This is a genomic window from Bacillus sp. 01N45, from assembly GCF_056399205.1.
The window spans coordinates 1-47,531 of sequence record NZ_JBFTQW010000022.1; the positions used below are offsets into that span (position 1 = coordinate 1).

42 protein-coding genes and 10 pseudogenes are annotated in these 47,531 nt (G+C 32.5%); 42 read left to right on the forward strand and 10 right to left on the reverse strand.

The features are described from left to right. The 6 genes and pseudogenes from AC1DMU_RS28230 to AC1DMU_RS28255 all read left to right on the forward strand — a co-directional run. Positions 1-546 (forward strand): annotated as a pseudogene (locus AC1DMU_RS28230) (CD3337/EF1877 family mobilome membrane protein); the annotation flags it as partial. 27 nt (positions 547-573) lie between these two features. Then, positions 574-1,203, forward strand: a pseudogene (locus tag AC1DMU_RS28235) (lysozyme family protein); the annotation flags it as partial. 780 nt (positions 1,204-1,983) lie between these two features. Then, complete coding sequence (gene ltrA, locus AC1DMU_RS28240) at positions 1,984-3,765, forward strand: group II intron reverse transcriptase/maturase (RefSeq protein ID WP_476941667.1); 1,782 nt, start codon at positions 1,984-1,986, stop codon at positions 3,763-3,765. Positions 3,766-3,873: 108 nt separating this feature from the next. Then, positions 3,874-4,491: pseudogene (locus AC1DMU_RS28245) on the forward strand (C40 family peptidase); the annotation flags it as partial. Between the two features lie 51 nt (positions 4,492-4,542). Further along, a complete protein-coding gene (locus AC1DMU_RS28250) occupies positions 4,543-5,139 on the forward strand; it encodes a hypothetical protein (protein WP_088062820.1) in 597 nt (198 codons plus the stop codon). Positions 5,140-5,549: 410 nt separating this feature from the next. Continuing rightward, on the forward strand, positions 5,550-6,230 hold the full coding sequence (locus AC1DMU_RS28255; protein ID WP_476941668.1) for a hypothetical protein: 681 nt from the start codon (positions 5,550-5,552) through the stop codon (positions 6,228-6,230). 191 nt (positions 6,231-6,421) lie between these two features. Here AC1DMU_RS28255 and AC1DMU_RS28260 read toward each other — a convergent pair whose 3' ends face one another. Further along, on the reverse strand, positions 6,422-6,757 hold the full coding sequence (locus AC1DMU_RS28260) for a hypothetical protein (RefSeq protein WP_262366744.1): 336 nt from the start codon (positions 6,755-6,757) through the stop codon (positions 6,422-6,424). Positions 6,758-6,804: 47 nt separating this feature from the next. Beyond that, positions 6,805-7,110, reverse strand: a complete 306-nt coding sequence (locus AC1DMU_RS28265) for a hypothetical protein (RefSeq protein WP_252196072.1) — start codon at positions 7,108-7,110, stop codon at positions 6,805-6,807. A gap of 494 nt (positions 7,111-7,604) precedes the next feature. On the opposite strand from AC1DMU_RS28265, the gene AC1DMU_RS28270 reads away from it, so the two are divergent. The 7 genes and pseudogenes from AC1DMU_RS28270 to AC1DMU_RS28300 all read left to right on the forward strand — a co-directional run. Continuing rightward, entirely contained in the window at positions 7,605-8,474 is an 870-nt protein-coding gene (locus AC1DMU_RS28270) for an RNA-binding protein (RefSeq protein WP_088062822.1), read from the forward strand. Beyond that, complete coding sequence (locus AC1DMU_RS28275; RefSeq protein WP_088062823.1) at positions 8,474-9,445, forward strand: hypothetical protein; 972 nt, start codon at positions 8,474-8,476, stop codon at positions 9,443-9,445. Before AC1DMU_RS28270 ends, AC1DMU_RS28275 begins: the two co-directional genes overlap by 1 nt. Before the next feature lie 521 nt (positions 9,446-9,966). Further along, positions 9,967-10,275, forward strand: a pseudogene (locus AC1DMU_RS28280) (transposase). A gap of 199 nt (positions 10,276-10,474) precedes the next feature. Continuing rightward, complete coding sequence (locus AC1DMU_RS28285) at positions 10,475-10,765, forward strand: hypothetical protein (protein WP_088062824.1); 291 nt, start codon at positions 10,475-10,477, stop codon at positions 10,763-10,765. Positions 10,766-10,784: 19 nt separating this feature from the next. After that, on the forward strand, positions 10,785-11,213 hold the full coding sequence (locus tag AC1DMU_RS28290) for a hypothetical protein (protein WP_088062825.1): 429 nt from the start codon (positions 10,785-10,787) through the stop codon (positions 11,211-11,213). A 92-nt stretch (positions 11,214-11,305) separates the two neighbouring features. Further along, positions 11,306-11,890: pseudogene (locus AC1DMU_RS28295) on the forward strand (SMI1/KNR4 family protein). A gap of 9 nt (positions 11,891-11,899) precedes the next feature. Further along, a pseudogene (locus tag AC1DMU_RS28300) lies at positions 11,900-12,211 on the forward strand (Rpn family recombination-promoting nuclease/putative transposase); the annotation flags it as partial. 502 nt (positions 12,212-12,713) lie between these two features. Here the strand turns inward: AC1DMU_RS28300 and AC1DMU_RS28305 are convergent. Continuing rightward, complete coding sequence (locus AC1DMU_RS28305) at positions 12,714-13,232, reverse strand: DUF4352 domain-containing protein (protein ID WP_071714734.1); 519 nt, start codon at positions 13,230-13,232, stop codon at positions 12,714-12,716. A gap of 1,218 nt (positions 13,233-14,450) precedes the next feature. Here AC1DMU_RS28305 and AC1DMU_RS28310 point away from each other — a divergent pair. Continuing rightward, positions 14,451-14,636, forward strand: a complete 186-nt coding sequence (locus AC1DMU_RS28310) for a hypothetical protein (RefSeq protein WP_001253021.1) — start codon at positions 14,451-14,453, stop codon at positions 14,634-14,636. Between the two features lie 377 nt (positions 14,637-15,013). After that, complete coding sequence (locus AC1DMU_RS28315; RefSeq protein ID WP_179196836.1) at positions 15,014-15,175, forward strand: hypothetical protein; 162 nt, start codon at positions 15,014-15,016, stop codon at positions 15,173-15,175. A gap of 31 nt (positions 15,176-15,206) precedes the next feature. On the opposite strand, the gene AC1DMU_RS28320 is transcribed toward AC1DMU_RS28315, so the two are convergent. Further along, on the reverse strand, positions 15,207-15,680 hold the full coding sequence (locus AC1DMU_RS28320) for a CDI toxin immunity protein (RefSeq protein WP_142291707.1): 474 nt from the start codon (positions 15,678-15,680) through the stop codon (positions 15,207-15,209). Between the two features lie 309 nt (positions 15,681-15,989). On the opposite strand from AC1DMU_RS28320, the gene AC1DMU_RS28325 reads away from it, so the two are divergent. The 3 genes and pseudogenes from AC1DMU_RS28325 (at position 15,990) to AC1DMU_RS28335 (ending at position 22,043) form a co-directional block, all read left to right on the forward strand. Next, complete coding sequence (locus AC1DMU_RS28325) at positions 15,990-16,787, forward strand: LysM peptidoglycan-binding domain-containing protein (protein WP_098230689.1); 798 nt, start codon at positions 15,990-15,992, stop codon at positions 16,785-16,787. Positions 16,788-17,104: 317 nt separating this feature from the next. Further along, a pseudogene (locus tag AC1DMU_RS28330) lies at positions 17,105-18,640 on the forward strand (HAMP domain-containing methyl-accepting chemotaxis protein); the annotation flags it as partial. Between the two features lie 1,420 nt (positions 18,641-20,060). Next, positions 20,061-22,043, forward strand: coding sequence for a methyl-accepting chemotaxis protein (locus AC1DMU_RS28335; RefSeq protein WP_141555707.1), 1,983 nt, complete (start codon positions 20,061-20,063; stop codon positions 22,041-22,043). Between the two features lie 212 nt (positions 22,044-22,255). Here AC1DMU_RS28335 and AC1DMU_RS28340 read toward each other — a convergent pair whose 3' ends face one another. After that, complete coding sequence (locus AC1DMU_RS28340; protein WP_088062829.1) at positions 22,256-22,477, reverse strand: helix-turn-helix domain-containing protein; 222 nt, start codon at positions 22,475-22,477, stop codon at positions 22,256-22,258. 293 nt (positions 22,478-22,770) lie between these two features. Between AC1DMU_RS28340 and AC1DMU_RS28345 the strand changes: the two genes are divergently transcribed. Genes AC1DMU_RS28345 through AC1DMU_RS28355 form a run of 3 tightly spaced genes read left to right on the forward strand, consistent with a single transcriptional unit; the run spans position 22,771 to position 24,871 of the window. Next, on the forward strand, positions 22,771-23,091 hold the full coding sequence (locus tag AC1DMU_RS28345; RefSeq protein WP_215559135.1) for a hypothetical protein: 321 nt from the start codon (positions 22,771-22,773) through the stop codon (positions 23,089-23,091). Between the two features lie 15 nt (positions 23,092-23,106). Then, positions 23,107-24,273 carry an FtsK/SpoIIIE domain-containing protein gene (locus tag AC1DMU_RS28350; RefSeq protein WP_088062831.1) on the forward strand — a complete coding sequence of 389 codons (1,167 nt, stop codon included), beginning with the start codon at positions 23,107-23,109 and terminating at the stop codon, positions 24,271-24,273. Between the two features lie 22 nt (positions 24,274-24,295). Next, complete coding sequence (locus AC1DMU_RS28355) at positions 24,296-24,871, forward strand: replication-relaxation family protein (protein WP_098230698.1); 576 nt, start codon at positions 24,296-24,298, stop codon at positions 24,869-24,871. Between the two features lie 338 nt (positions 24,872-25,209). On the opposite strand, the pseudogene AC1DMU_RS28360 reads toward AC1DMU_RS28355, so the two are convergent. Continuing rightward, positions 25,210-25,441, reverse strand: a pseudogene (locus AC1DMU_RS28360) (zinc ribbon domain-containing protein); the annotation flags it as partial. 454 nt (positions 25,442-25,895) lie between these two features. On the opposite strand from AC1DMU_RS28360, the gene AC1DMU_RS28365 reads away from it, so the two are divergent. The 4 genes and pseudogenes from AC1DMU_RS28365 to AC1DMU_RS28380 all read left to right on the forward strand — a co-directional run. Then, a complete protein-coding gene (locus AC1DMU_RS28365) occupies positions 25,896-27,710 on the forward strand; it encodes an acyltransferase family protein (RefSeq protein WP_215559136.1) in 1,815 nt (604 codons plus the stop codon). Between the two features lie 497 nt (positions 27,711-28,207). Then, positions 28,208-28,564 carry a YxeA family protein gene (locus tag AC1DMU_RS28370; protein ID WP_215559137.1) on the forward strand — a complete coding sequence of 119 codons (357 nt, stop codon included), beginning with the start codon at positions 28,208-28,210 and terminating at the stop codon, positions 28,562-28,564. A 415-nt stretch (positions 28,565-28,979) separates the two neighbouring features. After that, a complete protein-coding gene (locus tag AC1DMU_RS28375; protein ID WP_097890836.1) occupies positions 28,980-29,627 on the forward strand; it encodes a lysozyme family protein in 648 nt (215 codons plus the stop codon). 236 nt (positions 29,628-29,863) lie between these two features. Next, a pseudogene (locus AC1DMU_RS28380) lies at positions 29,864-30,079 on the forward strand (MDR family MFS transporter); the annotation flags it as partial. 117 nt (positions 30,080-30,196) lie between these two features. Here the strand turns inward: AC1DMU_RS28380 and AC1DMU_RS28385 are convergent. Then, complete coding sequence (locus AC1DMU_RS28385) at positions 30,197-30,664, reverse strand: RsfA family transcriptional regulator (RefSeq protein ID WP_098135007.1); 468 nt, start codon at positions 30,662-30,664, stop codon at positions 30,197-30,199. Between the two features lie 333 nt (positions 30,665-30,997). Between AC1DMU_RS28385 and AC1DMU_RS28390 the strand changes: the two genes are divergently transcribed. The 5 genes from AC1DMU_RS28390 (at position 30,998) to AC1DMU_RS28410 (ending at position 35,201) form a co-directional block, all read left to right on the forward strand. Then, the gene (locus AC1DMU_RS28390) at positions 30,998-32,638 is read left to right on the forward strand and encodes a S8 family peptidase (protein ID WP_215559138.1); all 1,641 of its coding nucleotides are present in this window, start codon (positions 30,998-31,000) and stop codon (positions 32,636-32,638) included. A 208-nt stretch (positions 32,639-32,846) separates the two neighbouring features. Continuing rightward, a complete protein-coding gene (locus AC1DMU_RS28395) occupies positions 32,847-33,194 on the forward strand; it encodes a YxeA family protein (protein ID WP_000822914.1) in 348 nt (115 codons plus the stop codon). A 370-nt stretch (positions 33,195-33,564) separates the two neighbouring features. Further along, on the forward strand, positions 33,565-33,972 hold the full coding sequence (mntA, locus tag AC1DMU_RS28400) for a type VII toxin-antitoxin system MntA family adenylyltransferase antitoxin (RefSeq protein ID WP_000577223.1): 408 nt from the start codon (positions 33,565-33,567) through the stop codon (positions 33,970-33,972). After that, the gene (hepT, locus tag AC1DMU_RS28405) at positions 33,962-34,375 is read left to right on the forward strand and encodes a type VII toxin-antitoxin system HepT family RNase toxin (RefSeq protein ID WP_046956013.1); all 414 of its coding nucleotides are present in this window, start codon (positions 33,962-33,964) and stop codon (positions 34,373-34,375) included. The genes mntA and hepT overlap by 11 nt, the downstream gene beginning before the upstream one ends. A gap of 415 nt (positions 34,376-34,790) precedes the next feature. Continuing rightward, the gene (locus AC1DMU_RS28410; RefSeq protein ID WP_088062847.1) at positions 34,791-35,201 is read left to right on the forward strand and encodes a hypothetical protein; all 411 of its coding nucleotides are present in this window, start codon (positions 34,791-34,793) and stop codon (positions 35,199-35,201) included. A 717-nt stretch (positions 35,202-35,918) separates the two neighbouring features. On the opposite strand, the gene AC1DMU_RS28415 is transcribed toward AC1DMU_RS28410, so the two are convergent. Then, positions 35,919-36,398: a CPBP family intramembrane glutamic endopeptidase gene (locus tag AC1DMU_RS28415; RefSeq protein WP_088062848.1), complete on the reverse strand. Its 480-nt coding sequence runs from the start codon at positions 36,396-36,398 to the stop codon at positions 35,919-35,921. A gap of 982 nt (positions 36,399-37,380) precedes the next feature. On the opposite strand from AC1DMU_RS28415, the gene AC1DMU_RS28420 reads away from it, so the two are divergent. Together AC1DMU_RS28420 and AC1DMU_RS28425 are read left to right on the forward strand one after the other, a co-directional pair. Beyond that, positions 37,381-39,138 carry a methyl-accepting chemotaxis protein gene (locus tag AC1DMU_RS28420; protein ID WP_088062849.1) on the forward strand — a complete coding sequence of 586 codons (1,758 nt, stop codon included), beginning with the start codon at positions 37,381-37,383 and terminating at the stop codon, positions 39,136-39,138. 160 nt (positions 39,139-39,298) lie between these two features. Continuing rightward, positions 39,299-39,514 carry an alpha/beta-type small acid-soluble spore protein gene (locus AC1DMU_RS28425; protein WP_001167047.1) on the forward strand — a complete coding sequence of 72 codons (216 nt, stop codon included), beginning with the start codon at positions 39,299-39,301 and terminating at the stop codon, positions 39,512-39,514. Positions 39,515-39,589: 75 nt separating this feature from the next. On the opposite strand, the gene AC1DMU_RS28430 is transcribed toward AC1DMU_RS28425, so the two are convergent. After that, positions 39,590-40,003 carry a hypothetical protein gene (locus tag AC1DMU_RS28430; RefSeq protein ID WP_088062850.1) on the reverse strand — a complete coding sequence of 138 codons (414 nt, stop codon included), beginning with the start codon at positions 40,001-40,003 and terminating at the stop codon, positions 39,590-39,592. Between the two features lie 488 nt (positions 40,004-40,491). Here AC1DMU_RS28430 and AC1DMU_RS28435 point away from each other — a divergent pair, with 488 nt between their 5' ends. Further along, positions 40,492-40,653 (forward strand): hypothetical protein, encoded by a 162-nt coding sequence (locus AC1DMU_RS28435; protein WP_168216123.1) that lies wholly within the window; start codon positions 40,492-40,494, stop codon positions 40,651-40,653. Between the two features lie 94 nt (positions 40,654-40,747). Here AC1DMU_RS28435 and AC1DMU_RS28440 read toward each other — a convergent pair whose 3' ends face one another. Beyond that, on the reverse strand, positions 40,748-41,209 hold the full coding sequence (locus tag AC1DMU_RS28440) for a hypothetical protein (RefSeq protein ID WP_088123101.1): 462 nt from the start codon (positions 41,207-41,209) through the stop codon (positions 40,748-40,750). A 406-nt stretch (positions 41,210-41,615) separates the two neighbouring features. On the opposite strand from AC1DMU_RS28440, the gene AC1DMU_RS28445 reads away from it, so the two are divergent. From AC1DMU_RS28445 to AC1DMU_RS28485, 9 genes and pseudogenes are all read left to right on the forward strand, one after another. Beyond that, positions 41,616-41,798 (forward strand): hypothetical protein, encoded by a 183-nt coding sequence (locus AC1DMU_RS28445; protein WP_179196644.1) that lies wholly within the window; start codon positions 41,616-41,618, stop codon positions 41,796-41,798. A 411-nt stretch (positions 41,799-42,209) separates the two neighbouring features. After that, entirely contained in the window at positions 42,210-42,503 is a 294-nt protein-coding gene (locus AC1DMU_RS28450) for an ArsR/SmtB family transcription factor (protein WP_016136180.1), read from the forward strand. 251 nt (positions 42,504-42,754) lie between these two features. Further along, complete coding sequence (locus AC1DMU_RS28455; protein ID WP_088062852.1) at positions 42,755-43,009, forward strand: hypothetical protein; 255 nt, start codon at positions 42,755-42,757, stop codon at positions 43,007-43,009. 413 nt (positions 43,010-43,422) lie between these two features. Next, the gene (locus tag AC1DMU_RS28460) at positions 43,423-45,129 is read left to right on the forward strand and encodes a M4 family metallopeptidase (protein ID WP_476941669.1); all 1,707 of its coding nucleotides are present in this window, start codon (positions 43,423-43,425) and stop codon (positions 45,127-45,129) included. A 250-nt stretch (positions 45,130-45,379) separates the two neighbouring features. Beyond that, a pseudogene (locus AC1DMU_RS28465) lies at positions 45,380-45,523 on the forward strand (cysteine peptidase family C39 domain-containing protein); the annotation flags it as partial. A 114-nt stretch (positions 45,524-45,637) separates the two neighbouring features. Further along, entirely contained in the window at positions 45,638-46,000 is a 363-nt protein-coding gene (locus AC1DMU_RS28470; RefSeq protein ID WP_088062855.1) for a hypothetical protein, read from the forward strand. A 67-nt stretch (positions 46,001-46,067) separates the two neighbouring features. After that, entirely contained in the window at positions 46,068-46,397 is a 330-nt protein-coding gene (locus tag AC1DMU_RS28475) for a nucleotide pyrophosphohydrolase (protein ID WP_088062856.1), read from the forward strand. Positions 46,398-46,519: 122 nt separating this feature from the next. Next, positions 46,520-46,987: a GNAT family N-acetyltransferase gene (locus AC1DMU_RS28480; RefSeq protein WP_088062857.1), complete on the forward strand. Its 468-nt coding sequence runs from the start codon at positions 46,520-46,522 to the stop codon at positions 46,985-46,987. 424 nt (positions 46,988-47,411) lie between these two features. Beyond that, positions 47,412-47,531, forward strand: a complete 120-nt coding sequence (locus tag AC1DMU_RS28485) for a lariocidin family lasso peptide (RefSeq protein ID WP_016135744.1) — start codon at positions 47,412-47,414, stop codon at positions 47,529-47,531.

Here is a 47,531-nt window from a genome sequence, read left to right on the forward strand (position 1 = left end):
GGAACAACACCATCGTCGGCGAATCCGATGGAGAGCAAACCAATCACAACACCACAGTCAGGAACAACACCATCGCAACCGAACCCGATTGAGAGTAAACCAATCACAACACCACAGTCAGGAACAACACCATCACCAGCGAATCCGATGGAAAGCAAACCAATCACAACACCACAGTCAGGAACAACACCATTACCAGCGAATCCGATGGAGAGCAAACCAATCACAACACCACAGTCAGGAACAACACCATCACCAGCGAATCCGATGGAGAGCAAACCAATCACAACACCACAGTCAGGAACAACACCATCACCAGCGAATCCGATGGAAAGCAAACCAGTCACTACTTCACATGTAAGTACACCGCAAAAACAAGTAGAGGTAAAACCGATTAATTCACAACCAACTAAAAATGTCCCTAAAGTAAATAATCAACAACAAGTAAAAGAAGGGGCAGCAATTAAAAAAGTTGAAACGAAAGCACAAACACAACAAGAAGCTTTAAAAAATGTAAAAGCGAAAGAAACTATAAAACCAAAATAATTCAGCTCGTGAGGGAGGGTTTATACATTGAGTGCGGAACCAAATCGCGACTTTGAAAATGAACATCATCCTGAAGCTGAACTAGGGAATGCTAAGCCTGCCTTGAAAAAGGCAGGCCATTCTTTAGGGAAGGCGGCTGGTAAAGGTACAAAAGTAGCGGGTAAAGCAGTTGCACAAGTAGGTAAGAAAGTGGCAGTTAAAGTAGCACAGAAGGCAGCTACAGTTGCTGTTGCAAAGCCATTATTAATAGTAGCCGGTATTATTTTGGCTGTTGTTGCAGGTTTAGGTATAGTGATATTTTTATTAACCGCCACAATGAGTGAAGATGAAGTCAGTCCTGGAGGAATTGGTGGTCCTTTTGCACCAGGTACTGCAAGTGTTAGTCCTGAAGTAATGAGATGGGAGCCGTTGGTACGGAAATATGCAGCCCAACACGGCATAGAGGCAATGACTTCACTAATACTAGCTCTTATCCAACAAGAAAGTTCTGGAACCCAGTTGGACGTTATGCAAAGTTCCGAATCACAAAATCATCCTCCTGGTTATTTTACAGATCCAGAAGAAAGTATTAAATATGGTTTAATGCATTTTGCAGATTGTCATAAAAAATCCAACGGCGATCAAAATATTACATTACAGTGTTATAACTGTGCGACACGTTCTTAACTGAAAAGGTTGAGCACTGATTTGAAATCAGTAGAACTACTATTTCGAGAAGTCAAATGAAAGGGTAACGCCTGGAAGGGCTTCCTCTGATACTCCGACATGCATGATGCAGTAGATAAGAACTGTAAGTGTGTGAAGCTCGGTAAAGTCGGCCGAGAGCTACCGTAAAGTACGTAAATACTACGAAACTTATCCAGAGATGGATGATGTAGCCTATAGGTCGGGAGTCTATAAAACACTCATGGGTAGAATGGATTCACAAAAACTATCGGTAGGCAGAATCTGACGAATCTCCGAATGTACGGGTCTAGAAAGCATAACACATAGAAATGTGTGTGCCACGAGCGTGGCGTTGATGTGGATAAGTAAGAATAGTTGTTATGAAAGTCCATATGTCGTTATAGGCGACATCCAGTCAACAGGCTTAAAGGAGAGCCCTAAAAGTGTCATGAATAGATAGAAGTAGTGGAACGTGGAAAGCCACCAACATGGAGAACTTATCTTTGGTGAAATGTTTAAGGGGAAAATGTTCGTGAGATTAGCGTACATATAACCTTTATTTATGGTGGTAAGAGTGATGGCACAGTACCTATGAAATGATGGAAACATCATGGAGGGATAGCCATTAGTCTGATAGAAGATTGACCAACCATTTTATAAAGTAAATCAGTTGAATTATAAGGTTCTTGTGAGACTAAAAAAGGTTAACTCTGAAAGGAGCACCGACTTATAAAGAAAACTGCAAAGCTTAGACACGCTGAATACTATGATATGCAGTCCATTCTGGACGGCTTATATCAGCAAAGTCAAAATGGAGATAACTTTTATAAACTAATAGAGCTTATGATGATGGATGAAAATATCAAATTGGCATATCGAAACATTAAAAGAAATATGGGGAGTGTAACAGCTGGAGTCGATGGGATGACCATTAACGACATAAAATCGCTTTTAACAGATGAAGTGATAGAACAGGTTAAGTCCATGTTTTTCTGGTATCAACCACAAGCGGTTAGGCGAGTCTTTATACCGAAACCTAATGGTAAAAAGAGACCTCTTGGGATACCGACAATATGGGATAGACTGTTTCAACAGTGTATCTTACAAATTCTTGAGCCTATATGTGAAGCAAAGTTCCATGCCCATAGTTATGGATTCCGTCCAAATCGAAGTACACATCATGCATTAGCAAGGATGAAATCTTTGGTGAACAGTCAAGGAAGAGGTTTTCATTATTGTGTAGATATAGATATCAAAGGATTCTTTGACAATGTAAACCATGGAAAACTTATAAAACAGTTATGGAGTATAGGGATACGAGACAAAAAATTACTTTCTATCATTTCAAGTTTATTAAAAGCAGAAATCATTAATGAAGGCTTCCCGAATAAGGGAACTCCGCAAGGAGGTATTTTGAGCCCTCTTTTTTCCAACGTCGTTCTAAACGAATTAGACTGGTGGATTAGCGACCAATGGGAAACTATTGAGACTAAACATCCATACGGGGCGAGAAATGATAAGTATAGAGCATTAAAGAAAAGCAATTTGAAGGAATGCTTTATTATTCGATACGCAGATGATTTCAAAATATTATGTCGTAACTATCCAACGGCTCTTAAGATGTTTGAGGCGACAAAAGACTTTCTCAAAACACGGTTACATCTGGAAATTAGCACTGAGAAATCTAGAATTGTTAACCTACAGAAGAAATCCAGTGATTTTTTGGGATTCAGCATCAAAGCACGAAAAAAGAGAAATCGTCATGTCGCTCATAGCAGGATGTGTCAAAAAGCCAGAGAAAATGCCTACTTAAAATTGAAGGAAGCCATCAAGAAAATAAGTAAAAAGCAGACGCCAGAGGCAGTATGGCATTACAACACAGTTGTGATGGGCATACAAAATTATTATGCGGCTGCAACCCATATTAATAAAGATTTAGACCAAATGAGTTGCCATCTCATAAGAACACTCTATAACCGACTGAGGCGAGATTGGAAAAGAGCCACTAAGCACGATATGTCATCCACTTTGAGAAAAAGGTATCGGAACTATAATCCGAAACTCTATAAAATTCAAGATATTGTACTAATCCCGATTCATGCACAAAAGCATAAATCAGCAAGGAATTTTACCCAATCTATTTCAAATTATACCGAAGAAGGTAGGGCGGAAATTCATGATACCTTGAAAGCTATTGATAAAGAAACACTTAGACATGTGCAACGATTTTATATGAATCATCGAACCGTAGAATATAACGACAATCGTATTTCAAAATTTATAGCACAGTATGGAAGATGTGCAATTACTAAACAGGAATTAGGTCTAATGGGTTGGCACTGCCACCATAAAATTCCGTTGGAATTTGGCGGGAAAGACGACTATGAAAACCTGATAATTGTGCTAGAAGATATACATGTCGCAATTCATCATGATGATTCAGAGAAGGCAAAATCCATCTTAGCCAACTATGAAATAGAAGAAGAAAAGAAGAAAAGGTTCGATAAGCTAAGAATACTTGCGAATCGAGCACCTATCTTCTCTTTAATATAAAAGTTAGGTCAATTGAATCAGATGGAACGCCGTATGAGGGGAAACCCTCACGTACGGTGTGAAGTGGGGGAAAAGGTGAAGATAACTTCAAATCCTTACCTATCACTATACGGAACTGGCTACGCTAACTATGCAGTTTCAAAAGGTGGATATACTCACGAGAATGCAAGGGCATTTTCTGCAGAGCAATCAGCTAAAAATGGGTATAAATGTGGTTCATGGCGAAGTGCAGAGGCAGTAGCTAATAATTGGTGTTATGGTGATCCAGACTATGTCCCACATATTATGAGATACTATCAACCTGGTCAAACCCCTGGTGGTTCTGGTGGAATTGCTGGAGGTAGCGTTTTAGGTGATGATGTATTCCAAGCAATTATGACAGAAGCACTAAAGTATCAAGGATGGCCATATGTGTTTGGAGGGCGAACACCAAATACGTCATTTGATTGTAGTGGAATTATTGAGTATACGTATTCAAGAGTTGGTATTAATTTATTTGGTACTGCACAAACCCAATGGGATAAAACCCAACGTATAACAGATCCTAAGCCAGGAGATTTAGTGTTTTTCCATAGTACTTATGCTACAAGTAACTATATTACGCATGTTGGCATTTATGTAGGAAATAATACAATGTATCATGCTGGTGATCCGATTGGCTATGCTGATTTAGGTAAACCATATTTTCAACAGCATTTTGCGGGATATGGTCGTGTAGTTAGATAATAATGCATGTAACATCTAGCAACTTATGAAACTGCGAAAAGGAGGTAAATCATGAAGAAAATCACCATTATAATAGCAATTTTATTAATAGCTAGTGTAGGGTTTTTAATAAAATATCAATCTGATAATGAAAAACTTAAAACTGATAATATAGAATTAACGAAAAAAGTGGAAAAGGTGGAGGCACAATACAACGATACGAAAAAGGAACTGTCAGCTCTAAAGAGTAATAATCAACAACAAGTAAAGGAAGCTGCAGAACGATTTCTTAAAGCTTTCCGTACTTATGATACGGGTAAAGGTGAATCATACCTTGCTAATATAGATGCATATATAACACCAAATGCAAAGAAAGAATTAACACCACCAGGTGGACCAACTCAATCTGCCCCTGGGGCTGGAGATGAGAAGGAAAAGAAGAAAGTTTCATTTCAATCTGAATACACAGGTGGTGAGTTGTATTATGCATTTTTGGATACCACAAAGGCAAATGTATTAGCAAAAGTGAAAAGTAAAATTACAGTTAATGGTGTTTCATCTGATAATATGTCATTAATGCAGATAAACCTTATCTATGATGGAAATAAGAAGTTATGGCTTGTCGACAAACTTATACCTTTAGCAGATTTAAAAGATCGTATGCCTTAGGATTTGTATACAAATTACATGTAGAGTAAAAGAAAACCCCTCTTAGCATTGCTAATAAGAGGGGTTTTTAGATGTTTCCGTGCTTAATGCAATGAAGATTTCTCTCTTTTTTCTCGCATATAAACAGCAAATTGCATCATTTCTTGCTCTGTTGTCGCTTGTAAATAAAGTCACGATGTTTATAAAAAAGATGCGATGTTTTGAATAAAGTCGCGACGTTTATAAAAAAATTGTGATGTTTTTATAGCGAATAGAAGATCTGTACTGAAAGGCGGATTAAGGAATCGTTGAATAGCAATAAAGTTCCTGCACTAAAGGACCATATTGTGGAATAAGAGGAAAGGTCTCAATTTTGATAGACATTTGGATGCACACACTGATAGAATAAGCAGAAATATAATAGAGGTGGAATGGAATTGAGAAAAAGATTAGGGTGCTTACACGCCCATTATTCGAATATAGAATATATAGAAAACGCATTTTCCCTATTTAACATTGAATTAATACATTTTGTTGACCCAGCTTTAATGTATCGAGTTACATTAAGTGAAAATTTTCAAGAATCAGATGCTCAATTTAAAGTTAAAGAGCAAATAGAATGGATTGCCCAATGTAATGTTGATGCTATCCTTATTACTTGCACAAACTATATTGCAATTTTACAGGAAGACCAACTCTCAATTTCAGTGCCAATTATTAAAATTGATGAACCATTCTTTGATTACCTCTGCAATATACAGCAGCCTCAGACCATTCTTTTTACAAATCCTGCAACTGTTGAAGGTACCGTAGAACGCCTTAAACATCATGCTAATAATCATCAAAAATCTTTAGATTTAGAGGTTATTGTTATAAATAGTACTTTTGAATTGATAATGCAAGGACGAAAAGAAGAATACGACCAAGAAATTGCAAAGTTCTTAAATCAAATCATTAAAGATACAAAGAAAGTTATCTCCGTTGCTCAATTATCTATGGTTGATGCATCTCAGCAAGTTGAGTATAAAACATCTAAGACTATTATTAATCCGTTAATTACATTAGTATCTTACATTGTTAATCAATTAAAATTAGAAAAGAAAAATCAGTGATAAACTGATGTGCCCTTCTTCAGCTAAAGGGCGTATTAATTGAGTAAGGATCGCAAAAATTATCAAACTTTTTTATAAAAGGATGATTCAATTGAATATAGAAAAAGTGTGTTTTGATCAATCTTTTTTCAAAACACACTTTTTCTATTTGCATCTTTTATCAAGGTTTATTAAGTTAATTTAATCCAACTTTATTCCAAGGATACATCTGTTAGAATATCTTCTTGTATTTCCTTTTGCGCTGCCGTACCTACATATACTAAATTGTCCCATTTTGAGAATGGCTTTTCCACTTTAAAAACCATCTCGCTATACCGTCTTAATTCTCCATCAATGTTTACTACATTAATTCTTCCTCCATTATTTAAGAAGCCTAATGCAAACATCTTGTCAGAGTAGTAAAAATCACATTCAGTATTAGGGTCATGTAATTTCTTTAAATTTAATTGATAATTTATATCTTCTTGTGGAATCTCTCTTTTTTCAGTTATCATTTTTTCATATGAGGAGAGTGGTAGGTTATCCAATTTATCTTCAAAGACTTCTTTAAAAATCCAGCACTTATCACTTGTATCTAAAGAATAAAGTTGATACCACTCATCGTAATGTGTTTTGTATAAGTATGTATGTTGCCCGTTAATTGTTTTTTGTATGATTCCACAATGTAATGATCGGAAAAGTAATGGGTTTGATCATACAAAGTAACATCATCATAATGATCTTCAGTTTCAACAATGAATTTTTTCTTTTCTCCTGCGGATACATATTCATACCCATCTACAATAGGGAAATCTTCTGGATAAACGTTCATACACTCATTTTTAATTAAACAATTTCTTACTTCTTCTACAGCTGCTACTGGTATTTTTGCTATATTCAAAAATCATGTATTCGTATTCGTTAGGTTTAAATTCATTTAGTAATACGTAAGAATCCAAAGAATGCATCTTATAAGTATTTATCCACTTCACAGGTTCATGAAATTCTCCAGGTCGTATTAGATATCCCCAAAGTCCTACGTATTTCTGGAATGTATCTTCAGGCAATATGAAATAAAGCGAACCTTCCTCAGTTTCTTTTTCTAATATCCTTTTTTCATTAAACAGTTTACGCATCCTTTTTCCCCTCGCAATCAAAGTTGAAAATAATAAAATAGTCCATATAGGATTAGTTTTTGATGAAAATTTAATTGATTAAATATACAACTATTTTAACATTAACTTTTATAAATAAGATAAGGATCAGAGCTAGTTTTAAAAATTTTAGAAAACATTTCTAAAACACTTAGTTTCTCAGTTAAAAGTAACAATAATTCAAGTAGAAGTATTATTTTTGAACTTTATAAATATTGAACAAGAGAGAGGAGATATTTTTATGGATTCAAAAACTTATGAAAAACTCCAGGCACTACGTAGATATAAAGAGCCAATTCAAGCGGTATTGAGAACGGTTAAAAGAAACGATAAAGACGATCCAGATACTGAATATGCTGAGTTTGCCCTTGAAAACGGTAAGATTATAGGTGTTTGTAAAAAAGAGGACTTCTCTGATTACTCTTTTAGAAGTATTACACAATTCACAGGTAATATTTTTAACGTAGTAATTACTCAAATGTCTGATGAACTAGATGTAAATAAAGTTCAGGTTTCAGTAAAAGAAGCAAGTAGGAGATCTGCAGATGCTTTAATTCGTGAGTTGATAGAATTGGAGCAAGATGAAAGACTGCAAGAGCCAACCTACGAAGCAGAAGTAACTGGATACAATATGAATGCTCAGGTTCCTACTATATTCTTACGCATTAATGGTGCGGAATGCTTCATGAAGTTACATGAACTAAACTATGGAAGAGTGTATAAAAACGCAGTGGATCGCTATGCACCTATTGGTGAACGTATCCCAGTTAAGGTTTTACAATTTAATCCGGAGCAACGACTAATTCACGTTTCTAGGAAAGCGGCAGTGGAAAATCCTTATCAGTTGTTATCTGAATTAGCTGAAGGGGACACAATTGTAGGGCGAGTTGTAAATGTTGACCCGCGTTTTGGAGTTTTTGTTGAATTGGACCAAGGCTGCACAATTAAAGGAATTGTCCCTAAAACAATCGAACAGCCAGTATTGGATGAAGTAGTAAGTATGAGAATTGTAAATGTGGATGTAGAAAAAGAGAGAGGGTCGGGGGTTATCTTCAAGTTTCCTTTTGGACGTAAAAAAGTTAACGACCCAACGGCGTTTTTATATAACTAATGAGTGCGCCGCAGGTTTCCGTACAAGAGAATGGAAAGGCGGTTCAATTTTGGCTTAATAGGGACCAATCTTTATCACTTTGGGATGACCCCTCTTTACAGGGGGGACCAATTCTTCCAGATAAATTCAAACCACTCACAGATTTACGTAGTATTTATGACAGAATTAATTCAGGTTTTATAAATGAAAAAGACAATTTAATACTAAAACTTATTTGGGATTCATTAGCGATTACAGAAGCTCAAATTAAAAATTTTGTGGAGTCTAAAATTAGTAGGTCTCAGGTTTCGGAATCACTGAAAAAACTAGTACTGTATGGGTTTGTTAGTAGATGGGAGATGAAATCGGGGCTATTTCCGGATCAGCCTAAAACATCTGCTCCAATTACATTAAATACTGCAGGTCATTTGATGATGTGGGCTTATCATAACCGTAATACAAACTATTCTTTAAAGCCAGAGCAGTGGTTAAAACTAGGGGTGGCGGGTGTACAGAGATTTGTCACTATGAATCAGATAAAATATGAGTTTGCAGTAGGCCAACAGTTATTAAAAAATTGGTGCTGGTATCCAAAGCTACAAGGTACTGGTACCGGATATAATCCCATTGCTGTTGGAGAAATTAAAACTCCAATTGGAAATCAAAACTTCATATTTGAAAGGGTGCAACAGGGGCAGCGATATGCACAGCACTTAAAATCGAGATTGAGAATTTGGGAAGATCAAATTCAAAATGGACCAAATAATTTATTGAATTTCGAAAACACGAAGAGTTTACCAGGAATTTTTATATTATCTATATCTAATCTTGCTTTAGCAGAACATGTTAGAAAGGAGCTAATGTTAGACTTACGGAAGATTCCTATAATGCTTGTAATAGATGAATGTATTCACAATGAGGGATTCGCAAAATCATTTTATGTCTCAACTCAAAGCAGTATTCAGCAAGCATCATTACCATTTTTGAGATAACAAGAGCTGCTTCAGGTAAATATGCTGAAGCAGTTTTTTAGTTAAAAAGTAAAGTAGATAACATTCATTTGTAGTGTACTAAATAAGATGGAGATGAATGAACTGAATGATTTAAATTGAGGCCAAAAATGATTAGTAAGATACAAATTTGAACTACCCCCACTTTCACTTCATTTAGTAGAATGATATCTTACTATAATTTATCCAATATATGTATAAAAAGATTGGCTTATATGTAGATATTTACAAAGTTAAATTTATAATTGTGATTGTCATATTTTGATTCTATTAAGTTAAGTTTATATTGATGACGAGAGCCTTTATGAAGATGGTTTGAAAATTATATTTAAATATAATATCAATATAAACTAATTTATTGAATAACATGTAAACCTGTGGAGAGAAGATAAAATTATTTCTACGGTGTTTAATATAATGACAGCATTTAATTTAACAGAATTGCAGAATAAAATGAGAAATAGTAGGCTTGGAATGAAGACATACTCAGATGGAGGTGGCATATGGTAAGGCATTGCGTAGACCGTGTTTTTGTTAAAGATTTAAAATGTGAAATAGGATCGCCGGAATCACATGAACTATCCATACATAAAACAAACTTTGAAAATTGGGAGTTAGAGTTAAGTGCCAATGAAGAAGAATTACATTATTTTTAAGAAAAACAAAAAAAGGAACCTATAGAATTTGCAATTTATATTCAATATATGAATCGTTTAACAGGAAAAGCAATAGTGAAAAGTATTGAAAAAAATACAGTTGTAGTAAAGGGAATTACTGTCTTAGATGGTTATAGATATGTATCACAACGTTAATAAATATTTTGATCTTTAAACAGAATATGTAAAAAATGTCGTGAAATACGGGGGAACTATTATAGACTTGAAAACCAATAAACAAAAACAGCAATGAAATTGTTTAACTGAGATGAACTACAATTTGTAGAGCAGTTTATGAGTTTACAACAAAGAGAACGATACAATATCATATTAAAATAAGGGGGAGAGGTAAAAGATGCTATTTCATACAGGAGTTTCAAGAGCGCCATTCGTTAAAATGTCAGGTCTTGGAGAAGATTTAGGGGTAGATGCAACATATAAATACATGGACTATCGAGAAAACGGTAGAGACGTAATGAAACGTCACGATGCTTATGTAGATGATATGCATGTAGAAACGATAGAGAAATACGGAAAAGTATATTGGAACTCACTTGAAGATACACGAACTTATGAAAGAAAAGAGTCAGTCAGAGATATTCTATTAAGAGCAGATAAATGTCTGAGAGACTACGGTTTAAAATAAACAACAAGGGGTAGATAAAATGGGGAAATATGTGAAAGACCAAAAGGTAGTTGCCTATACACTATTAGGATTAGAACCTTGTACAGTTGTAAGAGTTGGTTGGATTTTTATTACGGTAAGAGAAGAAGAAACGGGTCATCTATATTCTGTTAGAAAAAGTAAAATGACACCTATAGAGGAAGAGGAACACTATCTTGTAGAAGAAAGTATTGATGATGAAGGGTTATTCGGTATAGGTAGATTGTTTGCTAAAATAGAAGCAGAAGACATGGAAATTGCAAAGAAATCATTTGAAGAGAATGAAGACTTCCCTAAATACGAAGATTTCCATAAACCATCAGAAGGGAAACTGTATGGTGGAGAGTACTATACTACAATCAAAACAGGTAAAGAGTTACTAGAACAATACTTTAATCGAGAAGAGCTAGAACGTAATGGTACTAATTAAATTAGATGTGTAAACGGTTAAAGGTCAAATCTTATTTATGTTAGGTATATAGACTAAGAAAATTTATATTTGTTTTTGGGGAGGACAAAATAATGGATTTGGTAAACAAATTTTTAAACGGTTTGAAAGCAGCATTATCAACAGATGATCTCGAAGCACTAAATAAAGCATACGGTGCTACAAAAGGAGATATTGATATATTAAGGACGAAATATCCAAATTGTCCTTAATCATTAATCACTTTACTTGAAAATATCGATGGTACATATTGGCGGAAATATGGAGAAAACGAAGTCACGGTATGTATTTTAGGTTCAGATGTTGAAGAGTATCCATATTATTTGCTTTCTACACAGGAGATGATTGAAAGTTCAAAAGAAGAAGAAGACGTCTCCTATCTTTTAGAATACCAAGATGACGAGGATGCTGTTGACTCCAAGATAAATCCAGAAGGACTTCTCCCTGGCACGTATATTCACTTTTCAGATTGTATGAACAACGGTGGAACATCAAAGCTGTATATTGATTTTAACCCTTCTGATGAAGGTGTATGTGGTCAAATCATTCGTTTTTTACATGATCCTGATGAATATGAAGTGATTGCAAACAGCTTTGATGAGTATTTACAGAGTCTTATTGATGGTAATTTTAATTTTCTAGACGAAGAAGAATCTTAATAATGTGTGAAGAATTTTACTCAAATATTGGAGGAGATTGCGATGAATCAAGATCCAATTTTACAAAAGGCAATAAGTAAAGGGGAAAATATGAGCTATGATTCTTCTTTCCGAACAGCATATGAAGCTCGAGAGAAATTACTTCTAGATGAACAAGCTAAGTTAGCGCATGCAGAACAAGAGGGCATGGAAAAAGGAATTGAGCAAGGTAAGATGCAGATAATCCGAGGGATGTATGAAGTTGGTGTACCGCTTGAAACTATTGCAAAAGCAAGTAAGTTGAGTGTGAAGGAAATAAAAAGTATCTTAAATCTAAAATAAATATATGCGAGTATATAGAACTCATGAGTAGAAAAAAATAGCCGTTCGTTATCATAGTACGTTTAATGGGAAAGCATTGCTGAAGATTTTGGCAGTGCTTTTTCTTAATCAATTTTTTGATGTTTTTCATGCTGCTCACAATTATATAAAAAATTCGAAAGAAGAACGTGAAATGTATTCACGATTAATAAATATGATGCAAATCTAATGTAATGTTGAGAACAGAATTCTTCAGTAATTCAATATGTTTTTTTATGATTCTTCTCGCTGAGATTTTGTAGGAAGAAAATACTAAAATGTTTACTATAAGGTCTCAATATATGAGGTTTTTTCTATGTGTAAAGTTACTTTCCAAAAAGAATAGTTAACTTAAGGAGCCCTTCTCAAACTTGAACCGTCTTAATTTTATTAATATGTATTGAATTCTCATCCACATCTTATTTTCCCGCGTTATGTAATGGTGGTCAGTGAGAAAAAAGGTACTCTTTCGAGTACCTTTTTACTATTCTACTTTTAACTTAATTTCTTTACCCGTCATACCACCACTAGCTTTTAAGAAAATTCCTTCAGCATCTTTTGGTATATCAAATACAATTTTACCTGTCTGTGTTAGACCAGGATTCAATTGTTTTAAGAAGAAGTCAGTTTTCCCACCGTTAGCTAAGTCAAAAGATGTTTGACCTTGTGTTGAATATGTAAATTCGCGACCTTTACTATCTACTAATTTAAAGCTGTTAGCATCAACAGTGATAGCGTCTTTTTGATTATTAGTAAGTGTAACTTCTAAAATTTTAAATACACCTTGTGCTTGTTCTTTTGTATATTCATTGCCCACAGAATCTACTGTTTCCATAGACCCTACAGCGATTTTTACATCAGAAGATACACCTTCTTTTGATACTGCTTTAGTGTCTGTTGAAGTTGTTTCTGTTGAATCTCCGCCACCAGCAACCATAGCAATTATTCCGATTACAAATAAAGCTATAATGCCTAGGCATCCAAACTTAAATATTTTTCCCACGTTTGTTCCTCCAATTATGTAAAATTTAAGATTGCAACAGTAATAATAACACATTATATATCTCTATATTGTTATATTATGTCGAACATAAATAAAAAGATAGTTTGGAAGTTTCAGATTTCATTTCTGTCCTATGACCTATCTTTCCCCGTATTTCGTCTGTATCTCATATTCATAAAGGTAAATGCGCTATAGCCAAAAATTTTATCTATTTTTGGTAATTGATTCATGTAAAATTTGTTTGTTGGTACATAACTTCATCTACTTTTTACTATTTTATTATTAGGATGCTAAGGTGAAAATAATTATGTATATGGGTTTCGACAATCAGGAAGATTGACAAAGTATTGAGAATTACTGGACTGTCTGGCCAAATTTAAGAATTTAAACAAATGCATTATTAAAAAAAGAACTCTTATGGAAAGATAAGAGTTTTTTTAAAAATGTTGTATTTGAAACCCGTGATGTTTCACAAAAATATTACGTATATGCAATATATGGAGTCAATGAAAATGATAAAGGTGCATATAATCTATATTTTAATTAGTTCAGCCCCTTGGAGGGCGCTCCAAGGGGCTAAGATTCGAGAATTTTTAAACTCTTGTTAATTTATATGAGAACTCCTTAAAGAGTACCTATGCAATTTTAACACTTAACCATTTATTTTTACAACTATATATATAGATTTATTTGTTAGTAGGTATCATGTTGCGTAACCATAATTAGTTAGCGAAGGTGAGGGGACAACAGAAGTACTGACTGGACCTACGGAGTATAAATGAGAAGATTCTTGGTTTTCTCCCAACCACCAAACATAAAGCGAATAGTTAAGAAAAATAGAAAGTTATATGATGCAGGTGCTTTTTTTTAGTTATATAGAAATTATACATTAAACATACTTAAGGAGTCATTTAAGTATAAAGATAATTTATAATCATACAATGATATGGAAAGGTCTTTTCGAACATGTTAGTTAATTCAAAGTATATGTATTATTTGGAACCTGTGCGGGGGTGCTTTTTTAATGCACATTATTATAAGGACAAGCATATTATGTAATAGGACGAGTTCTTCGTGTCCTATTCAATGCTCAGGATAACCCCGATTCACATTGAGAGCACCGGTAGCGGGGGGTGCTCTCTTTTTATTGAAAAATATATTTAAATGTATATAATATGATTATTCAATTTATTTTTCAATATAAGGGGTACAAATTCGATGCGACGTAAAGAGGATTTGTTAAAACAATGGAAGGTGGATCTGCAAGCTGTTCAAGAAGAAAAGAGAATGAAGAAGAAAGCTAAGAATAAAAAATATAGCATTCCTGGTAATACAGCGGGATTCATGAATGGAAAGAATACTTATCGTAAAGAGAATGGGGTATGGAAACAAAGAAGTAAATGACGTGAAGGTAAATAAGTTTAGTTAAGTTTATAGCAAGTATTGTAGGCGCTTCCGTGATCTGGTTGGCGTCTTGTTTGTTGTTAAGGAAAAATAACAAAATCAAAGAATATAAGTACGGGATTAGAAGAAAAAATAATAGTCTTGTCGTTTGCTATAACCCACTAGGAAAAAGCGAATAACAAGACAATAGACAAGTAGTGAGAGGGAATTCCCATTCTCGATTGAAATTACATCGCAAAATCCAAATGCCGTATAAGAAATATTAAACTTATAAATGAAAAAAGAAACATGCTAGTGTCCCAAAAATATAAGTTTTTAAGGCTCTACCAGGATATGAATTGCAGGTACATCCCCGTATCGGTATAACGAGGAACACAATGTTCTTGGAACGGTGGACAGTAGTTGCCACGGAGAAGTCGGAGTGTTGGTTGTTAACAATGAAGTTCCTAAAGAGGAAAATTATGCAAGATCATGAAGTTGAAAGAGGTACTCGTATTGCTAAAGGCGACATAGCTTCGGTGGAAAAAGCTCATTTATAGAAAAAAAGAATGAGGAAAGTGGATTGGATTATTAGCTAAATCCAACCATAATCATTTCTTCATTTTTTATTTCAATTATAAATTTATATTCTTTATCCAATAACCAGAAATAAAAACTGACTGCATCAATATCAACTAGTGATTGGAATACTTTATCAAGATTTGTGCTTATTACAGGGATTTCATTATTATCCCATAATATAAAAATCTGTTCATCAAAATCTGGTTTGTTTTCTTTAATAAGGGAAATTAGTTGCTCTTTATTTAAAGCTATTAATTGATTGTCTATCTGTTCCCAATCTATTCTTCCAGAGACAGTTATAGGAAATGAATTTATTAAAGTATTTACAATCTGTTGGCTTTTATTTTGAGAGAAAATGAGAGTTTCTGCTCCGAGGGATTCAATACATTCATTAAACAAAGGGTTTGTATCATTGTTATTTTGGGTTTTCAGTGCCCGTAATTTTTGTTGCATTTTCCATCGTCTTGAGGATCTATCACTCATTTTTATCATTCCTTCTACAATTAATTAGGAGTCAGTATAGCATATAGAAACAGATCTTAGGAAAGAAGCTATTAGGCAATTGAAATAAGCCTCTACTTTTACCGTATTTAGTTTAAGAATTAGTTTGTCCAATTCTTTTGAAACATAACTATAATAATTTAATTTCAATAGCATAAGCAACTCAATTATTATATAGAAATACAAATTCAATGACTTGAATTCAATGTTTTGTTACGCTATAAATAGCTTGATTTGTTTTTAACTTAAACATATTAAGAGTACTTAATAATTTTTAGGAGGCTTTTTTGAATGAAGTTATGTAAGGCGAAAACCTGGTTACCATTATCTGCTGCAATGATTACAGTAGTATCAAGTCCAGTAGGGACTGCGGCTTCAACGGTTTATACGGTTCAAAAGAATGATACCCTAGAAGCAATAAGTAAACAATATGAGGTGTCCGTACAATCACTTAAACAAGAAAACAATAAAGCAAATGATCAAATTAATATTGGAGAACGTTTAACAATTCCGGTAGCGTCAACTGCAAACGAATATGTTCAAAAAAATAATTCAACAGTTTCAACTAATACATATCAAGCAATTTACCAAGTGAAAAGCGGGGATACATTAAGTTCTATATCACAACAATATAAAGTTTCAATACAGTCTATAAAACAAAACAATAACGTAGATGAAGACCATATTTTTGTCGGTCAGCACTTAAAGATTGATACTGGTATTTCATTACAAGAAGTGGACTTAATGGCTCGATTAGTAAATGCAGAAGCAGGGGGAGAACCGCATGCAGGAAAGGTTGCGGTTGCAAAGGTAGTATTAAATCGTGCTAACGCAAATGGTTTTCCAAATACAATTACAGACGTAATTTATGAACCGATTAAAAATGGTTATGCATTTACTCCTGTTACAGACGGTAGAATTAATCAGCCTGCTACACAGGAAGCAAAAATAGCAGTAGAAGAGGCTCTCACTTCAAAAGGAACAAATTCTGATTGGCTTTATTTCTACAATCCCAAAACCTCGACTGATAAATGGATTACAACACGTCAAACCGTTGCCCAAATTGGAAACCATCTGTTTGCTAAATAAACTAACAGTACATTAATATGTTTCCAATGAGATAAGGAGAGGTTATTTTTGCGTGTAGTTCATTCACTATTAGCAATATTAGCAGTTATATTTTTAATTTGTGGTGTTATTATTCACGAGTATGTATTGGTGTTTTTGGTAGGGATTTGTTGCATGGTGATAGTAAGTTTTATAATTTCCAGTATACGTAATTGGAAAGAGAATAGAAAGCATATTTCTATCGTGTATTTTACTTGTGTATTAATATTATTGCTATTAACAATATATCTTTTGTTTGTCACTTTTTATACACGTTCTTTTGAATTTTAGTACTATATTCATTAGAATATAACCTACTAGAATTAATTACAGCTTCACAAAATGAGGGAGCAAATAAAGAGGAAATCATCGGTAATATTGAAAATGATTTTAAGAAATATGATTCTTTATTAAGAGAATATGATGATGGCTTTAATTTAAGCATGCAAGAGGATGAGCTATTTCAGAATTTGAAGAAATCCTTGCCAAGTTATATGGAAACATATAAAAAGTTATTTGAAAAAGCAAAAGTAACAACCGACTCCCACATGATAAATGAATTTCAAAAGGAATTAAAACCGAGGGGAGTAGAGTTAGCTGGTTATGCTTTAGATTTAGAAAAGTATGTATCGAAATTAGCTGACCAAGTATTTAAGGATTCTCAAAAAATGATAGGTAGATCCATTAGTACTTTTATTATTATTGTTGTTGTTATAACAATCGTTATATGTATAGTAAGTTATATTATTAGCAAGCTTATAGTTGCTCCTTTACAAACGGTTAGTCGTATGATGGAAAGGGCAAAAGAAGGAGATTTAACTGTAAATAGTGATTATAATGCTAAAGATGAATTAGGTGTATTAGTAAGTGATTTTAACGAGATGATTGCAGGGCTAAGAACAAATATGAAAGAAGTAGAGAATAATGTTCAGTTTTTATTCCAACATGCAGACGGAGTGGTATCTGCATCAGAAGTGTCTAGCAGTGCAGCAAAGAAAATTACGATGGATATTGAGGAAGTTGCCAATGGCGCAGAGAGCCAAATGCAAGCAATGGAACAAACTGCGAGTGCGATGGAAGAGTTGACACAGGGAATGCAGAGTATAGTGAATACATCATCCTCTGTAAATGAACTGTCTGCTCAATCAGCGTTAGATGCAGAGAGTGGTAACCAATTAATGAAACAAATGATTCAACAAATGGATACAATCCAAAATTCAGTACAAAGCAGTGTTAAACAGGCTGAGACTATGAAGGTGCATTTGGAAGAAATTGTAAAAATAATTGATGTTATGCAAGGTATTACCTCTCAAATTAACTTATTAGCATTAAACGCCGCAATTGAGGCTGCACGTGCTGGAGAAAATGGTAGAGGCTTTGCAATTGTGGCAGATGAAGTAAGAAAACTGGCCGAACAATCTAGTGAGTCTGCAAAACAAATTGAGAAGCTTATTACTCAAGTTATGGGAACAACGAACCACACCGTAGACATGATGGGGAAAGTGGATAATGAGGTACAAGCAGGTACACAAGTAGTAATGCACACAGAAAAAGTATTTGGAACAATTACAGAAAAAGTAAAACAAGTATTTGAGAAAATTCAAACGGTATCTATGTCTACAGATGAAATTGCAACGAGTAGTGAAGAGGTTTCTGCCTCTGCAGAAGACATGGCTCAAATTTCTCAAAAATCATCTGATAGAGCCGATAGGGTAAAAGAGTCTATTCAACAGCAAGAAAAATCTGTTCAGGAGATTTCAATTTCAGTTGAACATCTGCACAGCGTAGCTGGGGAATTAAAACAGATTGTTTCACAATTTACTCTTCAAAAGTAGTAGTGTATGTAAGTCTACATATTAGTAGAAATCCACGCACTAAATAAAAAATCATCCTTTCTTACAAAGGATGATTTTTTATTTAGTAAAATTGCGATTCATTATTGTGTTTCGTTCCCTCCATAATTTGTATTTTCTCTAATTTTTTGTTATCTAGCAATCTTGAGGGGGTGACAAAATGTCCTTTGTGTTAAGGGAGGGTAATTATAAGGAAAACAAATTATCTATGCAAACAATATAAAAAGGGTTTTGAGTTCATCGTTTCTGGTATGATACTTGAAAAAAGAATCAAAGCAAGCCAGATTAAAAAGTTATAAAAAAAGAATATGACAGATATAATCTCAGGATTTAAATCAAAAAAACAGGGACATCGCTTGGGGCAAAATTATCATATGATTCCGCGCAGAAGAGAATTAATTTTGTAAAGGAGAAATAATATTTTAACATCTTTAATTTTGCATATAAAATTAAAGCGAATTATGATATGATGAAAGTAACAAAATATCTCTAAATCTATCTTGCAAAAGGACATACCTAAGCATACATATGCCATAGGTGTGTCCTTTTTTAGTTGTTTAAAAATATCGGGAATAAAATGAAGATAGTACTTTACACGCCTTTAGTAGAAGGAAGATATTACGATGAAAATCATGGATTAAGATCGCTTGCATAACAGCATTCGTTTCTCAAATAGCAGCATGTAGCAGTACTAACCAAACAATAAATGATTCGAGACCTGCCCAAACCGTACAAAAAAGAATACAACAGCATGCAGAAGGGCAAGGTATTTTTGATATTCCAGAAACTTATAAGAATAAATAAGTGAAAAATGATCTTTTATGATATAAAAAAATATTTATTAATTTTAATATTTAAAACTTATGTATACGTGTTACAATGAAGTTCTCCAATTTATTTTATTCTCCTATTTAGAATTTATGGTTTAGTATCCGATAAAATAAAAGTAGCTGTAGTAAATAGATAAATGAATAAAGCGAAGCGGTCAGAGTGGTTAAAAGGATAAGGCTGTTAAATATAGTTATTCAAAGAATAAATTCACTTAGTTAAGTTAAAAGGAATTTAGTATGGTAAGGATTTCATCTAATGTGAATCGTTCGAAATTAAACTTTTGATTCAATCAAAGCCAAAAATCATCTTTTAAATGAAGTCTATGTTTCTACAGTTAATGTAGAATAATTTGTAGTTTTAACATTGCTTACTATAAAAAAATTACATAGTTGAAAGGGGGATAGATACAACTTCACTTGTAAAAAATAAATCGCTATATGAGAAGATGTGCGTAAAGGGATGGAACGGTAATTTCATTTCGAATAATACCATAAATCAACGTAGAAAAAATAAAGGAGCAAACAATTAAATAAACTATATCAGTTGTAAGAATGAAAGGGAGAAGTAGATAGTGTTTAAAATAAAAGAAAGATTGGAACAAATGAAGCTTAAAACGAAGTTGTCTATGGCATTTATTGCAATATTAATTATACCAAGTCTTGTCGTAGGGGTATCGTCTTATGATAAAGCAAGAACAGATCTTAATGAAACAATTCTACAAACCGCGAAAGATAATGTGAGTATTTTAAATAAGATAGTTGATGATGAATTAGAAAATAAACATGTAGATGTAACTCATTTTGCAAAGATACTTACACAAGGTGATTATAATGCTGATCAATTGCAAAATGTACAAAGTAAATTCGATCAATATATACAGTTACATCCAGAGATAGAAACGATTTATACTACATCTAGTAATAATCAATTTATCCATGCACCTGTTGGAAAAATACCAGAAGGATTTAATCCGTTAGAAAGTAGTTGGTATAAGGATGCAGTAAAAGCTAATGGAGAGATTATTGTTTCGTCTCCCTATAAATCAAAGGCTACAGGAAATATGGTAATAGCAATTGCGAAGCAAAATGCTGATAAAAGTGGTGTCATTGGTGTGGACTTGAATATTGATGATATCGTAAAAACTTCTAAAATGATAAAAATAGGAAAACAAGGCTTTGTATCTATAGTAAGTCAAGATAAGACTATAGTTGTTCATCCTACACTTAAGCCAGGTGAGAAGTTAGAGAAATCATTAGCAGATGAACTATACAAGAAAGAAGAGGGAGTAATTACTTATAGCCTTAATGGCGAGGATCGAAACATAAGCTTTAAAACAAACAAAAAAACAGGTTGGAAAATAGCTGGTGTAATGCCTATTAAAGAAATTGAAGAAGCTACCAATCCTATTTTTTATAAAACGCTCACTATAATAGGGGCTTCATTGTTGTTAGGTGGAATTGTAACTTTCTTCATTCTTAAATCTATTATTAATCCACTAAGACAATTAGTTATTTCAGCTCAAAAAATTAGTCAGGGAGATTTAACTGAGAAAATAGATATTCGTTCCAAGGATGAACTTGGTCAATTAGGTAGTAGTTTTAACACAATGGCAGAGTCGTTACGTAATATAATTTCTCGAATTAACACATCTGCAGGACATGTGGCTGCTTCTTCTGAGGAACTAACTGCTAGCGTAGAGCAAGCAAGTGTTGCGACAGAACAAATTACAAAAGAAATGGAAGAAATATCGAATAGTGCAGAAGTTCAAAATAATGAAGTAGCGTCTGGAGCGAAATTAATTGGTGAGGTCACGCGTAATATTCAATGCGTAGCTGATAATGCTTCTGAAGTATCCGCTTCATCCTTATATACAAAACAAAAAGCTAATGAGGGTGAACAATTAGTAGAACAAACTGTAACGCAAATGGAGTCAATCCATCATTCTGTTTCTCAATCCGATAATGTAATTAAATTATTAGATAAAAAATCACAGCAAATCGGAAGTATATTAGAAGCAATTCAAAATATTGCAGCACAAACAAATCTATTAGCATTGAATGCAGCGATTGAAGCGGCTAGAGCAGGAGAACAAGGGCGCGGATTTGCAATTGTTGCTGACGAAGTTAGGAAGTTAGCGGAGCAATCATCCGAATCTTCAATGGAAATTGGAAGTTTAATTAATGAAATACAAGCAGATGTACATGAGACTGTAAAAGCTATGAATGAAGTAGGAGTTGAAGTGCAGTCGGGGATTCAGGTTGCGAATGATACAAAACAAAGTTTTTATGAAATCTCAAAATCTGCAAATGATATCGTGTCAAAAGTACATGGTATGGTGGAATTATCAAATAAAATGACAAGTGATGCAATGGAAGTGGATACATCAATTAATCAAATATCTATGGCTGTGAAAGAGAATTCTTCAAGTATGCAAACGATAGCCGGTTCATCTGAGGAGCAACATGCTTCTATGGAAGAGATAAATTCTTCAGCAATACAATTAGCACAGATGGCCGAAGAACTTCAAGAATTAATTGGTGGATTTAAGATATAGGTTCAGATTCTAGGATAGAATCCTAGATAGTATGTTTAAGGAAAGAAGTTAAAAACCTTATAATGTAGCAAATAAATATATGTATTTTTTATAGAGATTGCAAATGCAGATCAACTACTTTAAATGGTAGTTGATCTTTTTTTATATTCATTTTTGAATATATCTTTCATTAAAGTGTAGGGTTGATACAGTAGTATTTATCGAGCAAATTATCACATCCAAAAATCTTCAAAGTCTACGCCGTATCCTTTTCTTTTTAAGGCTCTTATTATCTTTTGACCATTCCCTAATGAGGGCTTGTATTGATTGGAGCGAGAGATACGGCTAATTGTATTTTGGTTTACCCCACTCCATGCCTTTAATTCTGTTTGAGTAATATCATTCTTTCTTAAAAATTTACCAAACTTAGATAACGGTTTTCCTAAGCCAAACACTGCGAACACTCCTATTCCTAGATACTCTATTAATCACATTTTTACCAAAGCATGATTTTTTTAAACAAAAGTGTTAATAATGTACAAGCTGTTTGCAATATGATGTATCAAGGTCGCTATCAAAGGTGCTAGCAAACGTATTATCAAGATGGATATCAAATCAATTCGCCTTTGTATTGGCAAAGTACATACCATATTAACTATCAAAGTAATGTTAACAAGGTAATAAGTGAATCAATCCTATGTTTTATAAGTTTTTTAATTCTGTTTATAAAGAGAACGGAGGCATTTAAATGCGTGTAAGGAAAGAAAGGATTTTTTTTCTCAAGTTTATGGAACGGTCATACAAAGATAAAGAAAATACAATTCGTAAATACAATTCATTAAGTCCTTTTGCATTCTTTCATATGTCAGATCAAGTGCTAAATAGCTATATTGCATTGGGAGTAATGGGGACGGTTTTAATTGGGGCAGTCTTGTTAGAAAAGTATTTGGTACAAAATGACCATATATTTGCTGCAAAGTTTGTGAGTGGAAGTATTTATTACGGTATGCGAATTGGGGGAGTTTGTTTGATTGGGTATGTATTTGTTCGTATCGTAATCATGTTTTAAGGAGGGAAGGGAGTTATGGGGATTATAAAGGAGTGGCTTCGTACGCAAAGGTTAAGGAATCAGCTTATGGAGGTGTTTGGAAAAGCAGGTTTATATACGGAACATCAAACACGCGGGGGAAAAGTGCCTATTTATCCAAAGGTACATAATATTTCTTCTTCAAAAGAAAGTGTGAGATATGTGTTTACCCTACCAAACGGATTAGATCCACAGAAGATTGAAAAGAAGTGGTTTTGTTTCCAGCAAATATTAGGACGGAATATTACAATTGAAGGGGATGTGAAAAAGTTTGTCCTACATGTATTTCATTCGAATGCTGGGCTAAAGCCGTATATTTATTGTTTTAGAGAATGGCAGACACAATTAGAAGGTTACGGTTTACCTGTTGTGGTCGGCAGGGACCAATACGGAAAAATGATTGCGTACGACATGATTGGTTCCAATTCACCGCACTTATTAATCGCAGGAGAAACAGGAAGTGGGAAAAGTAGTATGGTACGTGTTGTGCTATCCACACTCATTCAATATATGTCTCCTAATACGTTGCATTTGTATCTTGGTGATTTAAAAAACTCTGAATTTCATTTTTTACGTAGAGTGAAGCATGTAAAAGAAGTTTGTATGGAAGAAATCGAAATGAAAATAATGCTTCAAAAGTTATGGAAGGAAATCAGGGAACGAAGAAAACTTATGGAGAAATATGAAGTTGATCATATTGATGCGTACAACAAATTAAATCCAAATCATCCAAAGCCATATATCCTACTTGCTATTGATGAAGTGGCTATGCTTAAAGATGAAAAAGAGTGCATGACTACGATTGAAAAGATTTCAGCAGTCGGGAGATCACTAGGGGTTTTTCTTTTGCTTAGTATGCAGAGGCCAGATGCCAAGGTGTTAGATGGTAAGTTAAAACTTAATATGACTGTAAGAATGGGCTTTAAATGTGATAGTGTGATTAATAGTAATATTATGGGTACTTCTGGTTCAGAGTATTTAGAGCAATCTGGACAAATGATTTTTAAACGAAATGGATTAATGAAAGTGCAAGCTCCTTATTTGGAATTAAGTAAGGCGAAACAAATTGTTGAACCATATTGCATGTCTAAAGAGGAGAGGGTACTCAAGTATTCATCGCAAGTAGAAATTCCGTTATTTGGGGTGTTAGATGATGAAGAGTAGAGATAAAGGAATTCTGAATGATTTGAAGCAATTTAGATGTATGTCCCGAGACGATATTATTGACTTGCATTTTCAAGGCTTAAAGAATGCGATAACCTGCTGTAATACCGTTATGAAACGATTAAGAAGAGACGGTCATGTTGATGCTAACGTATTGCAACACCCATACATTTATTTTCCGCGACCCAATCCTATCAGAAAAACGAGTCAAAAAATTCCTCATTTCCTTGGTATTGTGGACTCATATAAACAACTCGTTCATTATGAACATCCTGAACTATTCGATGTTGAACCAAAGTATGGGAAAGAATTCATGGAACCCGATGCATTTACAATTTGGCGTAGATCTCCATTCTTTATTGAAGTTCAAAAGTCAGTGTACAGTAAAAAAATAATGCAAGATAAGATAAATAGATATGAATTATACTTCCATAGCCAAGAATGGCATAATGAATATTGGCAACCGAAAGCTTCTAAATTTTTTCCATCAATCCTTATCATTACTGACAAACATTACGATATTCAATCTCCGTATTTCCGTATATTCCAAGCAAATTCTATAGAGAGTTTTATAAATAATTTAGCAGTAAAATCATAAAACAAGATACTTTGTTCTTAATTCACATAATTTTCAAAATTAAAACTTTTGGATGTTAATATTTGTTATATAATATACTTATCAAAGCATTACCCCTGTAGTATTTATGATAAATTTTCAAGGTAGTTTGTTTATCTCGTATATTCACCTTAAACTGAAAAGAACTTGTAGAGATTCCTACAAGTTCTTTTTGTTGCTCTTATAAACACGAAAATCCCCTTCTTTACTCCCAGTAATTTTACTTTATGAAGATTATCTCCTTGTTGAATTACTCCCACAGTTACTTTGTATAGAAGAAGGAAATTAATAAGTAAGGGGCTCAATCGAGTCCTAATTTATTAGTAGGTTATCACCATAGTTATTGTGGTTAGAAGCCTTATCACTTCATTCTTCCAAATTGATACTTGCGTTAATATCCCGATTATGGTGTGTACAACAAGAAGGGTAGTCCCATTTTCGTAGGTTTAGATTAGTAACGTCTTGGTTTTGATATCCATAACAAGAACATAATTGATTTGAAACAAATGTTTCCGATACGACAATGGTTTGTTTGCCATACCATTTCGCTATCAAGCTAACAAAGAGACTAAAAATATTAAAGAAGGATTTTTCCAAAATGGAGACGCTTTATCAGTAAGAGAAATATGTAATTATACATATCCCTTTTTTATAATGTTTTTATATATAAAATCCTTTACATGTGCATTATCGATTATATTCAAAATGTCACAGGCCTTGATATGTCTGTAAAAACGTATCAAAATTTTACTTTAAGACACACGGTATATAAATTTTTGATTGGGCAAATTCCTCTTTTTTAGGAAGAGGAAAAACACCTACTATAAAAATTTGCACAACAGAGCCAGATAACGTGATAAAGTATGTATTGCTGTGCATGTAAATATCAAAAAAAGCCTTACAAAATGATGTTTGTAATGGTTTAGCTTATACGATTTTAGGAAATTAATAGCATTTTATGACGTTATTATTAACCTAGTTTCCAAGAAATAGAGGTGAATGTAGGATGACTAAACCTTTTAAAAAAAATAGTCGTTATATGGTAGGGTTGGACAGTCTAAGGGGTCTAGCTATACTAGGTGTTATTTTGTATCATATTAATTTTAATTGGATGCCTGGAGGGTTTTTAGGAGTTACAGTATTTTTTGTACTTTCAGGTTATTTAATTACAGATATTCTAGCCATGGAGTGGAAGAGAAATAAGAGAATTGATTTGAAAAAGTTCTGGCTTAGCAGGGCAAGAAGATTGCTTCCAGGAATGCTTGTTATGCTCGTTATAACATTGGCATGGATTACGATTTTTCATAGCTCTTTACTTGAAAAAATGCGTGGAGATTCATTAGCGGCATTATTTTATGTTAGTAACTGGTGGTATATTTATCATAAATTATCGTATTTTGATAATTTTAACCAGATTTCTCCATTAAATCATTTTTGGTCGTTAGCAGTCGAGGAACAATTCTATGTTGTCTGGCCGTTTATTATTAGTTTAGGACTTTACTACATAAAAAAACAATCTCGTATGATTTTATTGATTTGTCTAGGAGCATTTGCTTCAGCTTTGGCAATGGCAATTTTGTATGAACCTGGAGTTGATCCGAGCAGAATATATTATGGTACAGATACGAGGGCCTTTTCCTTACTTATCGGAGCGGTACTTGCTTTAGTTTGGCCAAGCAATAGGCTTGCTAATAAAATTATCCCGAAGGCGCGTTTCATCCTTGATGTAGTGGGGGGCATTGCTCTTATTATTATTTTGGTTATGTTTTGGAAGACCAATCAATATGATCCATTTCTATACAAGGGAGGAATGGTTCTCTTATCAATTGCAACAGCATTGTTAGTGGCAAATCTAGCTCATCCAGCTAGTCGCATTGCTCAATTTTTACGATTTAGACCTTTACGTTGGGTAGGGGTAAGATCGTATGGCATATATCTCTGGCATTATCCAATTCTCACATTAACGACTCCAAAAGTAAATACGGGGGATTTTTCAATAATAAGAGCAATCCTTCAATTTCTTTTAATAATATTGATCGCGCAAATTTCATGGAAGTTTATCGAAAAACCAATCCGACAAGGTGCGCTCCGGAACATTCAGTTTAAGAACTTAAGACTTCAAAATGTCACTTTAGGTGTTAAGTTAGCTTTAGTTTGTTCATTATTCTTTTCGTCAATAGCAGTTTTAGGGTTATCAAATGCTAGTAAGGCTAAGGAGAATTCTCAACCAGATAAGGTGGAAACAGTACAAACAAAACCGGCGCCACATCCAGTTGCTGTTTGGGAAAATGCAGATCAAGAAACGCCACTAAATCAAGGGGAATCAAAAGAAGTAAATCCTGCACAACCTAAAAATCCACTCACAGTTACTGCGATAGGTGATTCCGTTATGATTGATATTACTCCATATTTAAAAAATACTTTTTCTGATATTAGGATTGATGCGCAAATTGGTCGTCAGCTGTCAAAAGCGATTCCGGTAGTTGAACAGTTAAAAAATGAAGGGAATTTAGGAAACTATGTCATTATCGGATTAGGTACAAATGGAGCCTTTACTACTGAGCAACTTGTTTCATTAATAAAATTAATTGGAAACGAACGTAAAATAATATTTATTAATACGAGAGTGCCACGTCCGTGGGAATCAATTGTGAACGAGAGACTGAAAGTAACAGTACCTAAATATCCTAATGTAACTCTAGTTGATTGGTATGCAGCAAGTGCTGGAAAGAAAGACTACTTTGCACCTGATGGTGTGCATTTAACCAATATAGGTGCAGAAGCATACGCAGTCCTTGTGGCTAAAGCGGTTAATCAATAATTAATTATATTTTGTCAAATTCTTTTGCAAAGTTAGCTGAAATAAAAAAAATCTATGTTTGGAAAAATAAATTTTTGGCATTTAGCAATAATTCCTGTAATTCATAATACATTGAAAAGCGAAGTTTAGTTGAAGACTTCGCTTTTTTGTACGGGACATGAATGATGTCGATGCCTTGTACTATACGTACGGCATAACCAAAATGTTGAATTTCTGTGGTTTTGAAAAAGTGGTTGTCACTTTACAGGTTAATAAACCTGTTCTATAGGGTTCTTTAATGGGCTAATTATATTTTTCTTACTAGATAATGTATCAGTTCAGTTAGTAATCTTTTAAATGATTTTCTATGATTAAGTAAATATCTCATTTATAAACATTGATATAGGTAATTTTGTTATCTTTCGAAAATGTAAGGTTGACGTAATGTTTTTGAATTTTTTTTCAAACGAGAACAGATTAAGATTACAGTATCATAGAAAATCAATGAGGTAAACAATATGAAAAAATATATGGCACTTTTTAGACTTTTAGTTGTATTTGCAGGTCTGCTAGTTGGATGTGATATTAATCGTATGGGTAAAGATGAGTATTACGTTCAAATTACAATGGATGGAAAAGAGGGAGTTTCAAAATCTATGGATGGTAAAGTGATGGGAAAGGAGTATGAATATACATTATCGGGTTTTGATAAGGAAGGTAAAGAAAAAGAGTTACAATTTATGGCACAAAAGAATCTTCGTAAAGAAGCATTCCTACGTGTATATCACTCAGAGAAAAAAGGTGTAACCGCTTGGGAGGAAGTGCAGGAAGACGAGCTTCCTAAGAAAGCAAAAGAAAAACTAGGTGTGAAATAATTATTTATTTGTGATGATGGATTCTCCTACGTGGAGGGTTCGCCGTTTTTTATTATATGTTATGTTGTAGTTTTTTATATAAAGCATATTGAAAAGATAAGGTAAATCTTCCGGAATGATATCTCCATAATTAATAATTTGTACGTTAACCTTTCCTTTATTACTAAATCCATTTATATCAACAAATTGTCCCACATATCCCTTTGTACCAATATCTTTTAAAGTACGTATAAAAAATGCCCTTTATCTTATCTTTATCTTATCTTTACCTTATCTTTAAACTTTTATATTAAACTTAAAATCTTAAAGTATTGATGTTTTAGTCTAAAAAGGGCGGGAGATAGATGTCCATTACATAGTTTGTAAATAACCAATTACCTTTGAAAAATTGAATTTTTTATACGAGGAGGAATATATGAAGGATACAAGTAAAAAACAAATTATAAAAGTGTTCCTTATTAGTATTTTGGGCTTAGGAATAATACTTGGAATGCTATATTTTAATCATAAAACCAATATTCAACAAAATAAAGCGCTAGCCACCGAAAAACGTGTATTGCAATATGAATCTACCTTGAAAAAAGAATTAGAAAAATATAATTTAGGAGAGAAAACAGCAGTTTTATTAGGAATTATGTACCAAGAGAGTAGAGGTGAGGGAAACGATCCTATGCAGTCATCCGAATCACTTGGATTAAAGCCAAATGAAATTCAAGAGACAAGCTTGAGCATTGAACAAGGGGTAAAACACTTTGCTAAAATGTACAAATATGGAACGGACAAGGATGTTAGTATGGATACAATTATTCAAAGCTATAATATGGGGCCAGGGTATATTGATTTTGTTGCTAGTCAAGAAGTTAAACAACACTCGGAGGATTCAGCAAAAAAGTTTTCTAAGATGAAAGTTGATCAAAATCCAGCGATGTATACTTGTGGTGGAAATAAAAATAATTTTAGGTATCCATATTGTTATGGTGATTTCACATATGCCACAAAGGTAAATGAAAAAACAAAACTTATTGAAGAACTTCTTCGAAATGTACATAGCTCTTCTAAATAAGTTGCAGAATGAAATATAATGATACCAAGTTATTAACAATAATATCTAAGAAAAAAACTACTTCCTTTCTTAATTCACATAATTTTCAAAAATAAATCTCGTAGATGTTAATATTTGTTATATAATATATTTGTCAAAGCATTACCCCTAAAGTTTCTACAGTCAAGCTGTAAGATAGTTTGTTTGGCCCGTATTTTTAAGGGTTAAAAGTGGATTTAAAATATAGTTGCAATTTTTTGAGGGGGACTTATATGGGAGCGGCTAATCTGCAATGGATTACAGGTAATGTATTTGGACCTCTACTAGGTGGTGTATTACTGGATCAGCTTTTAGGGCATATGTTATTTACAATCTTAGGTGTAGGTTGTATTATTTCTGGATTTATTTACTTACTTTTAGACAGTCTTATTGAGAATAGAAGTAAAGAAATACCTATAAAACAAACATCTTAATTTTAATATTGTTAATGAGTTGAAAATTAAATTTTATGTTTTAAGAATTAAATTAACTCATATATATAAATTTTTTAGGTTACGACCTAAGTATATAAAAGTAATTTACTGCTTCTTTTAATCAATTACAACTAAACTTCTTGACCTATCAATATGATTAAGTAACATACGATACTCTTCTTCGTACATATTTACGCTTTGTAGAAGGGACTGGTTTTCTGCTTCTAAATTTTTTATTTGGTTTTGTAAGTTTGTAAATTCATTTGTTTTTTTATAATTTTGTAGAAAGAGAATAATATCATCTAATGTCATAGATAAAGAGTTTGTTTCTTTTTTTTGTTGAGAGGGAGAAATATTATTTCCCACTTCTCGATTTTGTTTTGCTTGTTGTATTTCCTCTTGGTATTGTTTCCTCACGTATGAATTCCAACGAAATCCACAAGCTGCAGGTGTCCTATTTAGTAGTTTTGCTACTTCTTTGAATGCAGCTAACTGTGTTCCACCGTTACGAATATTCTGGAGTACTGTTGATGCGAGAAGTAAATCGTTATCGTTAGTCCAGGAATCTTGCCTTGAGATTACCACGTTTTGACCTCCTTTACATGCTTTATATTACATATATGCAATTACTTAAAATGATAGAAGTTTAACTTATCTTAAAATAATTAGAAGTATGTATTATTTAAAATGCGAAATTGCATAAAAAATTAGATTGACTATTCGCTATAGATGTAACTATAATGGTTACAGTTATACAGCTAAATTAATAGGTTTGATGGTATGAAGTAGTTGTATTAATGATGTTTAAGCAAATATTAAAAAATGAACGGAGTTGGAAATATAAGAAGCTTATATAAAAAGAATTAAGGCCATATAAAGCATTTTATAATTATATATAAATTAAAAGAGGTGCACATTTTGAAAATTTTTAAGGGAATTATAGTTTCTTCAATTGCGTTAACAGCATTTAATGGAATAGGCGGTATACTTCCAAGTGAAAAATCAGAAGTTGCCTACGCAGCTACTTACAATTATTCAAATAAGCAATTGAATTCTACTGTACATAAGCAAGTTACTAAACAATTAATTTTGAAATTTAAAAATGAAGCGAATTTACCATATCAGGATGGAATAGAAAAATTCATTAAAGAAGAAAAACAAGATCCTGAATTCATTGGAATTTTAGCTGAATACCCAAATGTAACTATAAATCGACTTTTTAGTTCTTTAAATCCTAAAGAAATTAAAAATCTAGGTAAAGAAATAAAAGATTCCGATCAAATTTCTTCTAATTTGCTAAACTATTATATTGTAGAAATTCAAGATGATATTGATGTACAAGCATTACTTACAAAAATTGAAAAATCATCTCTTGTTGAAACGGCGTATTTACAGGAGGAAGAGGCGCCACCAGAAGAGCGTTTACCAAATTTATCTGTTAATCCATATGATGAGCCTAGACTTACAAGACAAGGTTATCTTGAACCAGCACCATTAGGAATTAATGCACCTTATGCCTGGAGCATAAATGGTGGAGATGGAAAAGGAACTACTTTCGTAGACATGGAGTATGGCTGGTTATTTAGTCATGAGGATTTAGTGAATCAAAAGATTGAATTGATATCCGGACAGAATAAGAGTGAACATCATGATCATGGTACCTCAGTCTTAGGGATTGTTTCGGCGGAAGATAATAACATAGGTGGAATTGGGATTGCACCAAAAGCTAAAGTAAAGGTTGTATCTCAGATTAGAGATAATGGTGGGTATAATACAGCTGATGCTATATTAAGTGCAGTTAACAATATGCAAGCTGGAGATATTCTTTTATTAGAAGCTCAAGCAACTTACGATGGATATGGAGATAAGAATTATTTTCCTGTAGAAGTAAAACCGGATATATTTGATGCAATTCGTCTGGGAACAAATAAGGGAATTATTATTATTGAAGCAGGTTCAAACGGTGGAAATGATTTAGATCAATTTAGGGATCGTAATGGTAAACAAGTCTTAAATCGTAATAGTCCTGATTTTAAAGATTCAGGGGCAATTATGGTTGGGGCAGCTTCTGCAAGAGTTCCTCATAAGCGTTCATATTTCTCTAATTATGGTAGTAGAGTGGATGTGTATGGATGGGGGAATGCAGTAGATACAACAGATGCTAAACCAAGTGAATTTACAACAAATCTATATACTTCTAGCTTTAGTGGAACATCTAGCGCATCACCTATTATTGCTGGTGCTGCTGCATCAATTCAAGGAATTGCAAAAAATAATCAGGGAAAAGTATATACACCAAGCCAGCTTAGGGATATTTTAAGTGATTCTAGTACCGGAACGAAATCTAATGATCCAATTAATGATAAAATTGGTGTTTTACCTGACTTAAAAGCCATATTATCTAAACTTGGTTTTTCACCAAACTTAGGTAATGATTCTTCCATTGTATTTCCTGAGGAGCAAGAAATAAATAAAGGGAAGGTAGGTTCTACTATTACGTTCCTGAAAGAGGATTCCGATAATAGTGAAGGAAACTCTAACTTCATTTTCCCAGAATAATAGAAATATCTCCTATTTAGAATGAGGCAAAATAGTTTACTCAATAAGAACAAAGGATATGAATTCAATAGAAATATGAATTCATATCCTTTTAATTATGCTATTTTTACTACCTTACAAAAACGTAATGTTAGCGTAATGGAAATGAATTTTGGCAACCAATAGATTAGGATATAATTTTTGTGAGAAAAGATATGAGGTGAATAATATGAAACGAATAGTGCTTATGTGTAGTGTTTTTGTGATGTTTACTGTGTTGTTATCGGGGTGTAATTTAAATCGTCTTGGTACAGATACATATTATGTGCAAATTACCAAGGATGGTGAAAAATTAAAAGAGAAAAATGTAAATGGGGATACGACTTACGAATATAAATTACCTGGATTTGATAAGGATGGTAAAGAGAAAGAAATGGAGTTTACAGCGTTAAAAAACCTTCGTAAAGAAGCGTTTTTACGTATATATTACTCTGAGAAAAAAGGTGTGAAATCTTGGGAAGAGGTTAAGAAAGACGAACTCCCTACAAAGGTGAAAGAAAAATTAAAAGTGGATTAATATATATAAGTCTTTGTTAGAGCAATATATCCTCAAATTATTAGAATGTATATTGAAATAGGCTAAAGTTCTTTAGAGTTGCAAAAGCAAGAGGCTGACAGTTATTGTCAGTCTTTTACTTTTGTAGGACGAAAATATAAAATGCATTTAACAGGCGAAGTGTTGGATTATTAGCAATTATTTAAGAACCAAAGCTACAATATACCTACTCCTGAATTATAATAATTTTAGGTCAGAAATAAGCTTCTAATTTTGTAAGGAGTTAAGTACTAAAAAGTCTTAATTTTGTTTAAGGATTTGTAGTCGTTTAAAGGATTTATGATTGGTTATGATATAATAAAATTCAAGTATAATAAGGGGGATTAATTAGATGATTTTTCAAAGCATGATAACAGCTATTATAGAAAAATTACAAGAGACGGTGAATCCCTATTGGATAATTGTGTTTGGATCAACGGCTGAGAACAGAGAACGAGAAGATAGTGATATTGATATAGCTTATTTAAGTGACACAACTTTAGGGAACTATGAACGTTTTTTATTAGCACAGGAGTTAGCTAACATTGTTCATAGAGATGTTGATTTAGTTGATTTATCCGAAGCTTCTACAGTTTTTCAAGCTCAGATTATACATACAGGAAAGACAATATTTTGTTCGGATGAAAAACGTAAGGTCATTTTTGAAATGAAAACCTTAAAAATGTATTCAAAATTGAATGAAGAACGACAGATAGTATTTGATGATATAAAGAAAAGAGGTTCTATATATGAAGAATGAGGTTATTTTAAATAAAATTTCTACAGTAGAGCGTTGTATAAAAAGAATCCAAGATGTGTATGGAAATGACCCTGAAAATTTAGAGGATTTTACAAAACAAGATTCAATAATATTGAACATACAAAGAGCTTGTGAAGCAAGTATTGATTTAGCGATGCATATTGTTGCAGGGAAAAAATTAGGACTACCCCAATCTAGTCGAGAGGCCTTTGATTTATTGGTTACAGCAGGATTACTTAGCGCGGATTTAGCAAATAAGTTAAAGGCAATGGTTGGATTTCGTAATATTGCTGTTCATGATTATCAAAGTGTAAATTTAGATATTGTTCGTCAAATTATTGAAAAACATTTAACTGATTTTAAACTATTTACGAAAGAAGTAATGGGGATATTGGAATTTTAGGCAAAAGAACATAATAATAAGGCTGAGAAAGAAAGTAATTCGATGATTCCCAAACCAGCTATTGAAACAATCACTTAATTTCGTAAGACGAAACGCGGTCATAAGATGAATTTCTTTATGTTGTAGTGAAGCTTTGCATGAAATGTATGTAGATAATAGTATGAGCAATATCCATATACAATTTTATCAACAAATAAGTAAATATTTTTAAAACTAATGTTTATACATATAATGTATACCGAAAACAAAAAAGTTTCCTTATGGAAACTTTTTTGTTTTCGGTAAATTTACAACAGCTAATTAATATACAGTTTTTGAGAAAAATGATGAATCATGTCAAATCATCTTCATTTACACAAACATAAACGTAGTATAAAAATGAAGCATATCCAAAATAATTAAAGGGGCTGAAAAAATGATTAAAAAACTTATTATTGGTTCTATTGCTTTAGGCACAACAATAGGAGTGAGCAAACCTACATTTGCTGCTACAATACATTCTCCATCACAGTTTAAAGAAATTCAAAATGTTCATGTGCAATCCCTACACTCCCCATGGCAGTATTTAGGACAAACTTCAAGGGAACTTCAAATTAAAAGTAAGGATCCAAAAGTACTAGCTTTTGAACTAGCAAAAGAAGCGCCATTTTACCAAGAAGAATTAGTAGACATATGTTCGGTAATTTTAGATGCAAGTGTAGATGTTGTATATTGGACAAGTAAGGAATGGGTTAGATTTGAAGAAGGAAATTATGAATTTAAACATGAAATTAAAATTTTTAGAGATAAAGAACGTCAGCAATTAATTGCTGCACTAGAATCTTAAATCTTTTACAAAAAAGAAGCTATCTTTAGTATGTTATTCTCCCCTCATAGTAGATAGGAAAAAGAAAGCACATTAACCTATTTTTTATGGAGGGGATTTTTCTATGGGTTAAATTAGAATTACTTGCTATACAAAATGAAAGGAAAAGGAAGTGGGTTTATAATTAAAAGAAGATATAAAACTGTTGAGAAAGAAATAGACATTTATTATCCAATTGTAAGACGTTGGATGAAATGATTTGAAACTTTAGGTATTAAAGAACTAGAAGAAGAACGTGGGAAAACAAAAGGGTTATGTTTAGGTAGAATAAAACCTAAAGGTTCGGATACTAAGACTAAACGATTGGAAGAAGAGGATGGGATGTTAGAAAAATGAAGGAAAGTATGTTGTGAAAGTAAAACTTTTAGAAGAAAGCATATAAAAAAGACTTCTTCATCTATGTTAAGTCCACAAATATAAACAATTTTAGAAGCATCCAAGATTTCAAAAGAAATTAAATAACCTGAGTCTATACAAATATAGACTCAGGTGGCTTAGTTGTGCTTTGAAAATACTGTCTACCTGAAAGGTCCCTCTTTTGTATTCTTCAAATAAACAAACTGAAACAAGACTATTTAGAAGTATTAGTGAATTAGCCTCTCTTTAATTTTTATTTCGTGTCTCTTACCTTTAACAAGTACAAACATAATTCATTAATCTATATTATCTTTAAAACATTTATAAATTTGATGCTATAAAAGCAATAGAGTTATGTAATAAGTGAATCAAAAAAACAACCCCAAAAGCAGACATGGTAACCTGATATTTTTCATTCTTTTTTTTATATACCCAATAAGCATAGTTATATAAAAGACCAATTATCGTTGTACCAACTATATAAGTGATTCCATATCGATGATTTAATCCAAATATAATTGAAGCTATTAAAATGATAAGGTAATCGCGATTTTTAATGTAAGGAATCCAACTTAATAGCCAAAATAAAAATACTTGAAAAACTACTGTTTCATATATAGGTGCCGCTAATACCCCTAATAAAACTTGAAGAATAAGAGGTGCTTCTGTTATTGGTTTTTTTTGTATTTCAGGTAAGAATAGATCTAATGGTATTACAAATAAAAATGATCCTAATAAAAAAAAAAAAATAAAAGAAATTGTAGGCAAAGCAAACATAAATCTATTTATTTTTTTGAGCATATATATTTCTCCTATAATCTTTTATTACATCTATACGAAAAGTAATAAATAATTGAGTCTCTTTTTGTTTGACATGTTTTCGTCTACTATTAATGAAAACCGTTCTGTAATTGAATCCTTGGCTTATATGTAGGTGTAGCGATAAAGTAGGGAGATATTAACACTATATTATTAATATCAAAATATTAAAAAGCTAAGTGAGATATTAAGGTCACACCAATTTTATGATGAGTATAATATCAAGCTCGTTAAGGAAATATGCTGTATAGGACACGCTTGTACTGATTATTTTACTATATGAATATTTAAGTACATATAGTTTTGGAGGAGTATGTATTTTTGCATTTTTTAATACAAAAGTTTTTTATTAAAAATTTACTTTCTGCGCTGCCTCATATGAAATTAAGACAATTGAAGAGTAAAGGCCAAAAGAGTCTAAGTTTAGATTGTACAGGTAAATATTATAATGTTATAGAAAAATAAGGAAAAAAGTTATAAAATAGGAGATTGAATTAAACTTTCAAATTTTTATTGTTGTGCAAGATAAAGATAACTAAAGATGAGGCTCTTAAAAATTCTTGTCTTTATTTAAAACTAACGATATTATAAAAAATCCTCGCTGAAGGTACTGCAACAAATCTAATTTGAAAATCTTTAGGAGATAAATATGGAATTTTAAATATTCTTAGGAGTCCATTAAACATTATAGCAATTATTATAGGCAAAACCTTTAACATCATCGATTTAGAAGAAATCAGTACAAATAGAAAAGATGAAGTAGTAGAAGTATTACGTCTTCCTTTTAATAGATTTCCAGGAGCAGCTGGACATATAAAAGATGCGATTGCAAACGAAAAAAATTGGAACGTTTGGTTGAATGACTAGTATGCTATTTTAATAATTATATTAATAACAGAAAGAGAACCTTTTTATATGTTACTACTTTGTTTTTGTATTGTTGAAAATAAGAAAGGTGAAATCAATGAAAAAATATTGGCATAAGCTATCGTTGCTTCAGAAAAATGTATTACTAACGGTATTAGTAATTCTGACGCTTGTGGGAAGTATGGGGGCGTTAAGTTTTAACATGTTTCAAAATAGTATGATGTTTATATTTGAAAGGCAGTCTTTTGAAACAGGAGATACATTAATAAATCAATTAGATCTGGAAATAGTAAGAGATGTAGCAAAAGATCCCACAGCACAAAGAGTGAAGAGAGAAAAATTGACAGAGCAATTAGATAAAGCTATAAAAAATATGAAAAGTGTCGGACAAACATATGTTACAGGAGCAAAGCTAAATGATAAAGCTGAATTACAATTAGTAGCTTTGGATACAGAATTAGCAGATACGGTTTCTGTAAAACTAGGTTCTGTAAAAACAGGTGACTATTATGAGCATCCTACTCATTGGAAGAAGACATACGACCAAGTAATGAAAACGAAACAGGCACAAATGACTGAAGTGTATGAAGATGTACTAGGTACATGGGTAACAATTTTAGAGCCAATTACAGATAAAAATAATAATATAATTGCAATTGTTGCAGCGGATTTGGACGCTTCTATTATTCCTCTTACAAAGAAAGAATTTATAGTGCACGGTTTACTATTTATAATAATTTCATTAACAATCGTAATTACAATACAAATATTCATCTCACGAAAATCTCTATCGCCTTTAAAGGATTTACAAGAAGGGTTACGTAAAGTTGGTGAAGGGGATTTAAGTATTAAATTGAATGAAAGGTCTGATGATATAGGGATAACTAATAGCCATTTTAATAACACTATTAAAAAGTTTAATAGGATTATAGATAAAGTAAGGCAGACTGCTGAACAAGTTTCGACATCCTCACAGGAATTGTCGGTAAGTACAAAAGCGAATAGCATAGCCTTTAAAGAAATTGCAAGTGCTACTACAAGATTAAATTTAGGAGCACATTCTCATGAATATGTAGTGCAAAAATGTTTAGGAATTGTTCAAGACATGGAAAGTAAGATGAAAGAAATGAAAGGAGCTGCAAAACAAGTTAGGAATGCTTCGGAAGAAATGGAACAGCATTCTGGAGAAGGAAAAGATTTGATTAAGCGAATTGTGAATCAAATGAAAAGAATCCAAGATACAGTTGAAGATGTATCTTCTAGTATGTATGCATTAGAAGCACGATCTAAGGAAATTAGTGAAATTCTTACTGTAATTACAACTATGTCAAATCAAACAAGTCTATTAGCTGTAAATGCTTCTACTGAAGCCTCATGTGCTGGAGAGGTGGGGAAAGGATTTTCAGTTGTTGCGGATGAGGTACGTATATTAGCGGAAAAAACCGAGGCATCTGCAAGGGATATAGCTACACTAATTGATGAAACCCAAGCTGAAGCAGATGAGGCTGTAAGATCCATACAGAAGAGTTCAAAGGAAGTAGAATCAGGAATAATACTTGTTCAAAGTGGCCGTTCTTATTTTGAAAAGATTTCAGAATCAGCACAATCTGTTGCCAGTCAAATTAAAGTGGCTTCGAATAATTCAAGTGACATTTTAAAAGATAATCAAAATATTGTTCAGATTGTAAATGAATTATCACACATTGCAAATACATATGTGAATAGCAGTGGTAATGTAGAGACAAGTATGAAAGAGCAAGAACTGTATGTACAAAATATTGCAGAGTTAGCGAATTCTTTAAATTGGCTCTCCCATGAGTTACAGGAGTTAATAGGGGAATTCAAAAGTAAGTAGGATAGGAGAAGGTGTAGGTATGACCTATACCTTTATTTATTCCCACATAAGGAATGAAAGCTTAGGTATATATGTAAAATGGCTAAACAAATAAATTTTTTTGCATATTTTGTTGGAAATAGAGCATGATATTACCAAATTCAACGGAGGTGTTTAAAAAATGCAAATTCGCGAAAATAATAATTCAAACGAAATCTTAATAGCAGCTGCAGCAAGTGCAATTGAACAAATGAAATATGAAATTGCTCAGGAGTTTGGTGTTACACTTGGACCGGATTCAACAGCAAGAGCAAATGGTTCAGTAGGTGGAGAAATTACAAAACGTTTAGTTCGTATGGCGCAAGAGCAGTTATCTGGTCAATATAAAATTCACTAAAGTTAAAGGTATATCCCATGGAAGGGATATACCTTTTTAATTTGCCTTTAAAGAGGATAGTGAAAATTTTTACTGCTAGTTAAATTTAGACACTGCAAATTTGGCTGTGAAATTCATCTTCTTCATGTAAGAAGAATTTACTCCTGCTTGAAATTGAACAGAAATATTACCGTCTTTTTGTGCTTTGAATACGCGACCGTATGGTGAATTCGCATTGTATGTGCCAATTACTTGATCATCTGTATCAAAGACTGTATAAGAAATTGGGAACCCAGAATTTTGTACAAAGACCGTAAGTTCTTCCCCTTTATTAAGATTAAATGATTCTTTTTGAGAAACCTCATAGGAACTCATAGAGTAATATTTTGTAACTTCTTGAATTTCTAAATTTGTAGTTGCTGCACTCGCTATAGGTGCCTCTGCTCCTGGTAAGTTCATACCTGATAGTACTGCAATTCCTAATGCCCCTGCTAAAATAACTTTTTTCATAATGCTAGTTCCTCCTTTAATATATTGTGAGATTTGAAAACGAAGTGAAAATACCACCTCTTGAAACCATTATAGTTACAACGAGAATGATTTTCAATGAGATTTGATATGTAATTCTGCATACATAAGATGTCGATATAAGGTAATCTATCCGAAGTTTAAAGTATTCTTAAAGAAGGAGAGAACAACTTTTCAAAACTATGAATGTGATGGTAGCTGGTTTTTACATACGTTGGTTCTATAAGTGAATATTTTGTTGTTTTTTTATTGTGCATTCATTGTATGTAAATAAACAATCAATTGTTGATAAAGTTGTATAATTTGGAATTATTAAACAAAATAAGAGGTTATATGTTATAATAAAGCTGCAATAAGGTTCAGCATCCTAATCTTATTGTGTATATTTAGCCTATGTATGTCGTTTGTATTAAAAATAAGAAGTCTCTCAAAAAGAGGCTTCTTATTTTTTGTATGGAGGGGGATTACAGATGATTGATTATTATCAAATTTTTTTATTTACTATGGCAGGTATTGCCTTGTTTTTTTATATACAACATGCTGGAAAACCGACGAAAAGAAACAAATGGAAATTCTTTGTTGTAGTATTTTTATTTTTCCTTTTGAATTATTTATTTCTTAGATTTATATAGGTAAATGTAAGAGGGGATACGTTTTAAATTTTAAAATATAAAAAAAGGAAGGTGTAATCCTTCCTTTCATAATCTAGTTTGTCAATGCGAATATTTAATTAACTAATGTCATTGGCGCTGTGTAAATTGTGTCAACAGATCCGTCAGCATTCGTAATTTCAACTTTATAACGGAATGTGCCTGCATCCCCAATATCTTCGCCATTGCCTGAGAAAGTAACTATTTCTTCATTTGTACCAGCGGGTAACATAGAGTTCCAATTGAACCAAGTTCCATAATAGCCCCAGCCAGTTTCATATTGTTTTTCGATAGAAACTTTGTAATTCACACTTTCAGTTCTATCATTTGTAACTTTTGCAATGACATTTTGTCCAAATCCGTATTCCGTAGCGTGTAATTGAATCGTGAAATTGTTCACTGTTTCGCTAGGGCCACAAATGTAACGACAATATTCGCTCGCTCCATCAGCATGAGCTTTAGGTGTTTCTATATTCATTGCTGTTAAACTACCAAGAGCCAATGTTCCCACTAATAATACTTTACCAAATTTTCGCATATAAAATTCCCCCTGAGTATGTTTTCAATTTGTTTAATAGTTGTCACATCAAGTAGTTATATGACATTAAGCAAATTGAATGCTCTTTTTCCGTGATTACATTTGCTACCATTCTTCCATCTTGTAGTAATTTAATCTGAACATAAAATTCCATGGTTTTAAATCCTCAATATGTATCTTAATGTACATTGAATAGATCCTTTAATATATCGATGATACATTTGGTTTATTTACTTGTATCATCTCTTTATTACCGTTTATTGGTAAAAAGATAATGTCATTATACATAATATTGGAAGCTACTGACAAGAGCTAATAATTTTGATTTAGCCATTAACAGGAAAGAAAAGTATTAAATTAGAGCGGTGTTCAAAAAGAAGATAAAAACATTTGAAATGTGTGAGAAATGATTTGCAGAACAATTAGAGTACAAGTACCGTGGGAGTTTGTAAGTACTGTAACAGAAGAGAATATGAAGCAGAAGTTAGAGTCTACACCAGGTTTATTAGTAAATCTATTTAAAACTTGTAAAAGAAACCATTCAAAATCAAAAGAAAGCGAAATAGAAAGGATATTTAGGGAAATTTAAAAGGCCTTGTCATTATAGACAGGGCCTTTCAAAAAGGGACACAATTGACAACTGAAGGTGACTTCATATTACCATTTTTGGTATTTTAATTCCAGGTGTTCGTGTTGAGAAATAAAATGATTATTTTGTAGAGTGTGAGATGGGGGATACTGCTTATCAATTTTTCAGGACGGGAAGGCAAAAGCAGAATTTTTTATTTGCTTTAAACAAAGGATAGGAGAAATATTTTTGCTTAGCAAAGTGTGTTAATCATAGATCAAAGTTATGTAAAAAAACTGTTTTCAGGATAGGTATCCGTTTTGTTTTAAGAAGAGAATATATTTTCTCAACAGGACAAATCGTAATCATCTATAAGTACTATTTATAAGGATAATAAGAAAAATAGAAATTAATAATAAAGGAGAATGCGAAATGAAAACAGTAGTAACTGATAGAGATCTAGCTGAAATCCGTGAAGAAGACGTAGATGTTTTAAAAGTAATGGCACATCCGGTACGATTACAAATTGTAAATGAATTAATGCATCATAAAATGTGTAATGTTACGCAATTAACGGAAATATTAAGACTCCCACAATCTACTGTTTCACAGCATCTCTCAAAATTAAGGGGAACCGTACTTCGTGCAGAAAGAAGGGGATTAGAGATGCATTATTATATAGATAATGCTAAAGCGCGTCAGATTGTAGGAATCTTAGGTTTTTAGGCTAATAGTATGTGAAAAGTTTCCTGTCATGAAGCAGGGAACTTTTCTTTTATGATTAACAAATTGTCCTCATTTATAAAGAAACATAAAGCTAAGAAAGCGCGATGTCTAGATTGTTTTATAACGGGTGCACATGTAAAATTGCATACCATATATTCTTGATAATTAAATAAAAATGTAACTATAATGATTACATTGAATAGATATTGAATACATCTATTCTTATAGAATAACAACGGAGGTGATTGAGAATGTATATAAAAAAATTGATCCTAGCTGGAGCACTTGGTTTTATAATTCTTGGATGCGCTAATATAGCAGGAGAAAAAGTAACGAAAGCTAATGCAGCTTCAATTGAAACAGATAGGGTAACAATGGAGGGACCAATAGTCGAGTTAGGGGAACATGATTTTTATATTAAGTCGCAAAAGTACAATGAAGACTTTGATAATCCCATAAGTGTAGAAGTAGATTATAAGCGCAATGTTAAAATAGGGATTAAGTAAATTTATTGGGTTGATGTGAAGAATTTTTAGTTTTTAGTATCTATATGACAGAAACTAAAGTAGAAAAGATTTAAATGAAATGACCATAAGATAGATTAAATGAGAGTAACATTTAGTTACATTTGTACTACATCAGATGAATATAATTGCCCTAACTCTTCAGAGTATGAAGGTACTTTAACTAGTAATGGGAATCGTAAAATTCGAATTAAGAGATTTAACTTCTTGGTATTATTATAATTTATAAAGATGTAAGTATTATCTTTAAAGGAAGGTAATTTGAATCCAGAAGCAGGATGCTAGATAAGAAGTTAATAATTATCGGTTGCTCAAATGTAGAGACAACGAATTATGTTTAGATAAACTAAACTTAAAATCATTTTATATAAATATAACATTTTAAGAGGTGGAGTATGAAAAATAAGACAAGTTTTGTAAGAGTTGGAGTAACCACAGGTGTTCTGTTATCCGCGATTATGCCATTTAGCGGGGCCTATGCGGCAACAGAGGATTTAAAAGTAGAAACAAAAGAAGATACATTCCGAGCAGGTAATCTAACAGCACCTTCTCAAAAGCCGGCTGAAAATGTAGCGAAAGATGCATTAAAAGGCAAAACAGAACAGGCATTATCATCACAGCAAATTAATACGGAATCGAAAGTTAATTATAATGTAACGCAAAGTCGTAAATCTTATGATGGTACAACATTAGTACGTCTGCAGCAAACATATGAGGGACGTGATGTATACGGATTTCAGCTAACAGCACATATTAATGATGAGGGTGTACTTACTAGTGTTTTAGGGGATAGTGCTCAGAAGTTACAACAACAGGAAGACCTAAATCAATCTATGACACTATCGAAAGAGGATGCAAAAAATCAGATATTCAATCTATACGGGAACGATCTCACATTTATTGAGGAACCAGAGATTAAAGAAGTAGTGTATGTAGATGAAAATACGAAAAAGGCTAGAAATGCATATCAAATTAACTTTAGTGCATCTACACCTGAATATGTATCTGGAACAGTATTAATTGACGCTTTTAATGGAAATCTATTAAAAGAGATTGTTCAAAAATTGGGTATACAAGTAGATAGTAGTATTGTCCAATCCGCGACATCAAATAAATTACAAGATCCCTCAAAATTAACAGGCGCAGGTAAAGATGATTTAGGTATTAATCGTACATTTGGAATTTCACAACGAAGTGATGGAACGTATATTCTTGCAGATTATTCTCGTGGTAAGGGAATTGAAACGTATACTGCCAATTATAAAGACTATAACAATTATAAAAGAAATGCGTGGGGGTATCTGGATGATTTAGTTACAAGTAATTCTACAAATTTTACAGATCCTAAAGCCGTTAGTGCACATTATTTAGCAACTAAAGTATATGATTTTTATCAAGAAAAATATGGTCGTGACAGCTTTGATAATAATGGACAAAAAGTAATTTCTGTAGTTCATGGCTGGAACACAAATGGCACGAATAAAGGCAATCCTAAGCAGTGGTTTAATGCATTTAGTAATGGGGCTATGCTAGTATACGGAGATCCAATTGTCAAAGCCTTTGATGTCGCAGGACATGAGTTTACACATGCGGTTACAAGAAATGAGTCTGGGCTTGAGTATGCAGGAGAAGCTGGTGCGATAAATGAGGCTTTATCCGATATTTTAGGTGTAGCTGTAGAAAAGTATGCTAATAATGGGAATTTTAATTGGACGATGGGAGAACAATCAGGTCGGATTTTTAGAGATATGAAAAATCCCTCATCAATATCTTCTAGATATCCTGAAGATTATAAACACTATAACCATTTACCTATTGATGCTGATCACGATCATGGTGGCGTGCATACAAACTCTAGTATTATTAATAAGGTAGCTTACCTGATAGCTAGCGGTGGTAATCATAATGGCGTAAATGTCCAAGGTATTGGAGAAGATAAGATGTTTGATATCTTCTATTATGTGAATACAGATGAATTAAATATGACTTCTGACTTTAAAGAATTAAAAGAGGGTTGTATTCGTGTAGCAACAAATTTATATGGTAAAAATTCATCTGAAGTACAAGCTGTCCAACAAGCTTTTAAAGCAGCATATATTTAATACACTAAAGAGTGTATGGATGATAAAACATAATTCTTTAACGAAATAGTAATTATAATTATATAGTATATATAAAATAAAAAAAACTTTTAGGCTCCAGGTTCCCTATACTCAACAGGGGATTTGTAGCCTAATTTTTATTGATTGCGAGTCCGATACATAAAATTAAGAAAATTCAATTCGTGTTATATAGTGATATATAGATAAAACTGAAAGTTAATATTAGAAAATCAAAACGAAGGGAAGAGAAATTTTGTTTGAAAGTTTTCCATATATTAAACAGCATGATTTACAAGATTGTGGACCGGCATGTCTTGCAATGATATCAAGACATTATGGTCTCTCTTTATCAATTTCAAAAATTCGTGAAGTTTCAGGAACAGATTTGAAGGGGGTGTATGAGGAATAAGAATAATATTTTTAAAAATTAAATAGCATAATATATAATTTAGAGGGAATAAAAATATAGGGGAGAACAATTAAGTTATCCATTAAGGGAGTTTACTACATGTATACTTGTAATCAATGTGGAACAGGAATGATTATGCAACTGCAAGATAGATATAGAGAATATTGTCCGAAATGTGAAATGCCTAGGCCGAGTAGCTTAATGTACTATAATTTATATGAGCTATTAGAATATATGGAAGTTAATGAATACTTGAGTAAGGAAAGTATGCTACATAATTTTCTAAAATGGGAGTTTGAGTTAACGGAAGGGCGTATCTTCAAGTTACATTTAGATGTTGAAAGATACGATCAAATCGGTGATGAGAATTTTACAAAACAATTAGAAACATATATGAAAGGAATCCGATTAAAATTAAATGTTAAATATGAGGATGATTATATCTGGGTTAAGGTTAATTAGTAGGACTCTACATATAATGTGTTCTAGTTTGAAAAGATAGTAAGAAGTAGAGAGGAGGTCAATAGTAATGGAAGATTTACAAAAGGAAGTAATAAGATTTCGAGATGAGAGGAATTGGGGACAATTTCATAATGCAAAGGATTTAGCCATTTCATTGAATTTAGAAGCTGCGGAATTGCTTGAGACTTTTCAATGGAAGTCCAGTCAAGAAGCAAAGGAGACTAAAATGCAGGAAATGAAAGAAGAAATAGCTGATGTAATGATTTACTTGCTTCTGCTAAGTGACCAATTAAATATAGACTTAGAAGAGGCTGTACGCTCTAAGCTGACAAAGAATGCTGAAAAATATCCTGTAGAAAAAGCATTTGGAAAAAATAAAAAGTATAATGAACTCTAGAAGAGGAATTACATTTTTCGTATATTATTTAATATTAAGATTATATTTTATCAACTTGGTTTAACTTGCCAGATATAATTTATTACACTATATTAGTAGAAACTTACAAAGGAGGAATCTAAATGGGAATTAGTATTGAAAAACTAGATAAAAAAATGGACAATCGAGAGAGTATTAAAGAAATAATAGAATTATGGAATTTAAACGCAATAGAAACTGCAGATTGTGAATTAGAGGAAAGTCATAAAAAGGGGATTGAAGAGCAATTAATGGAATTGATTCAATCAAGATATGGTGCAGTTTTTGTAGTAACTGATGAAATTAATAGACTAATTGGTTATGGAATTGGCTCAATAAAGCAAGATTTGGTTACAAATATGTTATATGGTCAAATAGAGGAAGTTTATGTGAAAACAGATTATAGGAGGAAGCAAATTGCGCAAAATTTAGTTGAAAAAATGAGCAATTGGTTGAATCAAGAAAATGTCTCTTTGATTCATGTTTATGTTGACTTAGCTAATAAATTAGCATTGAATTTTTGGGAGAATACAGGATTTGAAAAAGAATTTTTTCTTTTATCTAATAGCTAATCTATATAATGAAAGTTTAAATAAAAATAAAGGTTGAAAGTCATTATTTAGAAATATTTAACAGAATATTCAAATTATTAATAGGGGAATAAGTGCACTTACACCTTATGATTTGGGGGCGGAATTACATAAATTACTTATATTTACATAAAAGTATATAAAGTTGAAAAAATAGATTAGAGAGACCTTGTTTAGAAAATATTTACATTTTTATCAATAGTAAACAAATAATTCAGATAAGTGATAAAAATACATTTTTTTGTTTATATGTGTTTATAAAATGTTATTTTTTGGATAAAAATACATCCATTTGTAGAATTTTGATGTTAAATGTAAAAAAAAGTAGTTTCTTGAGTAGTTTACATTCTAATTTCTTGTGTATAAACTTCAACTTAATTCCATAGAAAGGAGGGGGAGAAGAAACATGAAAAAACTAGAGGCAGGGAAAGTAAAGGCATATGGATCATTTATGGCAGTAACATTAGCGAAGAAAAACAAACCAGGTGATGGAACAAGAACAAAAGGAATCCGTAAAGGACTATAA

Excerpts from the sequence above, each read along its gene's own strand:
- ltrA (WP_476941667.1), top strand. The coding sequence starts at position 1,984 with ATGCAGTCCATTCTGGACGGCTTATATCAGCAAAGTCAAAATGGAGAT.
- AC1DMU_RS28250 (WP_088062820.1), top strand. The coding sequence starts at position 4,543 with ATGAAGAAAATCACCATTATAATAGCAATTTTATTAATAGCTAGTGTA.
- AC1DMU_RS28255 (WP_476941668.1), top strand. The coding sequence starts at position 5,550 with ATGGAATTGAGAAAAAGATTAGGGTGCTTACACGCCCATTATTCGAAT.
- AC1DMU_RS28270 (WP_088062822.1), top strand. The coding sequence starts at position 7,605 with ATGGATTCAAAAACTTATGAAAAACTCCAGGCACTACGTAGATATAAA.
- AC1DMU_RS28275 (WP_088062823.1), top strand. The coding sequence starts at position 8,474 with ATGAGTGCGCCGCAGGTTTCCGTACAAGAGAATGGAAAGGCGGTTCAA.
- AC1DMU_RS28285 (WP_088062824.1), top strand. The coding sequence starts at position 10,475 with ATGCTATTTCATACAGGAGTTTCAAGAGCGCCATTCGTTAAAATGTCA.
- AC1DMU_RS28290 (WP_088062825.1), top strand. The coding sequence starts at position 10,785 with ATGGGGAAATATGTGAAAGACCAAAAGGTAGTTGCCTATACACTATTA.
- AC1DMU_RS28310 (WP_001253021.1), top strand. The coding sequence starts at position 14,451 with ATGCGACGTAAAGAGGATTTGTTAAAACAATGGAAGGTGGATCTGCAA.
- AC1DMU_RS28315 (WP_179196836.1), top strand. The coding sequence starts at position 15,014 with ATGTTCTTGGAACGGTGGACAGTAGTTGCCACGGAGAAGTCGGAGTGT.
- AC1DMU_RS28320 (WP_142291707.1), bottom strand. The coding sequence starts at position 15,680 with ATGAGTGATAGATCCTCAAGACGATGGAAAATGCAACAAAAATTACGG.
- AC1DMU_RS28325 (WP_098230689.1), top strand. The coding sequence starts at position 15,990 with ATGAAGTTATGTAAGGCGAAAACCTGGTTACCATTATCTGCTGCAATG.
- AC1DMU_RS28345 (WP_215559135.1), top strand. The coding sequence starts at position 22,771 with ATGCGTGTAAGGAAAGAAAGGATTTTTTTTCTCAAGTTTATGGAACGG.
- AC1DMU_RS28350 (WP_088062831.1), top strand. The coding sequence starts at position 23,107 with ATGGGGATTATAAAGGAGTGGCTTCGTACGCAAAGGTTAAGGAATCAG.
- AC1DMU_RS28365 (WP_215559136.1), top strand. The coding sequence starts at position 25,896 with ATGACTAAACCTTTTAAAAAAAATAGTCGTTATATGGTAGGGTTGGAC.
- AC1DMU_RS28370 (WP_215559137.1), top strand. The coding sequence starts at position 28,208 with ATGAAAAAATATATGGCACTTTTTAGACTTTTAGTTGTATTTGCAGGT.
- AC1DMU_RS28375 (WP_097890836.1), top strand. The coding sequence starts at position 28,980 with ATGAAGGATACAAGTAAAAAACAAATTATAAAAGTGTTCCTTATTAGT.
- AC1DMU_RS28395 (WP_000822914.1), top strand. The coding sequence starts at position 32,847 with ATGAAACGAATAGTGCTTATGTGTAGTGTTTTTGTGATGTTTACTGTG.
- mntA (WP_000577223.1), top strand. The coding sequence starts at position 33,565 with ATGATTTTTCAAAGCATGATAACAGCTATTATAGAAAAATTACAAGAG.
- hepT (WP_046956013.1), top strand. The coding sequence starts at position 33,962 with ATGAAGAATGAGGTTATTTTAAATAAAATTTCTACAGTAGAGCGTTGT.
- AC1DMU_RS28410 (WP_088062847.1), top strand. The coding sequence starts at position 34,791 with ATGATTAAAAAACTTATTATTGGTTCTATTGCTTTAGGCACAACAATA.
- AC1DMU_RS28415 (WP_088062848.1), bottom strand. The coding sequence starts at position 36,398 with ATGCTCAAAAAAATAAATAGATTTATGTTTGCTTTGCCTACAATTTCT.
- AC1DMU_RS28420 (WP_088062849.1), top strand. The coding sequence starts at position 37,381 with ATGAAAAAATATTGGCATAAGCTATCGTTGCTTCAGAAAAATGTATTA.
- AC1DMU_RS28425 (WP_001167047.1), top strand. The coding sequence starts at position 39,299 with ATGCAAATTCGCGAAAATAATAATTCAAACGAAATCTTAATAGCAGCT.
- AC1DMU_RS28430 (WP_088062850.1), bottom strand. The coding sequence starts at position 40,003 with ATGAAAAAAGTTATTTTAGCAGGGGCATTAGGAATTGCAGTACTATCA.
- AC1DMU_RS28435 (WP_168216123.1), top strand. The coding sequence starts at position 40,492 with ATGATTGATTATTATCAAATTTTTTTATTTACTATGGCAGGTATTGCC.
- AC1DMU_RS28440 (WP_088123101.1), bottom strand. The coding sequence starts at position 41,209 with ATGCGAAAATTTGGTAAAGTATTATTAGTGGGAACATTGGCTCTTGGT.
- AC1DMU_RS28445 (WP_179196644.1), top strand. The coding sequence starts at position 41,616 with ATGATTTGCAGAACAATTAGAGTACAAGTACCGTGGGAGTTTGTAAGT.
- AC1DMU_RS28450 (WP_016136180.1), top strand. The coding sequence starts at position 42,210 with ATGAAAACAGTAGTAACTGATAGAGATCTAGCTGAAATCCGTGAAGAA.
- AC1DMU_RS28455 (WP_088062852.1), top strand. The coding sequence starts at position 42,755 with ATGTATATAAAAAAATTGATCCTAGCTGGAGCACTTGGTTTTATAATT.
- AC1DMU_RS28460 (WP_476941669.1), top strand. The coding sequence starts at position 43,423 with ATGAAAAATAAGACAAGTTTTGTAAGAGTTGGAGTAACCACAGGTGTT.
- AC1DMU_RS28470 (WP_088062855.1), top strand. The coding sequence starts at position 45,638 with ATGTATACTTGTAATCAATGTGGAACAGGAATGATTATGCAACTGCAA.
- AC1DMU_RS28475 (WP_088062856.1), top strand. The coding sequence starts at position 46,068 with ATGGAAGATTTACAAAAGGAAGTAATAAGATTTCGAGATGAGAGGAAT.
- AC1DMU_RS28480 (WP_088062857.1), top strand. The coding sequence starts at position 46,520 with ATGGGAATTAGTATTGAAAAACTAGATAAAAAAATGGACAATCGAGAG.
- AC1DMU_RS28485 (WP_016135744.1), top strand. The coding sequence starts at position 47,412 with ATGAAAAAACTAGAGGCAGGGAAAGTAAAGGCATATGGATCATTTATG.